Source organism: Sandarakinorhabdus sp., assembly GCF_040398645.1.
Lineage (GTDB): Bacteria > Pseudomonadota > Alphaproteobacteria > Sphingomonadales > Sphingomonadaceae > Sandarakinorhabdus.
In genome coordinates, this window is sequence record NZ_JBBATR010000018.1 from 8,932 (window position 1) to 49,453 (window position 40,522).

At 62.5% G+C, this 40,522-nt stretch carries 50 protein-coding genes; 39 read left to right on the plus strand and 11 right to left on the minus strand.

Features of this window, described 5'->3' with window-relative positions:
* Positions 1–21: 21 nt before the first annotated feature.
* On the plus strand, positions 22–1,323 hold the full coding sequence (locus ABWP50_RS05990; RefSeq protein WP_353217130.1) for a dicarboxylate/amino acid:cation symporter: 1,302 nt from the start codon (positions 22–24) through the stop codon (positions 1,321–1,323).
* Positions 1,324–1,409: 86 nt separating this feature from the next.
* Here the strand turns inward: ABWP50_RS05990 and ABWP50_RS05995 are convergent, their stop codons facing one another.
* The 3 genes from ABWP50_RS05995 to ABWP50_RS06005 form a co-directional block, all read right to left on the minus strand.
* Complete coding sequence (locus ABWP50_RS05995) at positions 1,410–1,811, minus strand: MerR family transcriptional regulator (RefSeq protein ID WP_353217083.1); 402 nt, start codon at positions 1,809–1,811, stop codon at positions 1,410–1,412.
* Positions 1,811–3,784: a TonB-dependent receptor plug domain-containing protein gene (locus ABWP50_RS06000; protein ID WP_353217084.1), complete on the minus strand. Its 1,974-nt coding sequence runs from the start codon at positions 3,782–3,784 to the stop codon at positions 1,811–1,813. Before ABWP50_RS06000 ends, ABWP50_RS05995 begins: the two co-directional genes overlap by 1 nt.
* A 518-nt stretch (positions 3,785–4,302) precedes the next feature.
* On the minus strand, positions 4,303–5,811 hold the full coding sequence (locus ABWP50_RS06005) for a YifB family Mg chelatase-like AAA ATPase (protein WP_353217085.1): 1,509 nt from the start codon (positions 5,809–5,811) through the stop codon (positions 4,303–4,305).
* A 121-nt stretch (positions 5,812–5,932) separates the two neighbouring features.
* On the opposite strand from ABWP50_RS06005, the gene ABWP50_RS06010 reads away from it, so the two are divergent.
* Positions 5,933–6,271, plus strand: a complete 339-nt coding sequence (locus tag ABWP50_RS06010; RefSeq protein WP_353217086.1) for a hypothetical protein — start codon at positions 5,933–5,935, stop codon at positions 6,269–6,271.
* A gap of 118 nt (positions 6,272–6,389) precedes the next feature.
* Positions 6,390–9,119, plus strand: a complete 2,730-nt coding sequence (gene secA, locus ABWP50_RS06015; RefSeq protein WP_353217087.1) for a preprotein translocase subunit SecA — start codon at positions 6,390–6,392, stop codon at positions 9,117–9,119.
* A 12-nt stretch (positions 9,120–9,131) separates the two neighbouring features.
* Here secA and ABWP50_RS06020 read toward each other — a convergent pair whose 3' ends face one another.
* Positions 9,132–9,773 carry a hypothetical protein gene (locus tag ABWP50_RS06020; RefSeq protein ID WP_353217088.1) on the minus strand — a complete coding sequence of 214 codons (642 nt, stop codon included), beginning with the start codon at positions 9,771–9,773 and terminating at the stop codon, positions 9,132–9,134.
* Positions 9,774–9,977: 204 nt separating this feature from the next.
* Between ABWP50_RS06020 and ABWP50_RS06025 the strand changes: the two genes are divergently transcribed.
* The 36 genes from ABWP50_RS06025 to ABWP50_RS06200 all read left to right on the plus strand — a co-directional run bounded on the left by ABWP50_RS06025 (position 9,978) and on the right by ABWP50_RS06200 (position 34,216).
* Positions 9,978–10,841, plus strand: a complete 864-nt coding sequence (locus tag ABWP50_RS06025; protein ID WP_353217089.1) for a TauD/TfdA dioxygenase family protein — start codon at positions 9,978–9,980, stop codon at positions 10,839–10,841.
* A 216-nt stretch (positions 10,842–11,057) separates the two neighbouring features.
* A complete protein-coding gene (gene rpsL / locus ABWP50_RS06030) occupies positions 11,058–11,429 on the plus strand; it encodes a 30S ribosomal protein S12 (protein WP_017666954.1) in 372 nt (123 codons plus the stop codon).
* A 14-nt stretch (positions 11,430–11,443) separates the two neighbouring features.
* Positions 11,444–11,914, plus strand: a complete 471-nt coding sequence (gene rpsG / locus ABWP50_RS06035) for a 30S ribosomal protein S7 (RefSeq protein WP_353217090.1) — start codon at positions 11,444–11,446, stop codon at positions 11,912–11,914.
* Between the two features lie 96 nt (positions 11,915–12,010).
* Positions 12,011–14,104, plus strand: a complete 2,094-nt coding sequence (gene fusA / locus ABWP50_RS06040) for an elongation factor G (protein ID WP_353217091.1) — start codon at positions 12,011–12,013, stop codon at positions 14,102–14,104.
* Positions 14,105–14,256: 152 nt separating this feature from the next.
* Positions 14,257–15,447 carry an elongation factor Tu gene (gene tuf / locus ABWP50_RS06045; protein ID WP_353217092.1) on the plus strand — a complete coding sequence of 397 codons (1,191 nt, stop codon included), beginning with the start codon at positions 14,257–14,259 and terminating at the stop codon, positions 15,445–15,447.
* Between the two features lie 217 nt (positions 15,448–15,664).
* Positions 15,665–15,979 carry a 30S ribosomal protein S10 gene (rpsJ, locus tag ABWP50_RS06050; protein ID WP_353217131.1) on the plus strand — a complete coding sequence of 105 codons (315 nt, stop codon included), beginning with the start codon at positions 15,665–15,667 and terminating at the stop codon, positions 15,977–15,979.
* A 107-nt stretch (positions 15,980–16,086) separates the two neighbouring features.
* Positions 16,087–16,845: a 50S ribosomal protein L3 gene (gene rplC / locus ABWP50_RS06055; RefSeq protein ID WP_353217093.1), complete on the plus strand. Its 759-nt coding sequence runs from the start codon at positions 16,087–16,089 to the stop codon at positions 16,843–16,845.
* Positions 16,846–16,847: 2 nt separating this feature from the next.
* Positions 16,848–17,471, plus strand: coding sequence for a 50S ribosomal protein L4 (gene rplD / locus ABWP50_RS06060; RefSeq protein WP_353217094.1), 624 nt, complete (start codon positions 16,848–16,850; stop codon positions 17,469–17,471).
* Positions 17,464–17,763, plus strand: coding sequence for a 50S ribosomal protein L23 (locus ABWP50_RS06065; protein WP_353217095.1), 300 nt, complete (start codon positions 17,464–17,466; stop codon positions 17,761–17,763). The genes rplD and ABWP50_RS06065 overlap by 8 nt, the downstream gene beginning before the upstream one ends.
* Positions 17,764–17,779: 16 nt before the next feature.
* Positions 17,780–18,622: a 50S ribosomal protein L2 gene (rplB, locus tag ABWP50_RS06070; protein WP_353217096.1), complete on the plus strand. Its 843-nt coding sequence runs from the start codon at positions 17,780–17,782 to the stop codon at positions 18,620–18,622.
* A 6-nt stretch (positions 18,623–18,628) separates the two neighbouring features.
* Positions 18,629–18,904, plus strand: a complete 276-nt coding sequence (rpsS, locus tag ABWP50_RS06075; protein WP_353217097.1) for a 30S ribosomal protein S19 — start codon at positions 18,629–18,631, stop codon at positions 18,902–18,904.
* Positions 18,904–19,293 carry a 50S ribosomal protein L22 gene (gene rplV, locus ABWP50_RS06080; protein ID WP_353217098.1) on the plus strand — a complete coding sequence of 130 codons (390 nt, stop codon included), beginning with the start codon at positions 18,904–18,906 and terminating at the stop codon, positions 19,291–19,293. The genes rpsS and rplV overlap by 1 nt, the downstream gene beginning before the upstream one ends.
* Entirely contained in the window at positions 19,293–19,988 is a 696-nt protein-coding gene (gene rpsC, locus ABWP50_RS06085) for a 30S ribosomal protein S3 (protein ID WP_353217099.1), read from the plus strand. The genes rplV and rpsC overlap by 1 nt, the downstream gene beginning before the upstream one ends.
* Before the next feature lie 13 nt (positions 19,989–20,001).
* Positions 20,002–20,430 (plus strand): 50S ribosomal protein L16, encoded by a 429-nt coding sequence (gene rplP / locus ABWP50_RS06090; RefSeq protein WP_353217100.1) that lies wholly within the window; start codon positions 20,002–20,004, stop codon positions 20,428–20,430.
* A gap of 5 nt (positions 20,431–20,435) precedes the next feature.
* Positions 20,436–20,648, plus strand: coding sequence for a 50S ribosomal protein L29 (gene rpmC / locus ABWP50_RS06095; protein ID WP_353217101.1), 213 nt, complete (start codon positions 20,436–20,438; stop codon positions 20,646–20,648).
* Between the two features lie 2 nt (positions 20,649–20,650).
* Entirely contained in the window at positions 20,651–20,887 is a 237-nt protein-coding gene (rpsQ, locus tag ABWP50_RS06100) for a 30S ribosomal protein S17 (RefSeq protein ID WP_353217102.1), read from the plus strand.
* 110 nt (positions 20,888–20,997) lie between these two features.
* Positions 20,998–21,366, plus strand: coding sequence for a 50S ribosomal protein L14 (rplN, locus tag ABWP50_RS06105; protein ID WP_353199432.1), 369 nt, complete (start codon positions 20,998–21,000; stop codon positions 21,364–21,366).
* On the plus strand, positions 21,366–21,686 hold the full coding sequence (gene rplX, locus ABWP50_RS06110) for a 50S ribosomal protein L24 (protein ID WP_353217103.1): 321 nt from the start codon (positions 21,366–21,368) through the stop codon (positions 21,684–21,686). The genes rplN and rplX overlap by 1 nt, the downstream gene beginning before the upstream one ends.
* Positions 21,679–22,266 (plus strand): 50S ribosomal protein L5, encoded by a 588-nt coding sequence (gene rplE / locus ABWP50_RS06115; protein ID WP_353217104.1) that lies wholly within the window; start codon positions 21,679–21,681, stop codon positions 22,264–22,266. The genes rplX and rplE overlap by 8 nt, the downstream gene beginning before the upstream one ends.
* A 3-nt stretch (positions 22,267–22,269) precedes the next feature.
* Positions 22,270–22,575 carry a 30S ribosomal protein S14 gene (gene rpsN, locus ABWP50_RS06120; RefSeq protein WP_353217105.1) on the plus strand — a complete coding sequence of 102 codons (306 nt, stop codon included), beginning with the start codon at positions 22,270–22,272 and terminating at the stop codon, positions 22,573–22,575.
* A 10-nt stretch (positions 22,576–22,585) separates the two neighbouring features.
* A complete protein-coding gene (gene rpsH / locus ABWP50_RS06125; protein ID WP_353217106.1) occupies positions 22,586–22,981 on the plus strand; it encodes a 30S ribosomal protein S8 in 396 nt (131 codons plus the stop codon).
* A 1-nt stretch (position 22,982) separates the two neighbouring features.
* Positions 22,983–23,516: a 50S ribosomal protein L6 gene (gene rplF / locus ABWP50_RS06130; RefSeq protein WP_353217107.1), complete on the plus strand. Its 534-nt coding sequence runs from the start codon at positions 22,983–22,985 to the stop codon at positions 23,514–23,516.
* Complete coding sequence (gene rplR, locus ABWP50_RS06135) at positions 23,513–23,866, plus strand: 50S ribosomal protein L18 (protein ID WP_353217108.1); 354 nt, start codon at positions 23,513–23,515, stop codon at positions 23,864–23,866. The genes rplF and rplR overlap by 4 nt, the downstream gene beginning before the upstream one ends.
* A 1-nt stretch (position 23,867) precedes the next feature.
* On the plus strand, positions 23,868–24,599 hold the full coding sequence (rpsE, locus tag ABWP50_RS06140; RefSeq protein WP_353217109.1) for a 30S ribosomal protein S5: 732 nt from the start codon (positions 23,868–23,870) through the stop codon (positions 24,597–24,599).
* A gap of 11 nt (positions 24,600–24,610) precedes the next feature.
* Positions 24,611–24,793, plus strand: coding sequence for a 50S ribosomal protein L30 (gene rpmD / locus ABWP50_RS06145; protein WP_353217110.1), 183 nt, complete (start codon positions 24,611–24,613; stop codon positions 24,791–24,793).
* An 84-nt stretch (positions 24,794–24,877) separates the two neighbouring features.
* The gene (rplO, locus tag ABWP50_RS06150; RefSeq protein ID WP_353217111.1) at positions 24,878–25,417 is read left to right on the plus strand and encodes a 50S ribosomal protein L15; all 540 of its coding nucleotides are present in this window, start codon (positions 24,878–24,880) and stop codon (positions 25,415–25,417) included.
* A gap of 110 nt (positions 25,418–25,527) precedes the next feature.
* Positions 25,528–26,880 (plus strand): preprotein translocase subunit SecY, encoded by a 1,353-nt coding sequence (gene secY / locus ABWP50_RS06155; protein WP_353217112.1) that lies wholly within the window; start codon positions 25,528–25,530, stop codon positions 26,878–26,880.
* Positions 26,877–27,518, plus strand: a complete 642-nt coding sequence (locus ABWP50_RS06160; protein ID WP_353217113.1) for an adenylate kinase — start codon at positions 26,877–26,879, stop codon at positions 27,516–27,518. Before secY ends, ABWP50_RS06160 begins: the two co-directional genes overlap by 4 nt.
* 178 nt (positions 27,519–27,696) lie before the next feature.
* The gene (rpsM, locus tag ABWP50_RS06165) at positions 27,697–28,065 is read left to right on the plus strand and encodes a 30S ribosomal protein S13 (RefSeq protein ID WP_353217114.1); all 369 of its coding nucleotides are present in this window, start codon (positions 27,697–27,699) and stop codon (positions 28,063–28,065) included.
* 48 nt (positions 28,066–28,113) lie between these two features.
* Positions 28,114–28,503 (plus strand): 30S ribosomal protein S11, encoded by a 390-nt coding sequence (rpsK, locus tag ABWP50_RS06170; protein WP_353199419.1) that lies wholly within the window; start codon positions 28,114–28,116, stop codon positions 28,501–28,503.
* Between the two features lie 108 nt (positions 28,504–28,611).
* Entirely contained in the window at positions 28,612–29,661 is a 1,050-nt protein-coding gene (locus tag ABWP50_RS06175) for a DNA-directed RNA polymerase subunit alpha (protein ID WP_353217115.1), read from the plus strand.
* Between the two features lie 173 nt (positions 29,662–29,834).
* Positions 29,835–30,248: a 50S ribosomal protein L17 gene (gene rplQ / locus ABWP50_RS06180; RefSeq protein ID WP_353217116.1), complete on the plus strand. Its 414-nt coding sequence runs from the start codon at positions 29,835–29,837 to the stop codon at positions 30,246–30,248.
* 32 nt (positions 30,249–30,280) lie between these two features.
* Positions 30,281–30,760, plus strand: a complete 480-nt coding sequence (gene secB, locus ABWP50_RS06185; RefSeq protein ID WP_353217117.1) for a protein-export chaperone SecB — start codon at positions 30,281–30,283, stop codon at positions 30,758–30,760.
* Between the two features lie 111 nt (positions 30,761–30,871).
* Positions 30,872–32,434 carry a murein biosynthesis integral membrane protein MurJ gene (gene murJ / locus ABWP50_RS06190; RefSeq protein WP_353217118.1) on the plus strand — a complete coding sequence of 521 codons (1,563 nt, stop codon included), beginning with the start codon at positions 30,872–30,874 and terminating at the stop codon, positions 32,432–32,434.
* The gene (trpS, locus tag ABWP50_RS06195) at positions 32,434–33,429 is read left to right on the plus strand and encodes a tryptophan--tRNA ligase (RefSeq protein WP_353217119.1); all 996 of its coding nucleotides are present in this window, start codon (positions 32,434–32,436) and stop codon (positions 33,427–33,429) included. The genes murJ and trpS overlap by 1 nt, the downstream gene beginning before the upstream one ends.
* Positions 33,430–33,520: 91 nt before the next feature.
* The gene (locus ABWP50_RS06200) at positions 33,521–34,216 is read left to right on the plus strand and encodes a DUF4136 domain-containing protein (protein WP_353217120.1); all 696 of its coding nucleotides are present in this window, start codon (positions 33,521–33,523) and stop codon (positions 34,214–34,216) included.
* An 80-nt stretch (positions 34,217–34,296) separates the two neighbouring features.
* Here the strand turns inward: ABWP50_RS06200 and ABWP50_RS06205 are convergent, their stop codons facing one another.
* The 7 genes from ABWP50_RS06205 to ABWP50_RS06235 form a co-directional block, all read right to left on the minus strand.
* On the minus strand, positions 34,297–34,767 hold the full coding sequence (locus ABWP50_RS06205) for a hypothetical protein (protein WP_353217121.1): 471 nt from the start codon (positions 34,765–34,767) through the stop codon (positions 34,297–34,299).
* Positions 34,768–35,054: 287 nt separating this feature from the next.
* Positions 35,055–35,318 (minus strand): ATP synthase F1 subunit epsilon, encoded by a 264-nt coding sequence (locus ABWP50_RS06210; RefSeq protein ID WP_353217122.1) that lies wholly within the window; start codon positions 35,316–35,318, stop codon positions 35,055–35,057.
* A gap of 51 nt (positions 35,319–35,369) precedes the next feature.
* A complete protein-coding gene (atpD, locus tag ABWP50_RS06215) occupies positions 35,370–36,830 on the minus strand; it encodes a F0F1 ATP synthase subunit beta (protein WP_353217123.1) in 1,461 nt (486 codons plus the stop codon).
* A 13-nt stretch (positions 36,831–36,843) separates the two neighbouring features.
* The gene (locus ABWP50_RS06220; RefSeq protein WP_353217124.1) at positions 36,844–37,725 is read right to left on the minus strand and encodes a F0F1 ATP synthase subunit gamma; all 882 of its coding nucleotides are present in this window, start codon (positions 37,723–37,725) and stop codon (positions 36,844–36,846) included.
* A gap of 10 nt (positions 37,726–37,735) precedes the next feature.
* On the minus strand, positions 37,736–39,265 hold the full coding sequence (gene atpA, locus ABWP50_RS06225) for a F0F1 ATP synthase subunit alpha (RefSeq protein WP_353217125.1): 1,530 nt from the start codon (positions 39,263–39,265) through the stop codon (positions 37,736–37,738).
* 12 nt (positions 39,266–39,277) lie between these two features.
* Complete coding sequence (locus ABWP50_RS06230; RefSeq protein ID WP_353217126.1) at positions 39,278–39,838, minus strand: F0F1 ATP synthase subunit delta; 561 nt, start codon at positions 39,836–39,838, stop codon at positions 39,278–39,280.
* Between the two features lie 104 nt (positions 39,839–39,942).
* Entirely contained in the window at positions 39,943–40,341 is a 399-nt protein-coding gene (locus ABWP50_RS06235) for a hypothetical protein (RefSeq protein WP_353217127.1), read from the minus strand.
* Positions 40,342–40,522: the final 181 nt, after the last annotated feature.

Here is a 40,522-nt window from a genome sequence, read left to right on the forward strand (position 1 = left end):
CGCGGCGGCGCTGCCCGAACCATGCCGGCCATGAAGCCCACCAACAGTCTCACCCGCTGGATTCTCATCGGCCTGTTTGCCGGCCTTGCCGTCGGCTGGGCGATCAACAGCAATGTGCCTGCCGATCAGGCCAAGGCCATTGCCGGCTATTTGTCGATCATCACCGATGTATTCTTGCGCCTGATCAAGATGATCATCGCGCCGCTGGTGCTGGCCACGCTCACGGTGGGCATCGCGCACATGGGCTCTGGCGGCGCTGTCGGCCGCACCTTCGTGCGCACCCTGGCCTGGTTCATCGCCGCCAGCATCTTCAGCCTCGGGCTCGGCATCTTGATGGTCAATCTGCTCAGCCCCGGTGTCGGCGTCGGGCTGGCGCTGCCGGCGGTGGACGCGGCCTCAGGCGTGGCCACCAAGACGTTCGATCTGAAAGAGTTCATCGGGCATATCTTCCCCAAATCGATCATCGAGGCGATGGCGACCAACGAAGTGCTGCAGATCGTGGTGTTCAGCCTGTTTGCCGGCGTGGCGCTGATCCAGATGGGCGCGCGCGCCGAACCGATCAACAAGGGCCTGGATGCCATCATGCACATGATGCTGGTGATCACCGGCTATGTGATGAAGGTGGCGCCGTTTGCCGTATTCGCCGCTATCGCTTCATCGATTGCCGTCGAAGGGCTGGGCATCCTGTGGACGTTCGGCAAATTCGTTGGCGGTTTCTATCTGGCGCTGGCGGTGCTGTGGGCGTTTCTGCTCGGCGCCGGCGCGGTGGTGCTTGGCGTGGGGGAGGTCAAGCGCCTGATCCCCACCATCCGCGAACCCTTCCTGATCACCTTCGCCACCGCGTCGTCCGAAGCAGCCTATCCCAAATTGCTCGATGCGCTGGAACGCTACGGCGTGCCCACCCGCATCGCGTCGTTCGTGCTGCCGCTGGGCTACAGCTTCAACCTCGATGGCTCGATGATGTATTGCGCCTTTGCCAGCATCTTCATCGCGCAGGCTTATGGCATTGATCTGTCGCTGGGCCAGGAAATCGCCATGCTCGGCCTGCTGATGATCACCTCCAAAGGCATCGCCGGCGTGCCGCGCGCATCATTGGTGGTGATCGCCGCGACTTTGCCCTATTTCAACATCCCCGAAGCCGGGCTGCTGCTGATCCTGGCGGTGGACCATTTCCTCGACATGGGCCGCAGCGCGACCAACGTGATCGGCAATGCCGTGGCGACAGCCGTGATCGCGAAATGGGATGCGGCGGAGGCGCCGGCGCCCGTGCCCGTGCCCGTGCCACTCACGGCGAAGGAAGTGGCCTCCGGCGGGCAGGGGTGACCCCTGCACCCGATTGATTTGGCGTGGGCCTGATGGCGGCTGTTGGGCGATTTGCCGGCTGTTCGGTTGCCATGCCGGGTGATCGATCACGCTCGGACAGGTGCCAATGCCTCGATGATCCGACAGTCTGCCACCGCTCCGCCTTTGCACGAGGTGATTACCGCTTTCAGCTCGCGGCGAAGCGCCTTCAGGTCAGCTAGCTTGCGCTCGACCTCCGCAAGGTGCGTATGGGCGATCTCGTCGATGCTGGCACAATCACCCTGCCTGTCGTCGGAGAGGGTGAGCAGAGCGCGGACCTGTTCAATTGAAAAACCGAGGTCGCGCGCTCGCCGGATAAACGACAGCCGCGCCAGTTCTGCGGCGCCATAGCTGCGGTAATTGCTGCTCGTTCGGGGCGGTACCGGCAGCAGGCCGATGCGCTCGTAATAGCGGACCGTCTCGACCTTGGTGCCGGTCGCGCGGGCCAGATCACCGATCGTCGTTGCCATCAGTGGTGATCCCTTTCGCCGCCGAACATCAACCGCACGCCGCCATTCAACACGAATCCGTCAGTCGGTGCCCAGGCGTCGACGGTCCAGCGGCCGTCCGGCGCCCGCGACGGGCGCACCAGCGGGTCAAACTTCGTCTGGCGGACATTCAGGATGTTCTCGGCGTTGAGGAACAGTCTGACAGAGCCAAGCACCACCTCCGCCAGCGCCCCGAGCTCGACATAGGGCCGGCCGACCGAGCGGAACGGATTTTCGTCCAACGTCTGGCGGCCGGTATAATAGGCCTCAAGCCCGATCCTGCCGCGGCCATGCTGCTCCCACATGGCAACGAGGCCGGCGGTGTCACGTGGCACCCGCGGCACCCGCCGCCGACCGCCGGCATCTGGGTCTGGCTCTGTCGCATCTATGTGAACATAGTTGCCGGTCAGGGTGAACGCGTCCCAGCGGTAGCGCGCCATCAGTTCGACCCCGCGTGTCCGCGTGGTTCCGGCTGCATTGATCAGCCTTGAGCGGTCGGACCCGGCATTCTGCACCTGCACGGCGCCATCGATGTCGGACCCGAACAATGTCATGCTGGCAGTGAACCCGCCGCTGCGATAGCCGATATCCAGCGAAGCGGTCTGCGCCATCTCCGCCTGTAGTCCCTCCAGCGGATCGAGGCGCGAGAGGCCGGTCGCCTCAATCTGCTCGACAAACGGTGTTGGCGCGAAGAAGCCGCGACCCCACGCGGCCCGGAACGTCCAAGGGCCAGGCTTGTAAAGCGCCGAAACGCGCGGGCTGAGAAAAGTGCCATATTCGCTGTGCCGGTCGAGCCGGGCGCTTGCCGAAAGGGTAAGCCTGTCGGCGATGTCAGCCTCCATCTGGCCAAACAGTCCAGACACGACAAAATCATAATCGAAGTTGCTGAACTGCTCGGAATGGTAGCCATCGTGCTGCACGGCGGCGCCAGCGAGCCAGTCGAGCCCTCGGTCCCTGCCGCTCAGCGACAGTTCGCCAAAGCTGGTCTCATGGCGGTCTTCTTCGATCACGTCGCCGAACTGGTGGCGGTGCGTCTGTCGCATCAGCGAGCCGCGGGCATGGAGCGTCACCGCATCGGCGAGCGGCGCTTCGCCGACCAATCCCGCATCGAAGCGGGTGGTGTCGATCGCCTCCACGAAGGGTTGCCTGTCGGGCGCGGTTCGCCCCGGCAGCGTGCCGCCGGTACGGTCCTCGGTCATGGCACCTGCGGTCAGCAGCAGGTTGGCGCCGCTTGTCCCTTCGACGAAAAGGCGCGGCCGCACGGTCCAGCGCCGGTAGAACGGCATGTCGACCCAACCATCCCCGTCGAGATCATTGGCATCCTGCCGATGAAAGCCACCGGTGACCGAGACGCCGACGGTTTTCCCCGCCGGCACAGCGGCGTAGGCGGTAAGGTCCTGGCCGCCCCTGCTGGTCCGGTTGAGCAGCGCATCAGCTTCGGCAACGTCGGTTGGCCGGCGCGACACGAAATTGATGACGCCGCCCAGCGCTGACGCGCCATAGAGGGCGGATGCCGCGCCCTTGATGACTTCGACCTGGCCAAGATCGGTCGGCGGTATCTGCAGGATGCCAGCGGACGATGCCTGCCCGCCGTAGAGCGGCAGGCCATCGCCAAGCAACTGGGTGTAGCGCCCGTCCATGCCCTGCATGCGGATGTTCGACGAGCCCAACGACGGCGAAGTCACCTGGACCCGAACACCCGGCGTTTCGGCGACCAGCATTGCCACATTGCCCGGCGTCATGAGGATCTTTTCTTCGATTTCCTCGCGCTCGATAATCTCGACGCGGATCGCCTCCTTGTCGGCGCTGCGGCCCGAACGCGTCGCCTGGACAATGATCTCCGCGTCCGCCTCCTCTGCTGGGGCTACCTGGGCCAGCACGGGCACGGCGCCCGATCCGCAAGCAAGGCTTGCCGCGAGTGCAAGATGATGAACAGCAACGGGCAGAAAACGCATGCTCACGAAGTGCTCCAGACGGGTCGCTCCGGCGGTCGCAGAGCGTCCTGTCGTTTCCGCTAGACCCTGTAGCCGCTACGGGGTCAATAGCTTGATGACAATTGGCCTGCCCATCCAGTCTGATCCACGTGGCTGCCTTTTATACCGTATTGACGATAGGCTGCCCGGCGATATCGCAGGAGCAACCGCGCTAGCGTCAGCTCTTGCTGGAAGTCGTCGTTCTGCGGCCTTTACAGGAACGGCCGCAACGTCGCAGGATCAGCCATCCCGCTTGGCCCAGTTGCTTAGCCGTGAATGGCCGCTTCGGGCCATGGCAATGCGCAAAAGGAATGACCGACAATCCAGTCTCAATCCTGCCTTCAAGCGCGCCCGAACAAGAATCGGGTGCAGGGGTCACCCCTGCCCGCCGGAGGCTATGCATTTTCTGTTTCTGGATTTGTGCTGCCGGCCCCCCTTCACCCCGCTCGCCGGCGGCGAGTCGCCCTCTCCCGGCCCGGAAGCCCGTGGGAGAGAGGGGTTCAGTTCACGGGTGGGCGGCGGCGGTAGCTGAGGGCTTCGGCGATGTGGGTGCGGGTGACGTTTTCGCTGCCGGCGAGATCGGCGATGGTGCGGGCCACCCGCAGCACGCGGGCGTAGCCGCGGGCGGAGAGGCGCAGGCTGTCGGCGGCCTGGGTGAGCAGGCGGGCGCCTTCGGCATCCGGGGCGGCGTGCGCGGTGAGCAGCTTGCCGTCGGCTTCGGCGTTGGTGCGGGTGGCGGTGCCGGCGTAGCGGGCGGTTTGTATGGCCCTTGCGGCGGCGACCCGGGCGGCCACGTGCGCGCTGGTTTCGGCGGGCGGCGGCAGCGACAAATCGGCGGCGCTGAGTGCGGGCACCTCGATATGCAGATCGATGCGGTCAAGCAGTGGCCCGGACAATTTGCTCTGGTAATCGGCGGCGCAGCGCGGCGCGCGGGAGCAGGCCTGGGCGGGATCGGACAGGTAGCCGCAGCGGCAGGGGTTCATCGCGGCGATCAACTGCACGCGGGCTGGATAGGTCACGTGCGCGGCGGCGCGGGCGACTTGCACCTGGCCGGTTTCCAGCGGCTGGCGCAAACTGTCGAGCACGCCGCGCTGATATTCGGGCAATTCATCGAGGAACAGCACGCCCAGATGCGCCAATGATACTTCGCCGGGCCGCGCCTTGGTGCCGCCGCCGACCAGCGCGGCCATCGATGCGCTGTGGTGCGGACTGCGGAACGGCCGGCTGCGTTTCAATTTGCCGCCCTCCAGATTGCCGGCGATGGAGGCGACCATCGACACCTCCAGCGCTTCGGCCGGGGTGAGATCGGGCAATATGCCGGCCAGCGCGGCGGCAAGCAGCGATTTGCCGGAGCCGGGCGGGCCGGACATCAGCAAGTTGTGCCCGCCCGCCGCTGCGATTTCAACGGCGCGCTTGGGGGTTTCCTGGCCCTTGATGTCGGCCATGTCGGGGCCGCGCTGGGTGCGTTCGGCTTCGGCGCGCACTGGCGGCGGCAGGATGATCTGGCCTTTTAGGTGGTTGATCAGGCTGAGCAGATCCGGCGCGGCCAGCACGTTGACATCGCCGGCCCAGGCGGCTTCGGGGCCTTGCGCGGCGGGGCAGATCAGGCCCAGCTCGTTGGCGCCGGCGTGGATGGCGGCCAGCAGCACGCCCGGCACCGGCAGGCAGGCGCCATCAAGCCCAAGCTCCCCAACCGCGACAAATTCATCGAGCGCGTCTTGCGGGATCACGCCCATGGCACCGAGCAAGCCCAGCGCGATGGGCAGATCATAATGTGAGCCTTCCTTGGGCAGATCGGCCGGCGACAGATTCACGATCACCCGGCGCGGCGGCAACGACAGCCCGATGGCGTGCAGGGCGGCGGCCACCCGCTCCCGGCTTTCCTTCACCGCCTTGTCGGGCAGGCCGACGGTGATGAAATTCACCGGGCCGGTGGATACCTGCACCTGCACATCGACACTGCGGGCCTCCAGCCCCAGAAACGCCACCGTGCCGACATGGGCCACCATTCATCGTCTCCTGCGTGCAAGCCGGCATCTGTGACCCGGCTGCAACGCTTAGGAAATAGCGCCGCTGCGTGCAAATGCTGCCTTACCGTTGCCATGTGGTGGCCGTAGCTGCCGTATGCAGATGAGTCGGCCGGCATTTCTTGATCAATTGGTTCGTTCCGAGCCGTTTCGGGTGTTCCAGATTGTACTGGGCATCCTGCTGCTGCCGATTGCCGGCTTGATCGGTGTGCTGTCACCGGCGCCGATCGGCATTGTTGTGCTGGGCGCCGGGCTGGCCTTGATCTTGCAGAATTCGCGCTGGGCGCGGCGGCAGTATCTGCGGCACACACGGCGCTATCCGCGGGTGCGGCGCGTGGTGGATTTCGGCATGCGGCGCGGTCGCCGCCGAACCGCGCGCCAATCGCGGCTGGCGCTGCTGGCGCAATCCCCGCCCCACAACCTGCCCCACAGCCAGCCCTGATTGCAGCGGGAACGGCGGGCCGCGCCGATTGACGTTGCCGCCCGGTCACCCTACATCCCCCGCTGCTCCAGGCGCATTGGGCCACCCCTTCGCGCGCCAGTAACAGGTCAGGATTTTCATGCTCGCTTTGGGCAGTCTCGCCAAAACCATTTTCGGGTCCAGCAACGACCGTTATTTGAAATCGCTGCGGCCATTGGTCAAGCGCATCAACGATCTGGAGCCGCAGATCGCGGCGCTGTCGGACGCCGATCTGCAGGCGCAAACGCCCAAGCTGAAGGCTGAACTCGCGGCGGGCAAAAAGCTGGATGATGTGCTGCCCGAAGCCTTTGCCACCGTGCGCGAAGGCGCCAGGCGCGCGCTGGGCCAGCGCCATTATGATGTGCAGCTGGTGGGCGGCATCGTGCTGCACCGCGGCGAAATCGCCGAAATGCGCACTGGTGAAGGCAAGACGCTGGTGGCCACGCTGGCGGTGTATCTGAACGCACTCACCGGCAAGGGCGTGCACGTCGTCACGGTGAATGATTATCTGGCCAGCCGCGATGCGCAGTGGATGGGGCAGGTGTACCGGTTTCTGGGCCTGAGCGTTGGGGTAATCGTGCCCAATCTGGACGATCAGGCGCGGCGGAAAGCTTATGCTGCCGATATCACCTATGGCACCAACAATGAATTCGGCTTCGATTATCTGCGCGACAACATGAAATACAGCCGCGAGCAGATGGTGCAGCGGCCGTTCAATTTCGCCGTCGTCGATGAAGTTGACAGTGTGCTGGTCGACGAGGCGCGCACGCCGCTGATCATTTCCGGCCCGACCGACGACAAATCGGCGCTCTACACCTCGGTGAATGCCGTGGTGAAGGAGCTTGAGCGCGAAGATGTCGAAGTGGACGAAAAACAGAAATCGGTAATCCTGACCGAGGCCGGCACCGAAAAGGTGGAGCGGATGCTGTCCGCTGCCGGCCTGCTGGAAGGCGAGAACCTGTATGATTTTGAAAACACGCAGGTTGTCCACCATCTGAACCAGGCGCTGCGTGCCATCGTGATCTTCCGGCGCGACACCGATTATATCGTGCGCGACAACAAGGTGGTGATCATTGATGAATTCACCGGCCGCATGATGGATGGCCGCCGCTGGTCCGAAGGCCTGCACCAGGCCGTTGAGGCCAAGGAAGGCGTGCAGATCATGCCGGAAAACCAGACACTGGCCAGCATCACCTTCCAGAATTATTTCCGCATGTATCCCAAATTGGGCGGCATGACCGGCACGGCTGCCACCGAAGCCGCCGAATTTTTCGATATCTACAAGCTGAATGTGGTGGAAATTCCCACCAACGTCGATGTGCTGCGCCGCGATGTTGATGATGAATTCTACAAGAGTGCCCAGGACAAATACAAGGCGATCGTGAAATCGGTGCGCGAAGCGCAGACGCGCGGGCAGCCGGTGCTGGTGGGCACGGTCTCAATCGAAAAAAGCGAAATGCTGTCCGATTATCTGAAAAAAGAAGGTGTCGAGCATGTCGTGCTCAACGCCCGCTATCACGAGCAGGAAGCGGTGATCGTCGAGCAGGCCGGCCGCATCGGCGCGGTGACCATCGCCACCAACATGGCCGGCCGCGGCACCGACATCAAATTGGGCGGCAATGAAGAAGCCCGCATTGCGCGCGAACTGGCCGACATGCCGGCTGGCCCGGAACGTGAAGCCGCCGAAGCCGATATCATCGCCCAGGTGAAGGAAGAGCGCGCGCGGGTGAAAGCCGCGGGCGGCTTGTTCGTGCTCGGCACCGAGCGCCACGAAAGCCGCCGCATCGACAACCAGTTGCGCGGGCGCTCTGGCCGGCAGGGCGATCCCGGCCTGTCGCGCTTTTACCTCAGCCTGGATGACGATCTGCTGCGCATTTTCGGCCAGCAAAGCATGCTCTCTCGCCTGATGAACTCCGGCCTCGAAGAAGGCGAAGCCATCATCCACCCGTGGATTTCCAAGGCCATCGAAACGGCGCAGAAAAAGGTGGAGGCGCGCAATTACGATGTGCGCAAGCAGCTGCTGCAATATGATGATGTGATGAACGACCAGCGCAAGGTCGTGTACGAGCAGCGCGCCGATATCATGGATTCCGATACGGTCGGCGATGTGGTGGTGGATATGCGCCACGAGGCCGTGAACGCCATCGTCGCCGCGCGCTGCCCGGTTGGCAGCTACCCCGAGCAATGGGATGTGGCCGGCTTGGCAGAAGATGTGGGCGGCACGCTCGGCCTTGATGTCGATGTTGCTGTCTGGGCCAAGGAAGAGGGCATTGATCCCGAAATCATGGTGGATCGCCTGATCGAGCAAAGCGACGCGCTGGTCGCTGCCAAGGCGGCCGATCTGCCAGCCGAAACCTGGGTGAGCATCGAAAAAAGCTTCTTGCTGCAAGCCCTTGATCACCATTGGAAAGAACATCTGGCGACGCTGGATTCGCTGCGGTCGGTCATCCACCTGCGCGCCTATGCCCAGAAAACCCCGATCAACGAGTATAAGCGTGAAGCGTTTGCGCTGTTCGAACGCATGCTGGGCAGCGTGCGCCAGGATGTGACGCGGATGCTGGCCGGCGCCCAGTTCAGCCAGCAGGCAGATGAACCGCAGGCCGCGCTGCCGGCGTTCGGGTCTTTTGGCGCCGCCGCTGCGCCGACAATGTCGTTCGATGCCTTTGGCTCGTCACTGCCGGCAGGCATGCTGGAAGCGGCGCAGGAGGCTGCGGAGCTGCTTGATGTCGATCCGGACGATCTGGCCGAATGGCACAGCTCGGTCAGCCGCAACGCGCTGTGCCCGTGCGAGTCGGGCAAGAAGTTCAAGCACTGCCACGGCGCGCTGTGAGGTGAGGGGCGGTCAGCGCTGGCGCCACACCGTCCAGTTGGTGGGGCAGGCTTTGACCGGACGCGGCTTGACCTGGGGCCCTTCGATCGTCCAGCAATCATCGAAGATCGAGCAATAGCAGGCGCGGACCTTTATCTGCTCTCGAACGGCGTCTAGCCGGTCAACCATGCCGGCGTTTGCGGTCACTGCCGGCAAGCTCATGAACATCAGCTCCTCGCCCGGCCGCAGTGCAACGTTGACGATCGCCGATGTGCGAAGCTGCATCGCCTGGCCCTCCCGATAGCCACAACACGCCGTGAGCAGATCAACTGGCGAGCGCAGCGCGCGCCCGCGAAAGCTGACCTCCACGGCGCCGATGATTGCAGGCCCCAAGCCATTGTTGGTCAAGGACAAATTTACAAGGCGTTGGCCGTCAGCCGTATAGTTCCCCGTCTGGTAAGCCACGAACGGCCATGCCGCCGCCTGCTGCATTCGTTGTGTGGCGCCGGCTTGCACAAAGGTGCCGTATGCAACCACCAGCGAGATCAGCAGGGCCGGCACACCGACAATGAAATGGCCCATCATCGCGAACGGCAGCCAGCGCGCGATGCGGCGCAAAGCCGGCGTGTCGGCGAGGCGATCGGCATTTTGCGTTTCAGGCGCTTGGTCTGACATGGCTGTGGTCTTAGCGGTTGAACCGGTTGAAGGCCATTGCCGCGCGCATGTGTCTCGATTGTGGCAACGGCCATTGCGGGCGATGGCCGGAACGCCGCATCATTCAGTATGTTTTTGCGGGCGGGCCTGCCAAAATTGCGTCTTGCCGTTGATCCGGCGTGGATTGATACTCAATGTCTGATCAAGGCGGCGAGGGAAGATGTGATGGCAACGGCAATGGCGGCGGCAACGGCGGTTGGCACGCTCGATATCCGGCCCCTGACCCCGGCAATCGGCGCTGAAATCCATGGCATCGATCTGGGATCGGCGCATGTTGCCGATCATGTGCCGGCGATCCGGGCGGCGCTGCTGGCGCACAAAGTGGTGTTTTTTCGCGATCAGCACATCACGGCGGCGCAGCACATCGAATTTGCCCGGCATTTTGGCGATCTGGAAATCCACCCGGCCACGCCCAAGGACCAGGCCGATCCCGAAATCCTGCGCATCGCGCATGGGCCGGACAGCCGCGGCACCGAAAACGCCTGGCACAGCGATGTGACATGGCGGGAACAGCCGTCGCTGGGCTCGATCCTGCGCGCCATCGAGGTGCCGGCGGTCGGCGGCGACACGCTGTTTGTCGACATGCATCTGGCCTTCCAGACGCTGAGTGCGCAAATGCAGCGCTTTGTGCGCGGGCTGAATGCGGTGCACGATATCGCGCGGGTGTTTGCCGGGCGCCTGGGCAAGACCGCCGATGATCTGCGCGCCAAATATCCGCCGCAAACCCATCCGGTGGTGCGCACCCATCCCGAAACCGGCGCGCCCACGCTGTATGTCAACACCGCCTTCACCAGCCATATCCCCGGCCTGAGCAAGGCGGAGAGCGAGCATTTGCTGGCGCAGCTTTATGCAACGGCGAGCAACCCCGAAATCCAGTGCCGTTTCCGCTGGCAGGCCGGCAGCATCGCGTTCTGGGACAATCGCGCCACTCAGCATTTTGCCGCCAGCGATTATTTTCCAGCCCGGCGCGTGATGGAGCGGGTGACCATCGCCGGCTGCAAGCCTTTTTACGATCCGGCGCGCGGTTGACCTGACGCGCCCTAACCGCTAAGGCCGCCCTTCCTCGATCGATGGAAATTCGAGAAGGGTTGCGACAGACGGCACCGTGCGCAAACGGGTCTTCCGGTTTCGGAAGGCCTTTTCGCGCTTATGTGGTGGGCTTTTTCCAAAAGGCCATCAACGGGGCAGGCGCTGGAGTAGGCGGTGGGCCATGGTGGTCCCCGTCGAAGCGATAGAAGAGAGACGATGCCAACGATCAACCAGTTGATCCGCAAGGGTCGCACGCCGCAAAAGGCGCGCAACAAGGTGCCGGCCATGGAGGCCAACCCGCAAAAGCGGGGCGTTTGCACCCGCGTTTACACCACCACCCCCAAGAAGCCGAACTCGGCTTTGCGCAAGGTGGCCAAGATCCGTTTGACCAATGGCTTTGAAGTCATCGGCTACATTCCGGGTGAAGGCCATAATTTGCAGGAACACAGCGTCGTGCTGATTCGCGGCGGCCGCGTGAAGGATCTTCCCGGCGTGCGCTACCACATCGTGCGCGGTGTGCTGGACACGCAAGGCGTGAAGAACCGCAAGCAGAGCCGTTCGAAGTACGGCGCCAAGCGTCCGAAATAAGGGGGATATAGAAAATGTCACGTCGTCGTCGCCCCGAAAAGCGGGTCATCCTGCCCGATCCCAAATTTGGTGATCAGGTGCTGTCGAAATTCATGAACCTCGTCATGTTGCAGGGCAAGAAATCGGTGGCCGAAACCATCGTTTATTCCGCTCTGGAAGTGGTCGAAACCAAGAGCCGCCGCGAGCCGCTCGGCGTGTTCCACGATGCGCTGGCCAATGTGCGCCCGGGCATCGAAGTGCGCAGCCGCCGCGTTGGCGGTGCCACCTATCAGGTGCCAGTCGAAGTGCGCGCGGAACGCAGCCAGGCGCTGGCCATTCGCTGGATCATCTCCGCCGCGCGCAAGCGCAGCGAGCACACCATGGCAGCGCGTCTGTCGGCTGAATTGATGGACGCCGCGGCCAACCGCGGTTCGGCTGTCAAGAAGCGCGAAGACACGCACCGGATGGCGGAAGCCAACCGCGCCTTCTCGCACTACCGCTGGTAACCGGCGGCGCGGTAACAGCGCCGGCAAACTATCGATATCGGGCCGGCGCGAACCGCCGGCCCGCACAATTTCTCCCCAAGCCCGAGGCCCAGTCCCATGCCCCGCACCCACTCGCTCGATCGTTATCGCAACATCGGCATCATGGCCCACATTGATGCCGGCAAGACGACCACGACCGAGCGTATCCTGTATTACACCGGCAAGTCCTACAAGATCGGCGAAGTGCACGAAGGCACCGCGACGATGGATTGGATGGAGCAGGAGCAGGAGCGCGGCATCACCATCACCAGCGCAGCCACGACCTGTTTTTGGGCGGCTGAAGAAGGCAACGGCCCAGAGCACCGCATCAACATCATCGACACGCCCGGCCACGTCGATTTCACCATCGAAGTCGAACGTTCGCTTCGCGTGCTCGATGGCGCGGTCGCGTGCTTTGACGGCGTGGCTGGCGTTGAGCCGCAATCGGAAACCGTGTGGCGCCAGGCGGACAAGTACCGCGTGCCGCGCATGTGCTTTGTCAACAAGCTGGACCGCACCGGCGCCAATTTCGTGCGCTGCGTGGAGATGATCAAGGATCGTCTCGGCGCGCGCCCGGCGGTGCTGTATCTGCCGATCGGCCTCGAAGGCGATTTCATCGGCCTGGTCGATCTGGTGCAGAACCGCGCCATCGTCTGGCTCGAAGAATCGCTGGGTGCCAAGTTTGAATACAAGGACATTCCGGACGACATGAAGGACGCGGCAGCGATCGCTCGTTCCGAGCTGATCGAAATGGCCGTGGAGCAGGACGACGACGTCATGGAAGCCTATCTGGAAGGCAATGAGCCTGACGTGGCGACCCTGAAGCGGCTCATTCGCAAGGGCACGCTGAATTTCCATTTCGTGCCGGTGCTGTGCGGTTCGGCGTTCAAGAACAAGGGTGTGCAGCCGCTGCTTGATGCGGTGGTGGATTATCTGCCCAGCCCGCTCGATATTCCGCCGATGCACGGCATCAACATGAAGGATCAGGACGAGATTCGCGAAGCATCCGATGATGCGCCATTCTCTGCCCTGGCCTTCAAGATCATGACCGATCCGTTCGTCGGCACGCTGACGTTTGCCCGCATCTATTCGGGCAAGATGGAAGCGGCATCGACCGTGATGAACAGCGTCAAGGACAAGCGCGAGAAGATCGGCCGCATGCTGCTGATGCATGCCAACAACCGTGAAGACATCAAGGAAGCCTTTGCCGGTGACATCATCGCGCTGGTTGGCCTGAAGGACGTCACCACCGGGGACACGCTGTGCGCGCCCCTGAAGCCGATCATCCTGGAGCGTATGGAATTCCCCGAGCCGGTGATCGAGGTCGCTGTGGAGCCCAAGACCAAGGCCGACCAGGAAAAGATGGGCATCGCGCTCAATCGTCTGGCGCAGGAAGATCCGTCATTCCGTGTCAGCTCCGACAATGAAAGCGGCCAGACCATCATCAAGGGCATGGGTGAACTTCACCTCGAAATCCTGGTTGATCGCATGCGCCGCGAATTCAAGGTGGAGGCCAATGTCGGTGCACCGCAGGTGGCGTATCGCGAATCGCTCGCCCGCAAGGTGGACGTGGATTACACCCACAAGAAGCAATCGGGCGGCTCCGGCCAGTTTGGGCGCATCAAGTTCACGGTCGAACCCGGCGAGCGCGGCTCGGGCGTCATCTTCAAGGATGAGGTCAAGGGCGGCAACGTGCCGAAGGAATATATCCCTGCGGTGGAAAAGGGCATCCGCGAAGTGGCTTCATCGGGGCACCTGATCGGGTTCCCGCTGATCGATTTCAAGGCGACCCTGTACGACGGCGCCTACCATGACGTCGATTCGTCGGCGCTGGCGTTCGAAATCACCGGCCGGGGCGGTATGCGCGAAGCCGCCGACAAGGCCGGCATCAAGATCCTTGAGCCGGTGATGAAGGTCGAAGTGGTGACACCCGAGGATTATCTCGGCGACGTGATCGGCGATCTCAACAGCCGCCGCGGTCAGATCCAGGGCACCGACACCCGCGGCAATGCGCAGGTGATCGAGGCCATGGTGCCACTGGCCAACATGTTCGGATATGTGAACAATCTTCGGTCCATGTCACAGGGCCGGGCACAATATTCGATGCAATTCAGCCACTATGACGAAGTGCCGTCGAACGTGGCCGAGGAGATCAAGCTCAAGCTGGCTTGATTTTTTGGGAAAGCCGGCTAGTCACCGCGCCTCAAGGCGCGCTGATTCGGCCGGTGTCCCCGCAGACACCACCGCCAAGGCGAGTCCCGTCCCGGGATCGCCCGGAATCAATGAACGCCTCACATCGTTGAGCAAACAAGAAGGTTACGGCCATGGGCAAAGCAAAGTTCGAACGGAACAAGCCGCACTGCAACATCGGGACCATCGGTCACGTCGATCATGGCAAGACCTCGCTGACGGCTGCCATCACCAAGGTGCTGGCCGAAACCGGCGGCGCCACCTTCACGGCCTATGACCAGATCGACAAGGCTCCGGAAGAGCGTGAGCGCGGCATCACAATTTCGACGGCGCACGTCGAGTATGAAACCGCCAATCGCCACTATGCCCACGTCGATTGCCCAGGCCACGCGGACTATGTGAAGAACATGATTACCGGTGCTGCCCAGATGGATGGCGCGATCCTGGTCGTGTCGGCCACCGACGGTCCGATGCCGCAGACCAAGGAGCACATCCTGCTCGCCAAGCAGGTTGGCGTGCCGCAGATGGTCGTGTTCATGAACAAGGTCGATCTGGTTGACGATGCCGAAATCCTCGAACTGGTCGAGCTGGAAATCCGCGAGCTGCTGTCGAAGTATGACTTTGACGGTGACAATATCCCGATCATCGCCGGTTCGGCCGTGAAGGCGCTGGACGGCACCAACGAAGAGCTCGGCCGCTCGGCCGTGCTCAAGCTGATGGCCGCTGTCGACAGCTGGATCCCGCAGCCGGAGCGTGCGCTGGACCGTCCGTTCCTGATGCCGATCGAAGACGTGTTCTCGATCTCGGGCCGCGGCACTGTGGTCACTGGCCGCGTTGAAAGCGGTATCGTCAAGGTGGGCGAGGAAATCGAAATCGTTGGTATCAACGACACCCGCAAGACGGTGTGCACCGGCGTGGAAATGTTCCGCAAGCTGCTCGATCAGGGCCAGGCTGGCGACAACATTGGTGCGCTGCTGCGCGGCGTTGGCCGTGAAGATGTGGAGCGCGGCCAGGTGCTGTGCAAGCCCGGCACGATCAAGCCGCACACCGAGTTCACCGCCGAAGTCTATGTGCTGTCGAAGGATGAAGGTGGCCGTCACACGCCGTTCTTCGCCAACTACCGCCCGCAGTTCTACTTCCGCACCACCGATGTCACTGGCACTGTTGAGCTGCCAGAAGGCACCGAAATGGTCATGCCGGGCGACAACGTCCAGCTGAAGGTGAAGCTGATTGCCCCGATCGCCATGGAGCAGGGCCTGCGCTTCGCTATTCGCGAAGGTGGCCGCACCGTTGGTGCCGGCGTGGTTGCATCCATCATCAAGTGAGTGTAAAGCGCCGGTTCCTTCGGGGACCGGCCTTGATTCGTTGTCGCGCGGCAATCTGTGTGCAACATCAGGAGCAGGGCAGAACAGGTGCAATCCTGGGCCGCCAAACTCCGAAGCAGTATTTCAAGCGGCCGGTGTAACCCCGAGCATTTTCGGGATTCCGCCGGTTCGTTTTTTTGCCTGATGAAATGCAGGTTTGTTTGACAAGATAGGCACTATGGACGCTCAGAATATCCGCATCCGCCTTAAGGCGTTTGATCACCGTGTGCTCGATATTGCCACGGGTGAGATCGCTGACACTGCCAAGCGGACTGGTGCAGCCATTCGTGGCCCGATTCCTTTGCCGACGCGTTTTGAACGTTTCACCGTGAACCGTTCGCCGCATGTCGACAAGAAAAGCCGTGAGCAATTCGAAGTGCGCACTTACAAGCGCCTCCTCGATATTGTTGACCCAACCCCGCAAACGGTGGACGCGCTGATGAAGCTCGATCTGGCCGCTGGCGTGGATGTGGAAATCAAGCTCGGCAAGTAACCGCCCAGCCAAATACGCGGAGCGAATTTGGAAGGGTCACGCCCCTTTCCCGGCAAAACCGGGGAACCTGCAGAGCAGGAGAGGGCCTCTGATGAAAGGATAAGGTCATGCGCATAGGTGTGATCGCGAAGAAAATGGGGATGACGCGGATTTTCCGCGACGATGGCCGCCACGTGCCTGTCACCGTCCTCGCCCTCGAAAACAACCAGGTCGTTGCGGTGAAAACCGACGCGACCGATGGCTACACCGCCGTGCAGCTTGGCGCCGGCGTTCGGAAGGCCAAGAACACCAGCAAACCGGAACGCGGCCACTTCGCCAAGGCTGAAGTGGAGCTGAAGGCCAAGGTTGCGGAATTCCGGGTTTCGGAAGACGCCATCTTGGAAACCGGCGCTACGATTAGCGCCGACCATTTCATTGCCGGCCAGCTCGTCGACGTGACCGGCGTGACGCAGGGCAAGGGCTTTGCCGGCGTCATGAAGCGCTGGAATTTCGGCGGCTTGCGCGCCACCCACGGTGTCTCGGTCTCGCACCGTTCGCACGGCTCGACTGGCCAGCGCCAGGATCCGGGCAAGGTGTTCAAGGGCAAGAAAATGGCCGGGCACATGGGCGCCCGCCAGCGCACCCAGCAAAATCTTGAAATCGTGTCGACCGATGTCGATCGCGGCCTGCTGTTCGTGATGGGCTCGGTGCCTGGATCGAAGGGCGGCTGGCTGCTCATCAAGGACGCTGTGAAGGTGCCGCGCAGTGCAGACGCCCCGTATCCGGCCTCGCTGCGCGCTGTCGCCAACGATGTTGCTCTGGAAACGGCTGTTGCCGCGCCCGAAGCGACTGACGAAACCACCACCAACGAAACGACGGGGGCCTGATCATGAAGGTTCAGGTAACAACCCTGACTGCCGCTGATGCCGGCGAGATGGAATTGTCGGAGGCAGTGTTCGGCAAGGAACCGCGCCTCGACATCTTGCACCGTGTGGTGACCTGGCAGCTCGAAAAGCGCCGCGGCACCGCCCGCAAGGCACGCGAACGCAGCGAAGTTTCGCGCACCGGCAAGAAGCTGGGCAACCAGAAGGGCGGCGGCCGGGCCCGTCACGGCAACCGAGCTGCACCGCAGTTCATCGGCGGCGGCAAGGCCCATGGTCCCCGCGTTCGTGATTTCGATCCGTCGCTCAACAAGAAGATCCGTCGTCTTGGCCTGGCCACCGCGCTCAGCGTGAAGGCCCAGGAAGGCAAGCTGATCATCGTGGAAGACCTGAACCTTGGCGAAGCCAAGACCAAGGCCTTCATCGCATCGATGAGCGCGCTGGGCATCACATCGGGTCTGTTCATTGATGGCGCCGCCGTGGATGTCGGCTTTGCCCGCGCCTCGGCCAACGTGCCCCACATCGACGTGCTGCCGGCGATCGGTGCCAACGTCTATGACATCCTCAACCACGACACGCTGGTGCTGACCCGCGCTGCCGTTTCGGCTCTGGAGGCCCGGGTCAATGGCTAACATCGATATCAAGCATTACGACATTGTCGTGAAGCCGGTGATCACGGAAAAATCGACCCTGGTGTCCGAGTACAACCAGGTTGTGTTTCAAGTCGCTCGCGATGCCACAAAGCCGCAGATCAAGGCCGCCATCGAAGCGCTGTACGGCGTCAAGGTGCTGGCCGTGAACACGCTGGTTGCCAAGGGCAAGACCAAGCGGTGGAAGGGCCAGGAGTATCGCCGGTCTGACGTGAAGAAGGCCGTGGTGACGGTTGCCGATGGCGACCGCATCGACGTCACCACCAGCATCTGAGGGCGGGACCAGTATAATGGCACTCAAGAGCTATAATCCGACAACCCCGGGCCAGCGCGGCCTGGTGCTCGTCGATCGTTCGGCGTTGTTCAAGGGCCGCCCGGTCAAGATGTTGACCGAAGGCCTGAGCAAGTCCGGTGGGCGCAACAACAAGGGCCACGCCACGGCGCGCGGCATTGGCGGCGGTCACAAGCGCCTGTATCGCATCGTCGATTTCAAGCGCCGCCTGTGGGACGTGCCGGCAACGGTTGAACGGCTGGAGTATGATCCCAATCGCTCCGCGTTCATCGCGCTGGTCAAGTATGCCGACAAGGAAGGCACCCAGGCCTATATCATCGCGCCGCAGCGTCTGAACGTTGGTGACAGCGTCATTGCTGGCAAGAAGGTTGATGTGAAGCCGGGCAACGCCATGGAAATCGGCCAGATTCCGGTTGGCACCATCGTGCACAACATCGAGCTGAAGCCCGGCAAGGGCGGCCAGATGGCCCGCGCCGCCGGTGCGTTCGTGCAGGTGGTGGGCCGCGACAAGGGCATGGTGATCATCCGCCTGAACAGCGGTGAGCAGCGTTATGTCCGTTCCGAGTGCATGGCGACTGTTGGCGCGGTGTCGAACCCCGACAACAGCAACCAGAATCTCGGCAAGGCCGGCCGCAACCGTTGGCTCGGCTACCGCCCGCTGACACGCGGCGTTGCCAAGAACCCGGTCGATCACCCGCATGGCGGCGGCGAAGGCCGGACCTCAGGCGGCCGTCACCCGGTCACGCCGTGGGGCAAGCCGACCAAGGGCATGAAGACGCGTTCCAACAAGGCGACGGATCACATGATCATCCGCTCGCGCCACGCCAAGAAAAAGAGGTAAGCGCGCATGAGCCGCTCCGTTTGGAAAGGTCCGTTTGTGGACCTCTCGTTGTTGAAGAAGGCCGAAACCGCACAGGCTTCGGGTGGCCGCGCGCCGATCAAGACCTGGTCGCGCCGCTCCACCATCCTGCCGCAATTCATTGGCCTCACCTTCAGCGTTTACAATGGCAAGAAGCACATCCCGGTCATGGTCAATGAAGACATGGTCGGCATGAAGCTCGGTGAATTTGCGCCAACGCGCTTCTTCCCGGGTCACGCTGCTGACAAGAAGGGCAAGCGCTGATGTCCAAGCCCAAGTCACCCCGCAAGGTCGGCGACCGTGAGGCGCTGGCGATTGCCACCACCATTCGCGGTTCGGCCTACAAGCTCAATCTGGTTGCTGGTCTGATCCGTGGCCGCAAGGCGTCGGACGCACTGAACATCCTGACCTTCTCCACCAAGGCGATGGCTGTTGATGTGCGCAAGGTGTTGGCTTCGGCCGTCGCCAACGCCGAAAACAACCATAATCTCGATGTCGATGCGCTGATTGTCAAGGAAGCCAGCGTTGGCAAGGCGATCACCATGAAGCGTTTCACGCCGCGGGCGCGCGGCCGAGCCGCTTCCATCACCAAGCCGTTCAGCCGCCTGCGCGTTGTCGTGCGTGAGATGGACGAAAGCGGGAGCGCCGAATAATGGGTCACAAGAGTTCCCCCATTGGTCTGCGCCTGCAGATCAACCGCACTTGGGACAGCCGCTGGTTTGCCCGCGGCAACGAGTATGGCAATTTGCTGCTCGAGGATTTGCGCATCCGCGAATTCATCATCAAGCATCACGGCCAGGCCGCGATTTCCAAGGTGGTGATCGAGCGTCCGGCCAAGCTGTGCCGCGTGTCAATCTTTGCTGCCCGCCCCGGCGTGATCATCGGCAAGAAGGGCGCTGACATCGAGAAGCTGAAGAATCAGATCGGTCAGATGACCAAGAGCGCAGTCAGCTTGAACATCGTCGAAATCCGCAAGCCGGAAATCGATGCCAAGCTGGTGGCCGCTGGTGTTGCTGATCAGCTGGAGCGGCGCATCGCGTTCCGCCGTGCCATGAAGCGTGCCGTGCAATCGGCGCTGCGTCTGGGCGCCGAAGGCATCAAGATCACCTGCTCGGGCCGTCTTGGCGGCGCCGAAATCGCGCGTATCGAATGGTATCGCGAAGGCCGGGTGCCGTTGCACACGCTGCGCGGCAATGTCGATTACGCCGAACACCAGGCCCACACCGCTTATGGCGTGTGCGGCGTCAAGGTTTGGATTTTCAAGGGTGAAATCCTTGGCCACGATCCGATGGCCCAGGACCGCCTGATGATGGAAGCCCAGACCTCTGGCGTTCGTCCGGCGCGCTGAGGAGGAATAGGCAATGTTGTCACCAAAGCGCACCAAGTTCCGCAAGGCGTTCAAAGGCCGTATCCATGGCAATGCCAAGGGCGGCACCGCGCTCAATTTCGGCGCTTTTGGCCTGAAGGCCATGGAGCCGGAGCGGGTTACCGCTCGCCAGATCGAAGCGGCTCGCCGTGCGATTTCGCGTCACATCAAGCGTCAGGGACGGCTGTGGATTCGGATTTTCCCGGATTTGCCCGTGTCGACCAAGCCTGCTGAAGTCCGCATGGGCTCCGGCAAGGGTTCGCCGGAGTTCTGGGTGGCCCGGGTCAAGCCTGGCCGCATCATGTTCGAGCTTGATGGCGTGCCGCACGATGTGGCTGCCGGTGCCTTTGAACGCGCGGCAGCCAAGCTGCCGATCAAAGTCAAGATGGTGGTTCGCCTCGGCGAACCGACCAGCCAGGATTGAGAGCCATGGCCAACAAGATTTTCGCTGATCTCAAGGTTGCGACCGACGATCAACTCGCCACTCGGCTTGCCGAGATGAAGCGCGAGCAGTTCAACCTGCGGTTTCAGGCGGCTACGGGCCAATTGGAACGGCCGGGCCGGGTGCGCGAAGTGCGCCGCACCATTGCTCGCATCAAGACCCTGCAATCCGGCCGCAAGGCCGTGCAGGCAGGAGCTTAAACATGCCAAAACGTGTATTGCAGGGCACCGTGGTGTCCGACAAGGGCGACAAGACCGTGGTTGTGCTGGTGGAGCGCAAGGTCGCTCACCCGGTTTATGGCAAGATCATCCGTCGTTCGAAGAAGTATCACGCCCACGATGAGGGCAATGTGATCAAGGCCGGTGACAAGGTTCGCATTGAAGAATGTGCACCGATGTCCAAGCTGAAGACATGGTTGGTTCTTGAAAAGGTCGGCTGACCGTCCTTTTCGCGAACAGTGCTCGAAAAACCCGGCCGGGCCGGGCTTTCGAATTTTCAGAGGCGTCTGCCGGTCGGAATCGGCAGACTTATGAGTGAAGGATCGAAAACATGATCCAGATGCAGACGAACCTTGATGTGGCGGACAATAGCGGCGCCAAGCGGGTGATGTGCATCAAAGTCCTGGGCGGCTCCAAGCGCCGCTTTGCCGGCGTGGGCGACATCATTGTCGTGTCGGTGAAGGAAGCGCAGCCCAAGGGCAAGGTGAAGAAGGGTGATGTGCACCGCGCTGTTGTGGTGCGCACCGCCAAGGATATCCGCCGCGCCGATGGCTCGGTGATCCGCTTCGACAGCAACGCCGCCGTGCTCATCAACAAGAACGAGGAGCCGATCGGCACCCGTATCTTTGGGCCAGTGGTGCGCGAGCTGCGTGCGTCGGGCCACATGAAGATCATCAGCCTGGCGCCGGAGGTGCTGTAATGAGTGCTCTGAAGATCAAAAAGGGTGACACTGTCATCGTCCTGTCCGGCAAGGACAAGGGCAAGGAAGGCACCGTGACCCGCAATTTGCCGCGCGATGGCAAATTGGTGGTGTCGGGCATCAATCTGATTACCCGCCACAACAAGCCGTCGCAGTCTAACCCCAATGGCGGTATCGAGCGCATCGAAGCGCCGATGGCGTCGTGCAAGGTGGCGATCAAGGACCCGACCACGGGTCAACCGACTCGCGTCGGTTTCGAGATGGTCGACGGCAAAAAGGTGCGCGTCGCCAAGAAGTCGGGAGCCCGTATCGATGGCTGAGAACATCACCCAGATCACGCCGCGCATGCAGACCCTGTATGCGGATCTCGTTCGTCCCCGCATGGTCGAACTGTTCGGTTACAACAACCTGATGGAAGTGCCGAAGATCCAGAAGATCGTGCTCAACATGGGCGTCGGTGAAGCCACCCAGGACAAGAAGAAGGTCGAACAGGCCGCCGGTGAAATGGCCCTGATCGCGGGCCAGCGCCCGGTGATCTGCCGCGCCAAGAAGTCGGTGGCGCAGTTCAAGCTGCGTGAAGGCATGCCGATCGGCTGCAAGGTTACGCTGCGCCGTGACCGCATGTATGATTTCCTTGATCGTCTGGTGACCATCGCCCTGCCGCGTGTTCGCGATTTCCGCGGCCTGTCGCCCAAGTCGTTCGATGGCCGTGGCAATTACGCCATGGGCATCAAGGAACAGCTGATTTTCCCGGAAATCAACTATGACCGGATCGAAAAGATCCGCGGCATGGACATCATCGTGGCGACCTCCGCAAAGACCGATGATGAAGCGCGTGCGCTGCTCGCGCTCTTCGGGTTTCCGTTTGTGGGTTACACTCTTGAAAAGAAGGCGGCCTGAGCCATGGCAAAGCTGTCCATGATCAACAAGAACGAGCGTCGCAAGGCTCTTGTGGTCAAATATGCCGGCAAATTTGCCGTGTTGAAGGCGATTGCTGCCGACACCAGCCGTCCCGATGAGGAACGGTTGATGGCGCGTCTCAAGATGTCCACGTTGCCGCGCAATGCGAACCCGACCCGGGTGCGCAACCGTTGCGAACTCACCGGGCGCCCGCGCGCCTATTACCGCAAGTTCAAGCTTTCGCGCATCATGCTGCGGGAACTGGCCAACAAGGGCCTGATCCCCGGTGTGACGAAGTCGAGCTGGTAAGGATAGACCCATGTCAATGTCTGATCCTCTGGGCGATATGCTCACCCGGATCCGTAACGGCCAGCAGGCCCGCAAGGATTCGATCATCAGCCCCGCATCCCGCTTGCGCGCTCGCGTGCTCGATGTTTTGCAGCGCGAAGGCTACATCCGCGGTTATTCGTCGGTGCTCGATGGCGTGCACCAGAATCTGCGTATCGACCTGAAATATTTCGAAGGTCGTCCCGCCATCCAGCACGTGGCCCGTGTGTCCAAGCCTGGCCGCCGCGTTTACAGCGGCGCCACCGAGCTTCCGCGCATTCGCAACGGTTTGGGTATCGTCATCGTTTCGACCCCGCAGGGTGTTCTGTCCGACGCGGAAGCGCGTGACAAGAATGTCGGCGGCGAAATCCTCTGCCAGGTGTTCTGATATGTCGCGCATTGGAAAAAAGGCCGTTGCCATTCCGGCCGGTGTCACCGCCACCATCAACGATCGCATGTTGTCGGTCACCGGGCCCAAGGGCGCGATGTCGATGCCGTTGGCTGATGATATCAGCTACACCATTGATGGCGGCCAGATCGCGGTGCTGCCGGCAACCGATACCAAGCGCGCCCGGTCTTTCTGGGGCATGCAGCGCACGTTGGTTTCCAATCTGGTGACCGGCGTCAGCGACGGTTTCACCAAGGTTCTGGTCATCACCGGGGTCGGTTACCGTGCGTCGGTGCAGGGTACCAATCTCAAGCTGCAGCTCGGCTACAGCCACGATGTGGATTATGCCATCCCCGAAGGCATCACCATCAAGACGCCGGATCAGACGACGGTGGAAATCACCGGGTCCGACAAGCAGCGTGTTGGCCAGGTGGCCGCCGAAATCCGCCGCTGGCGCAAGCCCGAGCCGTACAAGGGCAAGGGCATCAAGTATCGCGGCGAAGTCATCTTCCGGAAGGAAGGGAAGAAGAAATGAGCAAACTCACGCCTTTCGATCAGCGCCGGCGCCGCGTGCGCACGGCCATCCGCCTCAAGAGCGGTGGTCGCCCGCGTCTGTCCATCCATCGCTCTTCGCAGCATATCTATGCGCAGGTCATCGACGATACCAAGGGCATCACCCTGGCTTCGGCTTCGAGCCTTGAGAAAGATGTGCGTGACGTGTCTGGTGCAACCACAATGGCTGCCGCCGACGTGGGCAAGCGCCTTGCTGAGCGTGCCAAGGCCGCTGGCGTGTCAGCGGTTGTGTTCGATCGTGGTGGTTTCCTGTTCCATGGCCGCGTGAAAGCCTTGGCCGAGGGCGCCCGCGAAGGCGGGTTGGAGTTCTGATATGGTAGATGAAGTTTCAGGCACCGGCGCAGCGCCGGACGCTGATGGCCGCGGCAATAATCGCGGCCCAGGCGGCAATCGCGGCCCCGGCGGCAATCGCGGCGGCCCCGGCGGCAATCGCGGCGGCAATGATCGCCGTGGTGGCCCGGGTGGTGACCGTAACAAGCGTGGCCGTGACAACAATGGCGAACCGCCCGGCGAAGAGCTGATCGAAAAGCTGGTCCACATCAACCGCGTCTCCAAGACCGTGAAGGGCGGCAAGCGCTTCGGGTTTGCAGCTTTGGTTGTTGTCGGCGACGGCAAAGGCCGCGTTGGTTTTGGCCACGGCAAGGCCAAGGAAGTGCCGGAGGCCATTGCCAAGGCAACCGCTGCTGCCAAGAAGGCGATGATCCGCGTTTCGCTGCGCGATGGCCGCACGCTGCACCATGATGCCTACGGCCATTTCGGTGCCGGCAAAGTCTATGTGCGCTCGGCCACGCAGGGCACCGGCATCATCGCTGGTGGCCCGATGCGCGCCGTGTTCGAATCGCTGGGCGTGGCCGACGTGGTCACCAAGTCGGTTGGCACCAACAATCCCTACAACATGATCCGCGCCACATTTGCTGCTCTGGCTGGCCAGGTCAGCCCCAAGAGCGTGGCCCAGCGCCGCGGCAAGAAGGTTGTGGATCTGCTGGCGCGGCGCGGTGATGGTTCGGTCAAGGCGGCCGAAGCTGACGCCGAAGCCGTGGCATAAGGAACGAACCCATGGCAAAAGTGAAAGTCACCCAGATCGGTTCGCCGATCCGCCGCACCCCGGTTCAGGAACAGAATCTGATCGGGCTCGGCCTCAACAAGATGCATCGGTCGCGCGAGCACACTGACACGCCGGAAATTCGCGGCATGATCAAGCGCATCGCGCATCTGCTGAAGGTCGAAGAAGTCGGCTAAACTCAATACGCTGCGTCGTCCTATGGTCCATCCAGCGGCGGCGTAGCCTGTCCATCAGCGCGTAAGCGAAAGCGAGTGCATCCCATGACGACCAAATTAAGCGATCTTCACGACAATCCCGGCGCCCGCAAGAAGCGCGTGCGCGTTGGCCGCGGCATCGGCTCCGGCGTTGGCAAGACCTCTGGCCGCGGCCAGAAGGGCCAGACCAGCCGCTCCGGCGTCGCGATCAAGGGCTTCGAAGGCGGCCAGATGCCGCTGCACATGCGCATCCCGAAGCGCGGCTTCAACAACATCTTCCGCAAGGATTATGCCGTGCTCAATTTGGGTACGCTGCAATCTGCCATTGATGCCGGTCGGATTGATGCCGGCCAGGTGATTGACGCGCAGGCGCTGGTGGACGGCGGCATCATCACCCACGCCCGCGACGGTGTGCGTCTGCTCGGCGTTGGTACGCTCACCGCCAAGGTGTCGCTCAAGGTTGCTGGCGCATCGGCCACAGCCCAGGCCGCCGTCGAAGCCGCTGGCGGAACAATCGAACTGCCGGCACCGGCGCCGGAACCGCTCAGCCGGGATGAGCAGAAGGCAGCGCGTGCCATTGCCCGCGCCGCCAAGGCCAGCAAGTAAGCAACCGTCCGGGGCATTGGACCCCATGGCAATTGCGCCGCGTGTCGCCTACATGGGCTGTGCATGCGGCGCTTTGCCGTTTATGGACCAACATGATCGGGTAAGTTGCCATGGCGTCAGCCGCTGAACAAATGTCAGCGAACTTGTCGTTCGCCAATTTTTCCAAGGCGACCGAGCTGAAGAACCGGATCTGGTTCACGCTGGGCGCCTTGATCGTGTTTCGTTTGATCAGCTTTGTGCCGCTGCCGGGCATTGATCCGCTGGCGCTGAACAGCCTGTTTGCGCAGACGCGCGGCGGCGTCCTCGATTTCTTCAACATGTTCTCTGGCGGCGCCCTGGAGCGCATGAGCCTGATCGCCTTGGGCGTCACGCCGTACATTACGGCGTCGATCGTGGTGCAGCTGCTCACCAGTCTGATCCCCAGCTTCATGTCCTTGAAAAAGGAAGGCGAGGCAGGCCGCAAGACGCTGAACCAGTATACACGCTACGGCACCGTGTTTCTGACCCTTGTGCAGGGTTACGGCATTGCCGTCGGCCTTGAAAGCTGGGGGGCCGGCACCGGCGCATCGGCTGTGATCGATCCGGGCTGGTTTTTTCGGGTTTCGACGGTGATCTCGCTGCTGGGCGGCACCATGTTCCTGATGTGGCTTGGCGAGCAGATCACCAGCCGCGGCATTGGCAACGGTATTTCGCTGATCATCATGGCCGGCATTGTCGCGCAATTGCCGATTGCGCTGGGCACCATGTTCGAACAGGGCCGCACCGGCGCGCTTTCGGCGGGGTTTGTCTTGCTGGTCACCGTGGTGGCGCTGGCGACGATTGCGTTCATCTGTCTGATGGAACGGGCGCAGCGCAAGATCCTGATTCAGTATCCCAAACGCCAGACCGCCAATCGCGGATCACAGAGCGATTCGAGCCATTTGCCGCTGAAAATCAACACCGCTGGCGTGATTCCGCCGATCTTTGCGTCGTCCTTGCTGTTGATGCCGCTCACGGTTGCGCAATTTTTCAGCCAGCAGGGCACCGCGCCCGAGTGGCTAACCACGGTGACAACCGCGCTGCAACACGGTGCGCCGCTGTACATGTTCCTCTATGCCGCCGGCATCATCTTCTTCAGTTTCTTTTATACGGCGGTGGTGTTCAACCCCGAGGAAACCGCGGAAAATCTGAAGAAATATGGCGGCTTCGTGCCTGGCATTCGCCCCGGTGCCCGCACGTCGGACTATCTTGATTATGTGCTCACGCGGCTTACGGTGGTTGGCGCTGCCTATCTGACGCTGATCTGTCTGATGCCGGAATTCTTGATCAGTGAGCTGAAGGTGCCATTTTATTTCGGCGGCACATCGCTGCTGATCGTGGTGAACGTGACGATGGATACCGTCGCGCAAATCCAGAGCCACATGCTCGCGCATCAATATGAAGGACTCATCAAGAAGTCCAAACTCAGGGGGAATCGCCGTTGAATCTGATATTGCTGGGCCCGCCAGGTGCGGGCAAGGGGACGCAGGCTGGCCGTTTGATGAAAAATCTCGGCATGGTGCAACTGTCGACCGGTGACATGCTGCGCGCCGCTGTCGCTGCGGGTACGCCTGTCGGCTTGGCGGCGAAATCCGTGATGGAAAGCGGTGGGCTGGTATCAGACGAGATCGTCAATGGCATCTTGTCGGAGCGGCTTGATCAGCCCGATGCGCGTGCGGGTTTCATCCTTGATGGTTATCCGCGCACGACCGTGCAGGCCCATGCCCTCGATGCAATGCTGGCCCAAAAGGACTTGGCGCTGGATCACGTGATCGAACTGGTTGTCGATGAAGACGCGCTGGTCGAGCGGATCACCGGCCGGTTCACCTGCGCCAATTGCGGCGAAGGCTACCATGATCACTTCAAGCTGCCGGTGACCCCCGGAGTTTGCGATGCGTGCGGTTCGACCCAATTCAAGCGGCGCGCAGACGACAACGAAGCTACGGTGCGCCAGCGCATGGCAGAATATCGTGCCAAAACAGCGCCAATCTTGCCGCATTACGCCGCCAGGGGCATTTTTTCGCGAGTGGATGGCATGGCTGACATGGATGCCGTTGCGCAAAGCATTGACGCCATATTCTGATCGTCAGCCAATGGCGCGTGGGCTATTGCGGAGCAGGCTTGACAAACGTGCGACTCATGCCTAACCCCGCCGTTCCGCATTGACGGACGTGGACCCGGCTATTTACAGACGCCGGCACGCTGCGCTGAGATGGCAGTCCTCCGCCCCGGACCGCCGTGGAGCATGAAAGGAATAGTTTGTGGCACGTATTGCCGGGGTCAATATCCCGACCAACAAGCGCGTAGAAATCGCCTTGACCTATATTCATGGCATTGGCCGCACCACGGCCAGTCGTATGGCCTCCGAGCTTGGCTTTCCGCCCGAGCGCCGGGTGCAGGACTTGACCGACGCCGAGATCTTGTTGATCCGTGAGAAGATCGACCGCGAATTGACGGTGGAAGGCGATCTGCGCCGCCAGAACAGCATGAACATCAAGCGGCTGATGGATCTCGCCTGCTACCGCGGCCTGCGCCATCGCAAGGGTCTGCCCGTACGCGGCCAGCGTACCCACACCAACGCCCGCACCCGCAAGGGCAAGGCCAAGCCGATCGCTGGCAAGAAGAAGTAAGCGCGTAACCGCCGCTCTTCTTCATCACAGGCATTTAGGACACAGACAATGGCTCGCGAAGTAGCACGCATCAAGCGCCGGGAGCGCAAGAACATCACGAGTGGCGTGGCGCATGTCAACGCCAGCTTCAACAATACCATGATCACCATCACCGATGCGCAGGGCAATGCGATTGCCTGGTCGTCGGCTGGTACATGTGGTTTCAAGGGCAGCCGCAAATCGACGCCGTTCGCGGCGCAGATGGCTGCCGAAGATGCCGGCAAGAAGGCCGCCGAACACGGCGTCCGCACGCTGGAAGTCGAAGTGCGTGGCCCCGGGTCGGGCCGCGAATCGGCGTTGCGCGCCCTTCAGGCGGTGGGTTTCACCATCACTGCCATCCGGGACGTGACACCGATACCGCACAACGGCGTGCGTCCGCCCAAGCGCCGGCGCGTTTAAACCATCTGCCCTGGCGCCGGGGCCCCGACGGCGCTTGCGTTCCATACCCAACGTACAACGGGATGTGCGGGTGACGATCCGCCCCCTCCCAAGACCGAGGTGAACATTGTGGCAGTTATCGCCAAAAATTGGACCGAACTCAAAAAGCCCAGCCGTCTGGAGCAACGCGCCACCGGTGACGGCAGGAACAAGGCCGCCTTTGTTGCGGAACCATTGGAGCGGGGCTTTGGGCTGACGCTTGGCAACGCTTTGCGGCGGGTGCTGTTGTCGTCGCTGCAAGGTGCGGCCATCACCGCCATCAAGATCGATGGCGTGCTTCACGAGTTCTCCAGCCTGACCGGCGTGCGTGAAGACGTGACCGACATCGTGCTCAACATCAAGCAGGTTGCCATCCGCATGGCGGGCGATCAGCCCAAGCGGGTCTACTTGAATGCAACCGGCCCCGGCCCGGTTACCGCTGGCCAGATCGCCGTCACCGGCGACATGGAAGTGATGAACACCGGCCTCGTCATCTGCACGCTCGACGAAGGCGCTACGCTGAACATGGAGCTCACCATCGAAGCCGGCAAGGGCTATGTCCCGGCCAGCGCCAACCGGCCGGCCGATGCGCCGATCGGTCTGGTGCCGGTGGACGCGCTCTATTCGCCGGTGCGTCAGGTCAGCTACAAGGTCGATAACACCCGTGTCGGCCAGGAACTGGATTACGACAAGCTGACGATTACGGTGGAAACCGATGGCAGCCTGTCCCCGGATGATGCCTTGGCCTATGGCGCCAAGATCCTTCAGGACCAGTTGCAACTGTTCGTGAATTTCGAAGATGTCGCCGCGCCGGCCCCGGTTGCGCACAGCGCGCCTGGCAATGTCGTCGAGGTCGATGATAGCACCAGCATCAACCGCTACCTGCTCAAGAAGGTGGATGAGTTGGAATTGTCGGTGCGTTCGGCAAATTGCCTGAAGAACGACAATATCATCTACATCGGCGATCTGGTGCAGAAGACCGAAAGCGAGATGTTGCGCACGCCGAACTTTGGCCGCAAGTCATTGAACGAAATCAAGGAAGTGCTGACCCAGATGGGCCTGCGCCTCGGCATGGAAATCGTCGGTTGGCCGCCGGAGAATATCGAGGAAATGGCCAAGAAGCTCGAACAGGAGTTTTGATCGGCAGCCCGCGGCCAGCGCGCAGCGTTGGTCGCAGAAAGCTTATCGTCTATCTGGTGCGCGGCCACGCCGTGCACCATCTGCCCGAACGGGCAGCAGGGGATAGTGGCTGGCCCCAACACCAGCCAGGATCAAGGTGCCTGATACGGCCTTGATACGAACGGAGACACATCATGCGCCACGGCGTTGCCCACCGCAAACTCAGCCGCACCAGCGCGCACCGCATCGCGATGCTGCGCAACATGGCTGCAAGCATTATCAAGCACGAGCAGATCAAGACGACCTTGGCAAAGGCCAAGGAACTGCGTCCCTATGTTGAAAAGCTGGTGACGCTGGCCAAGCATGGCGGTCTGTCCAACCGCCGCTTGGCTATGGCCCGGCTTGGCGATGATGTGCAGCTGATCAAGCTGTTTGACGTGATCGCCGATCGCTACGCCGCCCGCGCCGGCGGCTACATCCGCGTCGTCAAGGCCGGTATTCGCCGTTCCGATGCCACGCCCATGGCCATTGTCGAGTTTGTTGATCGCGATACCGCAGCCAAGGGCCAGGATTCCGGCCCGATCGCTGAGTTTGGTGACGACGAATAAGCTCAGCTTGCTTTCATAGGGATATAGTCAGCATGACCGATGCCATCGATCTGGGCGCATCGCCTGAAAACGGCTTTGACAATGAACCGCTGCCGCAGGTGGCGATCATCACCCAATATGTAAAGGATCTCTCGTTCGAGAATCCAAACGCGCCCGCCAGCCTGCAAACGCAGGGCCAGCCGAGCATCGATGTCAATGTTGGTGTAAATGCCCGCAAGGTGGCCGATAATGTCTTTGAAGTCGAACTGAAGATCACCGCCAAGGCCGAGGTTGACGGTTCGCCAACCTTCATCGTCGATCTGGTTTACGGCGGCCTGTTTGGCCTGCAGAATGTTCCGGACGAAGCGTTGGAGCCGTTCTGCATCATCGAAGCGCCGCGGATCCTGTTCCCGTTCGCGCGGCGTATCATCGCCGATTCTGTGCGCGATGGCGGTTACCCGCCGCTGATGCTCGATCCGATCGATTTTGGCGCGCTGTACATGTCCCAGCAGGGTCAGGTCGGCAACGCCTGATATTTTGCGCCCTGGCTGCGGCATTGGCCGTGGCCGGGCGGTGACAGTCCGGCGGGAGTTGGATGGCATGCGCGGGCCGCACCAGGCATCTGCCTCCCCTGAGCATCAGCGATGAGCCTCTTTCGCGCCGCAGCCACCATCGGCAGCCTGACGCTGGTTTCGCGCATCGCTGGGTTCGTCCGGGATGTGTTGCAGGCTGCTCTGCTTGGTGCGGGCCCTGCCGCTGATGCGTTCCTGATTGCGCAGCGCCTGCCCAATTTGTTTCGTGCGTTGTTTGCCGAAGGCGCCCTCAATTCCGCCTTTGTGCCCATGCTCGGCCAGAAGATGGCGGCCGACAATGCCGGAACCGCTGCCGCCCGGCGCTTTGCCGAAGCCGTGCTGGCGGTGCTGCTGCCGTTCCTGATCCTGTTCACCGCCGTCATGGTCATCTGCGCAGCGCCAGTGGTATGGGCGCTCACCGGCGGCTTCCCGGACGCCGCGCCAGGCAAATTTGCCCTCACGGTGCACTTCACGCAGCTGACGTTTCCGTATCTGATGCTGATCAGCCTGGTGTCGCTGCTCGGCGGTTTGCTCAACGCGGTTGGGCGTTTTGCGGTCAATGCGGCGGCGCCGGTGCTGCTCAATCTGGTGCTGATCGCCGGCCTGCTGTGGTCGGCGGGGGATGATGATGTTGCCGCAGCGGGCGTGCAGGCCCTGTGCGTGACACTGGGCGGCGCGGCGCAACTGCTGTGGCTGATGTGGTCATGCAGCCGCGCCGGCCTTGGGCTGCGCCTGCGCTGGCCGCGACTGACCGACGAGGTGAAGCGGCTGCTGTGGCTGATCCTGCCCGCTGCGATCGGCGCCGGCGCTGTCCAGATCAACCTGGTCATTTCCACGGCGCTGGCGGCGCGGTTTCTGGATGATGGCGCCGTCAGCTGGCTTTATTATGCGGACCGGCTCAACCAGTTGCCGCTGGGCATCATCGGCATCGGCGTTGGCACCGCGTTGCTGCCCGCCATGTCTCGGCAACTGGCGGCCGGGGATGCCGCATCGGCGCTGGCCCAGCAGAACCGCGCCATTGAACTGGTCTTGCTGCTCACCCTGCCGGCTGCGGTGGGCCTCGCCATGCTGGCCGTGCCGATCATCGCCGTGTTGTTCCAGCACGGCGCGTTCACGGCGGCCGACACCAGCGCGACTGCCGCTGCGCTTGCCGCCTTCGCGCTGGGCCTGCCAGCCTATGTGCTGATCAAGGTGTTGACGCCGGGTTTTCATGCCCGCAGCGATACGCGCACGCCGGTGCGGGTGGCGCTGGCAGCCATGCTGGTCAATCTGGTCGCCAACTTGGCCTTGGTGTGGCCACTTGGTCATATCGGCATCGCACTGGGCACCGCGCTGGCGGCGTGGATCAATGCGGCGGCGCTGTGGTGGCTGCTGGCGCGGCGCGGGCAGTTCGCGCTGGACGCGCGTGCGCGTCGCATATTGCCGCGGCTGGCGGCGGCAACGCTGGCAATGCTGGCGGTGCTGGCGGCGGCGCAGGCGGGCATGGCAGGGATGGTGCTGCCCGGCTTTGTCGGCCAGGCGGCGGCACTGGCGCTGTTGCTTGGCGCGGGCATATTGGCCTATTTGGCCGCAGCGCGTCTGTTTGGGGTGTTCACGGCGGCGGCGCTGATCGCACAATTGAGACGGAAAAGCTGATGAAACGGGTTTTTTCGGGCATCCAGCCCACCGGCAATCTGCATCTGGGCAATTATCTGGGTGCCATCCGCAATTGGGTGCGCATGCAGGATGAAGCCGAGTGCATCTTCAGCGTCGTCGATCTGCATGCCATCACCATGGCGCAGGATCCCGCAACGCTGCGGCGCGGTATCCATGAAATGGTGGCGGCGTTGATCGCTGCCGGCCTTGATCCCGAACGCTGCATCCTGTTCCCGCAAAGCCAGGTGCGCGTGCACGCCGAACTGGCCTGGGTGTTGATGTGCACGGCGCGGGTTGGCTGGCTGAACCGCATGACCCAGTTCAAGGAAAAGAGCGGCAAGGACCGGGAAGGCGCCTCGGTCGGCCTCTACACCTACCCGGTGCTGCAAGCGGCTGACATTTTGGCCTATCAGGCAACCCATGTGCCGGTGGGCGAAGACCAGAAACAGCATCTGGAACTGGCCCGCGACATTGCGGCAAAATTCAACAATGATTTCAATGTTGAATTATTCCCCTTGCCGGAACCGGTGATCGAAGGCCCGGCCACGCGCGTGATGAGCCTGCGCGATGGCAGCGCCAAGATGTCGAAAAGCGATCCCAGCGACCAAAGCCGCATCAACCTCACCGACAGCGCCGATGCCATTGCCAGCAAGATCAAGCGGGCCAAAACCGATCCCGAGCCGCTGCCGTCCGAAGCGGCCGGGCTGGCCGGTCGGCCCGAAGCGGCCAATCTCGTCAATCTGATGGCGGCGCTGACCGATAGCAGCGTGGCGCAAGTGCTCGCCGATTTCGGCGGCAAGGGCTTCGGCGGCTTCAAGCCGGCGCTGGCGGATGTGATGGTGGCCAAACTCGCGCCGATTACCGAGCGATTCAATGCGCTGAAGGACGATGCAACCGCTATCGAAGCCATTTGCGCGCGCGGTGCGCACCGCGCGCGCGCCATCGCCGAGCCAGTGCTGGCGGATGTGCACCGGGCCGTCGGCTTCACGCGCTGATCGGCGCCGGCGTTCATTCATCATGCAGTCAGTTGCCGCTGCCTATGCTATCGCGTAAATATTGCACAAAGTTCACCCGGAGCCCGATCAGATGACCGTCAATTCTTCGCACGTTCGCTTGTTGCTGCCCGTCCTGGCGGCGTTGGCACTGGTTGGCTGCGTCAAGCCGTTTGAAGCGCGCGTGGCGCGGTTTCAGCAACTGCCGGCACCGGCAGGCAACAGCTTCGTGATCGAACCGCGGGACAAGGACAATGCTGGCGGCCTCGAATTTGCAACCTACGCCAATCTGGTGCGCCAGAAGCTGATCGCCGCCGGTTTCCAGGAAGCCGGCAGCCCGGAAGCCGCCGCGTTGACCGTGATGCTGGATTATACGGTGACCGCGCCGCGTGAGAAGGTGCAGACCCGGCTTGGTCCAGGCTTCGGCGGCTTTGGCGGCTTTGGCGGCGGCTTTGGCCCCGGCTTTGGTTTTGGTCCCTATTGGGGCGGCGGCTGGGGCGGTTTTGGCGGCCTTGGCGGCGGCTTCGGCGGCGGCTTCGGCAATGATATTTACAGCGTGACCACTTACAATGCGGTGGTGGCGATTCGCATCAATCGCAATGCCGACAAGCGCAGCGTATTCGAAGGCCGCGCCGAAACCATGAGCAGCAGCAACAGCCTGACCCGGCTGGTGCCAAACCTCGTCACGGCGCTGTTCACCAATTTCCCCGGCAACAGCGGTGAAACCGTGCGCGTGCGCTTCGATCCAGCCAAGCCGAATGTGGCACCGACGAGCAAGCCGTTGAACTGAAACGGTCCAGCCGGCAAAAAAAGGGGGCGTCTGGTTCGGCCAGACGCCCCTTTTTTTGGGTTGGGCAGCGTGTTCTGACGTCAATTGCGCGGGGTTGGCTCGTTGTAGCCCATGCGGTTGGTGCGGTCCTGCGCCCAGGCTTCGACCATGCGGCGGTCACAGCCGGTAAACCCGGCTGGCCCAACCACACTGCAACTGCCGATGCTGCCGCCGGCGCCGCCGGTGCCGTCACCCAGCAGCATGGCGCGGTTCTGAGTCAGCACGCTTTGCCGGCTTTCGGCGCGGCGCAGGCGTTCGGGGATGCGGTAGATATCTGATTCGGGCAGGCGCGCGCACACCACTTGTTCGTCGGGCGATGTTGGCTTCGGGCAGGCTTCGTTGCCAAACACCGTCACCAGCCGCTGGCGCGGCAGGCTGCCGTCACCGCTCGGGATATCGGCAGGCTTCAGCATGCTCGGCCGCGGCGCTGCGGTTGTCGGGTTGGCGGGGGTAGGCTGGGCGGCAGCGGGAACCGCCAGCGCGAGTGCAATCAGGGCAAGAGACGCGCGCATCAGACCAAGCTCCAGGGACAGACAAGTACCACAGAATAAGCGGTTTTGCCGGCGGGTGGAACCAGCAATATGGGCGCTGTTGTTGCAGGCGCTGCCTGTCTGTCAGCTGAACCCGTGCGCAAAAAGCAAGGAAGCCTCCGCCCCGGATCAAGTCCGGGGTGACGTGGGCAGGGCTGAGCCCTGCACCACTCTTGTTTGGCTCGTTCCCGGCCTTCGAAACATGGCTGCAATCCAACGATTGGGTGCAGGGGTCACCCCTGCCCGCCGGAGGCTGCACCTATGCTTTATTAGCTGATTTTCTCAGCCAATATGGTCAGGCCATGCGGCGTCACCTCGGCAAAGCCGCCTTCGATCTCATAGCGTTCGGTGGGGCTGCTGCCCTCGGTGGCATAGACTTCGATGGTGCCGGGCCGGATGGTGCTCATCATCGGCGCGTGGCCGGCCAGCACACCAAAATCACCTTCGCTGCCGGGCACCACCACCATGACCACTTTGGCCTTGGCAATGCGGCGCTCCGGCGAGACGAGTTCGAAATCGAGAAGTTCGGCCATGATTGCGGTCCTTGCTCCCCATCCGGCAGTGCCGGACGGGGCCATTCTGGCTTAGGCTGCGTCGGCGGCCAGTTTCTTGGCCTTGGCCACCGCATCTTCGATGGTGCCGACCATGTAGAAAGCCGCTTCGGGCAGGTGATCATATTCACCGGCCACGATGGCCTTGAAGCCTTTGATGGTGTCTTCAACGCTGACCAGCACACCCGGCGAGCCAGTGAAGATTTCGGCGACGTGGAACGGCTGGCTCAGGAAGCGCTGGATCTTGCGGGCGCGGCTGACGGCCAGTTTGTCGTCTTCCGACAGTTCGTCCATGCCCAGAATGGCGATGATATCCTGCAGCGATTTGTATTTCTGCAGCACTTCCTGCACCGATCGGGCGACGGCATAATGTTCTTCGCCCACCACGCGCGGCGACAGCACGCGGCTCGTGCTATCGAGTGGATCGACCGCCGGATAGATGCCGAGCTCCGAAATCGCGCGGCTGAGCACGGTGGTGGCATCAAGGTGGGCAAACGACGTGGCCGGCGCGGGGTCGGTCAAATCGTCGGCGGGCACATAGATCGCCTGCACCGAGGTGATCGAGCCCTTGTTGGTGGAGGTGATGCGTTCCTGCAACTGGCCCATGTCTGTGGCGAGCGTCGGCTGATAGCCCACGGCCGACGGGATGCGGCCGAGCAGTGCTGACACTTCGGAGCCGGCCTGGGTAAAGCGGAAGATGTTATCGACGAAGAACAGCACGTCCTGGCCTTCGACATCGCGGAAATATTCGGCAATGGTCAGCCCGGACAGCGCGACGCGGGCGCGGGCGCCGGGCGGCTCGTTCATCTGGCCATATACCAGCGCCACCTTGGAGCCTTCGGAAATGGCATTGCCATCCGCGTCCGACGCGATCACGCCGGCTTCGAGGAATTCATAATAAAGATCATTGCCTTCGCGGGTGCGTTCACCCACGCCGGCGAACACGCTGGTGCCGCCGTGGCCCTTGGCGATGTTGTTGATCAGCTCCTGGATCAGCACGGTCTTGCCGACGCCGGCGCCGCCGAACAGCCCGATCTTGCCGCCCTTGGCATAAGGCGCGAGCAGATCGATGACCTTGATGCCGGTGACGAGAATGGCGGCTTCGGTCGACTGGTCAACAAAGGCCGGGGCGATGGCATGGATCGGGGCGGTGTTGGTCTGATCGATCGGGCCGCGCTCGTCGATCGGCTCACCGATGACGTTCATGATGCGGCCTAGCGTGGCCGGGCCCACCGGCACGCGGATCTGGCTGCCGGTGTCGACGACTTCCTGGCCGCGCACCAGGCCATCGGTGGCGTCCATGGCGATGCAGCGCACGGCGTTTTCGCCCAGATGCTGCGCGACTTCGAACACCAGCCGGCGATCGCCGATGCGGGTTTCCAGTGCGGACAGGATCGCCGGCAGCTCGCCTTCGAAGGTCACGTCGACAACGGCGCCGATGACCTGGCTGATGCGCCCGACATTGTTGGTGCCAAAGTTGGATTGCTCGTTCATGCGGCTTGGCTCCTTAAAGCGCTTCGGCGCCCGAGATGATCTCGATCAATTCCTTGGTGATCGCGGCCTGTCTCGTGCGGTTGTAAGTGATGGTGAGGCGATTGATCATGTCACCGGCGTTGCGGGTGGCGCTGTCCATCGCGGTCATGCGGCTGCCCTGTTCGCTGGCGGCGTTTTCCAGCAAGGCACGGAACACCTGCACGGCCAGATTCTTGGGCAGAAGATCGGCCAGGATGGCTTCTTCGTCGGGTTCATATTCCACCGATGCATCAGCGCCGGCCTGCGCCGCATCGCCAACCGGCAGCGCGGCCGGGATGATCTGCAACCGTGTCGGGGTTTGCACCAGTGCGGAGCGGAAGGTGGAGAAGAACAGATGCGCCACATCAAATTCGCCCGCCTCAAACCGGCTGACGACCGCTTCGGACACGGCTTTGGCATCGCTGAACGCCAGCGTCTTGATGTGCGTCATGTCGACAGTGTCGATGATCAACTGCTTGTGGGTGCGGGCAAACGGCGCGCGCGCCTTCTTGCCGACAAACATCAGCTTGACGGTCTTGCCGTGCGCCAGCAGCTCTTCCATCGTGCGCCGCGCCAGCTTGGCAATATTGCCGTTGAACCCGCCAGCGAGGCCGCGCTCCGATGAGCAGACCACCAGCAGATGCACTTGGGTCCCGCCAGTGCCGGCCAGCAGCTTCGGCGATTCCGGCCCGACCGTGACACGGCTGGCCAGCGACGCCATCACGGTCGCCATCTGCTCCGAATAGGGCCGCGCGGCTTCAGCGGCTTCCTGCGCCCGCCGCAGCTTGGCCGCGGCGACCATTTTCATCGCCTTGGTGATCTTCTGGGTCGACTTCACCGAAGTGATGCGGACCTTGAGGGCTTTCAAGCTGGGCATTGCGGATCGTTCAGGCGAAGGTCTTGGCGAAGGCGCCGATGACGTCCTTCAACTTGGCGACCGTATCCGGGCTCAGATCCTTCTTCTCGCGGATATCGGCGAGCAGATCGGCATGCGCCGACTTGACATGGCTGAGCAGCGACGCTTCGAACCGGGTCACGGCATTGGCGTCGATACCATCCAAAAAGCCGTTCACGCCCGAGAAGATCGACACGACCTGCTCTTCGAACGGCATCGGCTTGAACTGGTCTTGCTTGAGCAGCTCGGTCAGGCGCTTGCCGCGGTTCAGCAGCTTTTGCGTCGAGGCATCAAGATCGGAACCGAACTGCGCGAACGCCGCCATTTCACGATATTGCGCCAGCTCCAGCTTGATCGAGCCGGCAACCTTCTTCATCGCCTTGGTCTGCGCGGCGGAACCGACGCGCGACACCGACAGGCCGACGTTGATGGCCGGACGCACGCCCTGATAGAACAGCTCGGTCTCCAGGAAGATCTGGCCGTCGGTGATCGAAATCACGTTGGTCGGGATGTACGCCGACACGTCGCCGGCCTGCGTCTCGATAATGGGGAGCGCCGTCAGCGAGCCAGCACCCAGCGCATCGTTCATCTTGGCGGCGCGCTCCAGCAGGCGGCTGTGCAGATAGAACACATCGCCCGGATAGGCTTCGCGGCCCGGCGGACGGCGCAGCAGCAGCGACATCTGGCGGTACGCCACGGCCTGCTTGGACAAATCGTCATACACGATCACGGCGTGCATGCCGTTGTCGCGGAAATATTCGCCCATGGTGCAGCCGGTGTACGGCGCCAGGAACTGCAGCGGCGCCGGTTCGGACGCGGTGGCAGCCACGACGATCGAATATTCCATCGCGCCATTTTCTTCCAGCGCGCGCACGATCTGCGCCACGGTCGACCGCTTCTGGCCGATGGCGACATAGATGCAATACAGCTTCTTGGATTCATCATCGCCGGCGTTGGCCGTCTTCTGGTTGATGAACGTGTCGATGGCCACGGCGGTCTTGCCGGTCTGGCGATCGCCGATGATCAGTTCGCGCTGGCCGCGGCCAACCGGCACCAGCGCATCCAATGCCTTCAGGCCGGTCTGCATTGGTTCGTGCACGGATTTGCGCGGAATGATGCCCGGCGCCTTCACTTCGACGCGGCGGCGTTCGGTGGCCACGATCGGGCCCTTGCCATCGATCGGGTTGCCCAGTCCGTCAACCACGCGGCCGAGCAGGCCCTTGCCAACCGGCACATCGACGATGGTGCCGGTGCGCTTGACGGTGTCGCCTTCCTTGATCTGGCTATCGGAGCCAAAGATCACGACGCCGACATTGTCGGTTTCCAGATTGAGCGCCATGCCCTGGATGCCGCCGGGAAATTCGACCATTTCACCGGCCTGCACATTGTCGAGGCCGTGCACACGGGCAATGCCGTCGCCGACGCTCAGCACCTGGCCGACTTCCGAGACCTGCGCCTCGGTGCCGAAATTGGCGATCTGGTCCTTGATGATCCGCGAGATTTCGGCGGCATTGATGTCCATATTGTGCCCTTCTTACGCTTTGAGCGCCTGGCCGAGCATGTCGAGCCGGGTCTTGAGAGAGGAATCGATCATCCGGCTGCCGACGCGAACGACAAGCCCGCCCAAGATGGCCGGATCAACCGTCACGTTCAGCGCCACATCGCGGCCGATACCGGCCTTCAACTTGGCAGCCAGCGCGGCTTGCTGCGCATCCGTCAGCACGTGCGCCGCCGTCACCGTGGCGGTCACTTCACCCTTGCGCGCCGCATTCAGCGCCGCAAAATCGCGAATGATCGCCGGCAGCAGCGACAGGCGGCGATTGCCGGCCAGCACGCCCAGGAAATTCTTGACGAGCCCATCAAGGCCCAGATTGTCAGCAACCCCGGCGACAGCAGCGCCCGCTGCGCCGCGGCCCACCACCGGGCTGGAAACCAGCGCGGCAAAATCCGTCGATTCGGCGAGCGTGCGCGTGAGGGTGCCAAGGCTCGCTTCGACAGCGCCCAGCGATTTGCCTTCGACGGCAAGCGCAAACAGCGCACGCGCATAGCGCCCGGAAAGCCCGGTGGCCACGCTGGAAGAAATCTGTGCGTCCAAGGCTTCGGCCCCGCTGCGTTCTGGAATATAAAAAGCCGCAGCAGGGGGTGCCCAGCACGGCTGCGGGGCGACTAGCATTGGCCTTGCCGTGTTGCAAGGCAGCATTAGCCAGTGTTGGACTTAAGGGTAAGCGGCAGCGCCGCAAAGCCCAGCTGCCCGGCCAGACCGAGCAGCCCGGCCGGCGTAAGGAAGGACGCCAGATACCCGCCCGGCGCGCGGCCCATCAACATCGCCAGGCCAAATTCGGCAATCATCAGCCACACAAACGCCGAAGCGCCCATCACCGCCCGCCCCGCCAGATCAAGCGGCCGCCGCGCCAGCAAACGCCGCCCCCACCACCAGCTGACCGCCAAAATGATCGGCACCTCGATTGCCACCGCGGCCACAGCCCCCACCGCCGGCGCCAGCCACAGCGTGCGGATCGTTCCCAACGCAAAAGCGATGACAAACACACCGGCAAAATAGCGCAGGCCAAGGGCGAGGGCTGTCATGGCGGTCATCATGCCACAGGTCGGTCAACCCCGGACACGGAAAAGCAAAAAGAGCCTCCGGCGGCAAGGGTCGCGGACCCTTGACCCATTTTGTTTGAGGGAGCCCCCCAGCTCAAAAGAGCAGCGTCGCCCCGGACCTGATCCGGGGCCCCGCTTTTCTTTTCCTCGCCAATCCACGAAACTGCCGCAATGA

Excerpts from the sequence above, each read along its gene's own strand:
- atpD (WP_353217123.1), bottom strand. The coding sequence starts at position 36,830 with ATGAACGAGCAATCCAACTTTGGCACCAACAATGTCGGGCGCATCAGC.
- rplP (WP_353217100.1), top strand. The coding sequence starts at position 20,002 with ATGTTGTCACCAAAGCGCACCAAGTTCCGCAAGGCGTTCAAAGGCCGT.
- rplN (WP_353199432.1), top strand. The coding sequence starts at position 20,998 with ATGATCCAGATGCAGACGAACCTTGATGTGGCGGACAATAGCGGCGCC.
- secB (WP_353217117.1), top strand. The coding sequence starts at position 30,281 with ATGACCGATGCCATCGATCTGGGCGCATCGCCTGAAAACGGCTTTGAC.
- rpsG (WP_353217090.1), top strand. The coding sequence starts at position 11,444 with ATGTCACGTCGTCGTCGCCCCGAAAAGCGGGTCATCCTGCCCGATCCC.
- murJ (WP_353217118.1), top strand. The coding sequence starts at position 30,872 with ATGAGCCTCTTTCGCGCCGCAGCCACCATCGGCAGCCTGACGCTGGTT.
- fusA (WP_353217091.1), top strand. The coding sequence starts at position 12,011 with ATGCCCCGCACCCACTCGCTCGATCGTTATCGCAACATCGGCATCATG.
- rpsH (WP_353217106.1), top strand. The coding sequence starts at position 22,586 with ATGTCAATGTCTGATCCTCTGGGCGATATGCTCACCCGGATCCGTAAC.
- tuf (WP_353217092.1), top strand. The coding sequence starts at position 14,257 with ATGGGCAAAGCAAAGTTCGAACGGAACAAGCCGCACTGCAACATCGGG.
- ABWP50_RS06000 (WP_353217084.1), bottom strand. The coding sequence starts at position 3,784 with ATGCGTTTTCTGCCCGTTGCTGTTCATCATCTTGCACTCGCGGCAAGC.
- rpmC (WP_353217101.1), top strand. The coding sequence starts at position 20,436 with ATGGCCAACAAGATTTTCGCTGATCTCAAGGTTGCGACCGACGATCAA.
- ABWP50_RS06025 (WP_353217089.1), top strand. The coding sequence starts at position 9,978 with ATGGCAACGGCAATGGCGGCGGCAACGGCGGTTGGCACGCTCGATATC.
- rpsJ (WP_353217131.1), top strand. The coding sequence starts at position 15,665 with ATGGACGCTCAGAATATCCGCATCCGCCTTAAGGCGTTTGATCACCGT.
- rpsE (WP_353217109.1), top strand. The coding sequence starts at position 23,868 with ATGGTAGATGAAGTTTCAGGCACCGGCGCAGCGCCGGACGCTGATGGC.
- ABWP50_RS06010 (WP_353217086.1), top strand. The coding sequence starts at position 5,933 with ATGAGTCGGCCGGCATTTCTTGATCAATTGGTTCGTTCCGAGCCGTTT.
- rpsL (WP_017666954.1), top strand. The coding sequence starts at position 11,058 with ATGCCAACGATCAACCAGTTGATCCGCAAGGGTCGCACGCCGCAAAAG.
- ABWP50_RS06235 (WP_353217127.1), bottom strand. The coding sequence starts at position 40,341 with ATGATGACCGCCATGACAGCCCTCGCCCTTGGCCTGCGCTATTTTGCC.
- rplR (WP_353217108.1), top strand. The coding sequence starts at position 23,513 with ATGAGCAAACTCACGCCTTTCGATCAGCGCCGGCGCCGCGTGCGCACG.
- rpsN (WP_353217105.1), top strand. The coding sequence starts at position 22,270 with ATGGCAAAGCTGTCCATGATCAACAAGAACGAGCGTCGCAAGGCTCTT.
- rplV (WP_353217098.1), top strand. The coding sequence starts at position 18,904 with ATGTCCAAGCCCAAGTCACCCCGCAAGGTCGGCGACCGTGAGGCGCTG.
- rplQ (WP_353217116.1), top strand. The coding sequence starts at position 29,835 with ATGCGCCACGGCGTTGCCCACCGCAAACTCAGCCGCACCAGCGCGCAC.
- ABWP50_RS06205 (WP_353217121.1), bottom strand. The coding sequence starts at position 34,767 with ATGCGCGCGTCTCTTGCCCTGATTGCACTCGCGCTGGCGGTTCCCGCT.
- rplO (WP_353217111.1), top strand. The coding sequence starts at position 24,878 with ATGACGACCAAATTAAGCGATCTTCACGACAATCCCGGCGCCCGCAAG.
- ABWP50_RS06210 (WP_353217122.1), bottom strand. The coding sequence starts at position 35,318 with ATGGCCGAACTTCTCGATTTCGAACTCGTCTCGCCGGAGCGCCGCATT.
- secY (WP_353217112.1), top strand. The coding sequence starts at position 25,528 with ATGGCGTCAGCCGCTGAACAAATGTCAGCGAACTTGTCGTTCGCCAAT.
- rpmD (WP_353217110.1), top strand. The coding sequence starts at position 24,611 with ATGGCAAAAGTGAAAGTCACCCAGATCGGTTCGCCGATCCGCCGCACC.
- ABWP50_RS06200 (WP_353217120.1), top strand. The coding sequence starts at position 33,521 with ATGACCGTCAATTCTTCGCACGTTCGCTTGTTGCTGCCCGTCCTGGCG.
- ABWP50_RS06220 (WP_353217124.1), bottom strand. The coding sequence starts at position 37,725 with ATGCCCAGCTTGAAAGCCCTCAAGGTCCGCATCACTTCGGTGAAGTCG.
- rpsK (WP_353199419.1), top strand. The coding sequence starts at position 28,114 with ATGGCTCGCGAAGTAGCACGCATCAAGCGCCGGGAGCGCAAGAACATC.
- rpsQ (WP_353217102.1), top strand. The coding sequence starts at position 20,651 with ATGCCAAAACGTGTATTGCAGGGCACCGTGGTGTCCGACAAGGGCGAC.
- rplF (WP_353217107.1), top strand. The coding sequence starts at position 22,983 with ATGTCGCGCATTGGAAAAAAGGCCGTTGCCATTCCGGCCGGTGTCACC.
- rplX (WP_353217103.1), top strand. The coding sequence starts at position 21,366 with ATGAGTGCTCTGAAGATCAAAAAGGGTGACACTGTCATCGTCCTGTCC.
- rplE (WP_353217104.1), top strand. The coding sequence starts at position 21,679 with ATGGCTGAGAACATCACCCAGATCACGCCGCGCATGCAGACCCTGTAT.
- rpsC (WP_353217099.1), top strand. The coding sequence starts at position 19,293 with ATGGGTCACAAGAGTTCCCCCATTGGTCTGCGCCTGCAGATCAACCGC.
- ABWP50_RS05995 (WP_353217083.1), bottom strand. The coding sequence starts at position 1,811 with ATGGCAACGACGATCGGTGATCTGGCCCGCGCGACCGGCACCAAGGTC.
- secA (WP_353217087.1), top strand. The coding sequence starts at position 6,390 with ATGCTCGCTTTGGGCAGTCTCGCCAAAACCATTTTCGGGTCCAGCAAC.
- rplB (WP_353217096.1), top strand. The coding sequence starts at position 17,780 with ATGGCACTCAAGAGCTATAATCCGACAACCCCGGGCCAGCGCGGCCTG.
- rplC (WP_353217093.1), top strand. The coding sequence starts at position 16,087 with ATGCGCATAGGTGTGATCGCGAAGAAAATGGGGATGACGCGGATTTTC.
- atpA (WP_353217125.1), bottom strand. The coding sequence starts at position 39,265 with ATGGACATCAATGCCGCCGAAATCTCGCGGATCATCAAGGACCAGATC.
- rplD (WP_353217094.1), top strand. The coding sequence starts at position 16,848 with ATGAAGGTTCAGGTAACAACCCTGACTGCCGCTGATGCCGGCGAGATG.
- rpsS (WP_353217097.1), top strand. The coding sequence starts at position 18,629 with ATGAGCCGCTCCGTTTGGAAAGGTCCGTTTGTGGACCTCTCGTTGTTG.
- trpS (WP_353217119.1), top strand. The coding sequence starts at position 32,434 with ATGAAACGGGTTTTTTCGGGCATCCAGCCCACCGGCAATCTGCATCTG.
- ABWP50_RS05990 (WP_353217130.1), top strand. The coding sequence starts at position 22 with ATGCCGGCCATGAAGCCCACCAACAGTCTCACCCGCTGGATTCTCATC.
- ABWP50_RS06020 (WP_353217088.1), bottom strand. The coding sequence starts at position 9,773 with ATGTCAGACCAAGCGCCTGAAACGCAAAATGCCGATCGCCTCGCCGAC.
- ABWP50_RS06065 (WP_353217095.1), top strand. The coding sequence starts at position 17,464 with ATGGCTAACATCGATATCAAGCATTACGACATTGTCGTGAAGCCGGTG.
- ABWP50_RS06005 (WP_353217085.1), bottom strand. The coding sequence starts at position 5,811 with ATGGTGGCCCATGTCGGCACGGTGGCGTTTCTGGGGCTGGAGGCCCGC.